Origin of the sequence: Cellulomonas cellasea, from assembly GCF_030372105.1 — a bacterium.
Taxonomy (GTDB): Bacteria; Actinomycetota; Actinomycetes; order Actinomycetales; family Cellulomonadaceae; genus Cellulomonas_A; species Cellulomonas_A cellasea_A.
In genome coordinates, this window is record NZ_JAUDBQ010000008.1 from 1 (window position 1) to 56570 (window position 56570).

Annotated in this window: 49 protein-coding genes, 1 tRNA gene, 2 pseudogenes and 2 riboswitches (1 of these 54 running past the window's edge); of the genes and pseudogenes, 15 read left to right on the forward strand and 37 right to left on the reverse strand. The window is 73.8% G+C overall.

Features of this window, described 5'->3' with window-relative positions; genetic code table 11:
• A pseudogene (locus QUV83_RS08995) lies at window positions 1-643 on the reverse strand (cell wall-binding repeat-containing protein); the annotation flags it as partial.
• Window positions 644-786: 143 nt separating this feature from the next.
• Between QUV83_RS08995 and QUV83_RS09000 the strand changes: the two are divergent.
• From QUV83_RS09000 to QUV83_RS09025, 6 genes are all read left to right on the forward strand, one after another.
• On the forward strand, window positions 787-1827 hold the full coding sequence (locus QUV83_RS09000) for a glutathione S-transferase family protein (protein ID WP_289564008.1): 1041 nt from the start codon (window positions 787-789) through the stop codon (window positions 1825-1827).
• A gap of 23 nt (window positions 1828-1850) precedes the next feature.
• The gene (locus tag QUV83_RS09005; RefSeq protein ID WP_289564009.1) at window positions 1851-2762 is read left to right on the forward strand and encodes a CHAD domain-containing protein; all 912 of its coding nucleotides are present in this window, start codon (window positions 1851-1853) and stop codon (window positions 2760-2762) included.
• Between the two features lie 55 nt (window positions 2763-2817).
• Window positions 2818-2936: riboswitch (TPP riboswitch) on the forward strand.
• Between the two features lie 134 nt (window positions 2937-3070).
• Complete coding sequence (locus QUV83_RS09010; RefSeq protein WP_289564010.1) at window positions 3071-3727, forward strand: YkoF family thiamine/hydroxymethylpyrimidine-binding protein; 657 nt, start codon at window positions 3071-3073, stop codon at window positions 3725-3727.
• Window positions 3724-4395 (forward strand): ECF transporter S component, encoded by a 672-nt coding sequence (locus QUV83_RS09015; RefSeq protein WP_289564012.1) that lies wholly within the window; start codon window positions 3724-3726, stop codon window positions 4393-4395. Before QUV83_RS09010 ends, QUV83_RS09015 begins: the two co-directional genes overlap by 4 nt.
• Entirely contained in the window at window positions 4392-6005 is a 1614-nt protein-coding gene (locus QUV83_RS09020; RefSeq protein ID WP_289564013.1) for an ABC transporter ATP-binding protein, read from the forward strand. The genes QUV83_RS09015 and QUV83_RS09020 overlap by 4 nt, the downstream gene beginning before the upstream one ends.
• The gene (locus QUV83_RS09025; RefSeq protein ID WP_289564015.1) at window positions 6002-6808 is read left to right on the forward strand and encodes an energy-coupling factor transporter transmembrane component T family protein; all 807 of its coding nucleotides are present in this window, start codon (window positions 6002-6004) and stop codon (window positions 6806-6808) included. Before QUV83_RS09020 ends, QUV83_RS09025 begins: the two co-directional genes overlap by 4 nt.
• Here QUV83_RS09025 and QUV83_RS09030 read toward each other — a convergent pair.
• On the reverse strand, window positions 6795-7736 hold the full coding sequence (locus tag QUV83_RS09030) for a VOC family protein (protein WP_289564017.1): 942 nt from the start codon (window positions 7734-7736) through the stop codon (window positions 6795-6797). The two genes, QUV83_RS09025 and QUV83_RS09030, sit on opposite strands and share 14 nt — an antisense overlap.
• Window positions 7737-7845: 109 nt before the next feature.
• Here QUV83_RS09030 and QUV83_RS09035 point away from each other — a divergent pair, with 109 nt between their 5' ends.
• On the forward strand, window positions 7846-8196 hold the full coding sequence (locus tag QUV83_RS09035; RefSeq protein ID WP_289564018.1) for a DUF488 domain-containing protein: 351 nt from the start codon (window positions 7846-7848) through the stop codon (window positions 8194-8196).
• On the opposite strand, the gene QUV83_RS09040 is transcribed toward QUV83_RS09035, so the two are convergent.
• The 3 genes from QUV83_RS09040 to QUV83_RS09050 form a co-directional block, all read right to left on the reverse strand.
• Window positions 8193-9515, reverse strand: coding sequence for an alpha-amylase family glycosyl hydrolase (locus QUV83_RS09040; protein WP_289564020.1), 1323 nt, complete (start codon window positions 9513-9515; stop codon window positions 8193-8195). The genes QUV83_RS09035 and QUV83_RS09040 overlap by 4 nt on opposite strands.
• Before the next feature lie 89 nt (window positions 9516-9604).
• The gene (locus tag QUV83_RS09045; RefSeq protein ID WP_289564022.1) at window positions 9605-10234 is read right to left on the reverse strand and encodes an NADPH-dependent F420 reductase; all 630 of its coding nucleotides are present in this window, start codon (window positions 10232-10234) and stop codon (window positions 9605-9607) included.
• 87 nt (window positions 10235-10321) lie between these two features.
• Window positions 10322-10957, reverse strand: coding sequence for a CYTH domain-containing protein (locus tag QUV83_RS09050; protein WP_289564023.1), 636 nt, complete (start codon window positions 10955-10957; stop codon window positions 10322-10324).
• A 141-nt stretch (window positions 10958-11098) separates the two neighbouring features.
• Between QUV83_RS09050 and QUV83_RS09055 the strand changes: the two genes are divergently transcribed.
• The gene (locus QUV83_RS09055) at window positions 11099-11899 is read left to right on the forward strand and encodes an MBL fold metallo-hydrolase (protein ID WP_289564025.1); all 801 of its coding nucleotides are present in this window, start codon (window positions 11099-11101) and stop codon (window positions 11897-11899) included.
• Window positions 11900-11901: 2 nt separating this feature from the next.
• Here the strand turns inward: QUV83_RS09055 and QUV83_RS09060 are convergent, their stop codons facing one another.
• Window positions 11902-12936 (reverse strand): sigma-70 family RNA polymerase sigma factor, encoded by a 1035-nt coding sequence (locus QUV83_RS09060; protein ID WP_289564026.1) that lies wholly within the window; start codon window positions 12934-12936, stop codon window positions 11902-11904.
• A gap of 142 nt (window positions 12937-13078) precedes the next feature.
• Between QUV83_RS09060 and QUV83_RS09065 the strand changes: the two genes are divergently transcribed.
• Window positions 13079-13480, forward strand: coding sequence for a VOC family protein (locus QUV83_RS09065; protein WP_289564027.1), 402 nt, complete (start codon window positions 13079-13081; stop codon window positions 13478-13480).
• Between the two features lie 91 nt (window positions 13481-13571).
• Here QUV83_RS09065 and QUV83_RS09070 read toward each other — a convergent pair whose 3' ends face one another.
• From QUV83_RS09070 to QUV83_RS09120, 11 genes are all read right to left on the reverse strand, one after another.
• Window positions 13572-14684 carry an ABC transporter permease gene (locus QUV83_RS09070; RefSeq protein WP_289564029.1) on the reverse strand — a complete coding sequence of 371 codons (1113 nt, stop codon included), beginning with the start codon at window positions 14682-14684 and terminating at the stop codon, window positions 13572-13574.
• Window positions 14681-15622, reverse strand: coding sequence for an ABC transporter ATP-binding protein (locus tag QUV83_RS09075; RefSeq protein ID WP_289564030.1), 942 nt, complete (start codon window positions 15620-15622; stop codon window positions 14681-14683). Before QUV83_RS09075 ends, QUV83_RS09070 begins: the two co-directional genes overlap by 4 nt.
• 118 nt (window positions 15623-15740) lie before the next feature.
• Complete coding sequence (locus tag QUV83_RS09080) at window positions 15741-16439, reverse strand: response regulator (protein WP_289564032.1); 699 nt, start codon at window positions 16437-16439, stop codon at window positions 15741-15743.
• The gene (locus QUV83_RS09085) at window positions 16432-17772 is read right to left on the reverse strand and encodes a sensor histidine kinase (protein ID WP_289564034.1); all 1341 of its coding nucleotides are present in this window, start codon (window positions 17770-17772) and stop codon (window positions 16432-16434) included. The genes QUV83_RS09080 and QUV83_RS09085 overlap by 8 nt, the downstream gene beginning before the upstream one ends.
• A 4-nt stretch (window positions 17773-17776) precedes the next feature.
• A complete protein-coding gene (locus QUV83_RS09090; protein ID WP_289564036.1) occupies window positions 17777-19087 on the reverse strand; it encodes an enterochelin esterase domain-containing protein in 1311 nt (436 codons plus the stop codon).
• Window positions 19084-19971 (reverse strand): siderophore-interacting protein, encoded by an 888-nt coding sequence (locus tag QUV83_RS09095; protein WP_289564037.1) that lies wholly within the window; start codon window positions 19969-19971, stop codon window positions 19084-19086. Before QUV83_RS09095 ends, QUV83_RS09090 begins: the two co-directional genes overlap by 4 nt.
• Complete coding sequence (locus tag QUV83_RS09100; RefSeq protein WP_289564038.1) at window positions 19968-20822, reverse strand: ABC transporter ATP-binding protein; 855 nt, start codon at window positions 20820-20822, stop codon at window positions 19968-19970. Before QUV83_RS09100 ends, QUV83_RS09095 begins: the two co-directional genes overlap by 4 nt.
• Before the next feature lie 32 nt (window positions 20823-20854).
• Window positions 20855-21931 carry a FecCD family ABC transporter permease gene (locus QUV83_RS09105; protein ID WP_289564039.1) on the reverse strand — a complete coding sequence of 359 codons (1077 nt, stop codon included), beginning with the start codon at window positions 21929-21931 and terminating at the stop codon, window positions 20855-20857.
• The gene (locus QUV83_RS09110) at window positions 21928-22977 is read right to left on the reverse strand and encodes a FecCD family ABC transporter permease (RefSeq protein ID WP_289564041.1); all 1050 of its coding nucleotides are present in this window, start codon (window positions 22975-22977) and stop codon (window positions 21928-21930) included. Before QUV83_RS09110 ends, QUV83_RS09105 begins: the two co-directional genes overlap by 4 nt.
• Window positions 22978-22988: 11 nt before the next feature.
• On the reverse strand, window positions 22989-23996 hold the full coding sequence (gene fepB / locus QUV83_RS09115; protein WP_289564043.1) for a Fe2+-enterobactin ABC transporter substrate-binding protein: 1008 nt from the start codon (window positions 23994-23996) through the stop codon (window positions 22989-22991).
• Window positions 23997-24180: 184 nt separating this feature from the next.
• Window positions 24181-24705: a MarR family winged helix-turn-helix transcriptional regulator gene (locus tag QUV83_RS09120; RefSeq protein ID WP_289564044.1), complete on the reverse strand. Its 525-nt coding sequence runs from the start codon at window positions 24703-24705 to the stop codon at window positions 24181-24183.
• A gap of 39 nt (window positions 24706-24744) precedes the next feature.
• Here QUV83_RS09120 and QUV83_RS09125 point away from each other — a divergent pair, with 39 nt between their 5' ends.
• On the forward strand, window positions 24745-25650 hold the full coding sequence (locus QUV83_RS09125; RefSeq protein WP_289564046.1) for a DMT family transporter: 906 nt from the start codon (window positions 24745-24747) through the stop codon (window positions 25648-25650).
• A gap of 17 nt (window positions 25651-25667) precedes the next feature.
• Here the strand turns inward: QUV83_RS09125 and QUV83_RS09130 are convergent, their stop codons facing one another.
• The 5 genes from QUV83_RS09130 to QUV83_RS09150 form a co-directional block, all read right to left on the reverse strand.
• Window positions 25668-26468 carry an SDR family oxidoreductase gene (locus QUV83_RS09130; RefSeq protein WP_289564048.1) on the reverse strand — a complete coding sequence of 267 codons (801 nt, stop codon included), beginning with the start codon at window positions 26466-26468 and terminating at the stop codon, window positions 25668-25670.
• 159 nt (window positions 26469-26627) lie between these two features.
• Window positions 26628-26700: transfer RNA gene (locus QUV83_RS09135), tRNA-Ala, on the reverse strand.
• Between the two features lie 86 nt (window positions 26701-26786).
• A complete protein-coding gene (locus QUV83_RS09140; RefSeq protein ID WP_289564050.1) occupies window positions 26787-27461 on the reverse strand; it encodes a histidine phosphatase family protein in 675 nt (224 codons plus the stop codon).
• Window positions 27458-27874, reverse strand: a complete 417-nt coding sequence (gene rsfS / locus QUV83_RS09145; RefSeq protein WP_289564053.1) for a ribosome silencing factor — start codon at window positions 27872-27874, stop codon at window positions 27458-27460. The genes QUV83_RS09140 and rsfS overlap by 4 nt, the downstream gene beginning before the upstream one ends.
• A 33-nt stretch (window positions 27875-27907) precedes the next feature.
• The gene (locus tag QUV83_RS09150) at window positions 27908-28306 is read right to left on the reverse strand and encodes a hypothetical protein (RefSeq protein WP_289564055.1); all 399 of its coding nucleotides are present in this window, start codon (window positions 28304-28306) and stop codon (window positions 27908-27910) included.
• A 37-nt stretch (window positions 28307-28343) separates the two neighbouring features.
• On the opposite strand from QUV83_RS09150, the gene QUV83_RS09155 reads away from it, so the two are divergent.
• Window positions 28344-28709 carry a hypothetical protein gene (locus tag QUV83_RS09155; RefSeq protein WP_289564057.1) on the forward strand — a complete coding sequence of 122 codons (366 nt, stop codon included), beginning with the start codon at window positions 28344-28346 and terminating at the stop codon, window positions 28707-28709.
• 396 nt (window positions 28710-29105) lie between these two features.
• Here the strand turns inward: QUV83_RS09155 and nadD are convergent, their stop codons facing one another.
• The 15 genes and pseudogenes from nadD to QUV83_RS09230 all read right to left on the reverse strand — a co-directional run bounded on the left by nadD (window position 29106) and on the right by QUV83_RS09230 (window position 50639).
• Window positions 29106-29708 (reverse strand): nicotinate-nucleotide adenylyltransferase, encoded by a 603-nt coding sequence (gene nadD, locus QUV83_RS09160; RefSeq protein WP_289564059.1) that lies wholly within the window; start codon window positions 29706-29708, stop codon window positions 29106-29108.
• A gap of 251 nt (window positions 29709-29959) precedes the next feature.
• Entirely contained in the window at window positions 29960-31285 is a 1326-nt protein-coding gene (locus QUV83_RS09165) for a glutamate-5-semialdehyde dehydrogenase (protein WP_436231897.1), read from the reverse strand.
• Window positions 31286-31366: 81 nt separating this feature from the next.
• On the reverse strand, window positions 31367-32458 hold the full coding sequence (locus tag QUV83_RS09170) for an LLM class flavin-dependent oxidoreductase (protein WP_289564061.1): 1092 nt from the start codon (window positions 32456-32458) through the stop codon (window positions 31367-31369).
• On the reverse strand, window positions 32455-33465 hold the full coding sequence (locus tag QUV83_RS09175; RefSeq protein ID WP_289564063.1) for a GNAT family N-acetyltransferase: 1011 nt from the start codon (window positions 33463-33465) through the stop codon (window positions 32455-32457). Before QUV83_RS09175 ends, QUV83_RS09170 begins: the two co-directional genes overlap by 4 nt.
• 56 nt (window positions 33466-33521) lie before the next feature.
• Window positions 33522-34889: a M20 family metallopeptidase gene (locus QUV83_RS09180; protein ID WP_289564065.1), complete on the reverse strand. Its 1368-nt coding sequence runs from the start codon at window positions 34887-34889 to the stop codon at window positions 33522-33524.
• 242 nt (window positions 34890-35131) lie between these two features.
• A pseudogene (locus QUV83_RS09185) lies at window positions 35132-36875 on the reverse strand (dipeptide ABC transporter ATP-binding protein).
• Window positions 36875-37783, reverse strand: coding sequence for an ABC transporter permease (locus tag QUV83_RS09190; protein WP_289564067.1), 909 nt, complete (start codon window positions 37781-37783; stop codon window positions 36875-36877). The pseudogene QUV83_RS09185 and the gene QUV83_RS09190 overlap by 1 nt, the downstream one beginning before the upstream one ends.
• A gap of 34 nt (window positions 37784-37817) precedes the next feature.
• Window positions 37818-38771 (reverse strand): ABC transporter permease, encoded by a 954-nt coding sequence (locus QUV83_RS09195; RefSeq protein ID WP_289564069.1) that lies wholly within the window; start codon window positions 38769-38771, stop codon window positions 37818-37820.
• A complete protein-coding gene (locus tag QUV83_RS09200; RefSeq protein WP_289564071.1) occupies window positions 38768-40390 on the reverse strand; it encodes an ABC transporter substrate-binding protein in 1623 nt (540 codons plus the stop codon). Before QUV83_RS09200 ends, QUV83_RS09195 begins: the two co-directional genes overlap by 4 nt.
• A gap of 321 nt (window positions 40391-40711) precedes the next feature.
• A riboswitch (SAM riboswitch) is annotated at window positions 40712-40821 on the reverse strand.
• A gap of 144 nt (window positions 40822-40965) precedes the next feature.
• On the reverse strand, window positions 40966-43260 hold the full coding sequence (locus tag QUV83_RS09205; RefSeq protein ID WP_289564073.1) for a cellulose binding domain-containing protein: 2295 nt from the start codon (window positions 43258-43260) through the stop codon (window positions 40966-40968).
• A 186-nt stretch (window positions 43261-43446) separates the two neighbouring features.
• Window positions 43447-44595 carry a glutamate 5-kinase gene (gene proB / locus QUV83_RS09210; RefSeq protein ID WP_289564075.1) on the reverse strand — a complete coding sequence of 383 codons (1149 nt, stop codon included), beginning with the start codon at window positions 44593-44595 and terminating at the stop codon, window positions 43447-43449.
• Between the two features lie 57 nt (window positions 44596-44652).
• Window positions 44653-46167 carry a GTPase ObgE gene (gene obgE, locus QUV83_RS09215; protein ID WP_289564077.1) on the reverse strand — a complete coding sequence of 505 codons (1515 nt, stop codon included), beginning with the start codon at window positions 46165-46167 and terminating at the stop codon, window positions 44653-44655.
• 164 nt (window positions 46168-46331) lie between these two features.
• Entirely contained in the window at window positions 46332-46589 is a 258-nt protein-coding gene (gene rpmA, locus QUV83_RS09220; RefSeq protein WP_066587549.1) for a 50S ribosomal protein L27, read from the reverse strand.
• 60 nt (window positions 46590-46649) lie between these two features.
• Window positions 46650-46958 (reverse strand): 50S ribosomal protein L21, encoded by a 309-nt coding sequence (gene rplU / locus QUV83_RS09225; protein ID WP_289564248.1) that lies wholly within the window; start codon window positions 46956-46958, stop codon window positions 46650-46652.
• Window positions 46959-47132: 174 nt separating this feature from the next.
• Window positions 47133-50639 (reverse strand): Rne/Rng family ribonuclease, encoded by a 3507-nt coding sequence (locus QUV83_RS09230; protein WP_289564079.1) that lies wholly within the window; start codon window positions 50637-50639, stop codon window positions 47133-47135.
• Between the two features lie 450 nt (window positions 50640-51089).
• On the opposite strand from QUV83_RS09230, the gene QUV83_RS09235 reads away from it, so the two are divergent.
• The 4 genes in view from QUV83_RS09235 to cydC are tightly spaced (at most 13 nt apart) and all read left to right on the forward strand, a layout consistent with a single transcriptional unit that may run on beyond the window.
• Entirely contained in the window at window positions 51090-52562 is a 1473-nt protein-coding gene (locus QUV83_RS09235) for a cytochrome ubiquinol oxidase subunit I (RefSeq protein WP_289564080.1), read from the forward strand.
• A 10-nt stretch (window positions 52563-52572) separates the two neighbouring features.
• A complete protein-coding gene (cydB, locus tag QUV83_RS09240) occupies window positions 52573-53664 on the forward strand; it encodes a cytochrome d ubiquinol oxidase subunit II (protein ID WP_289564082.1) in 1092 nt (363 codons plus the stop codon).
• A gap of 13 nt (window positions 53665-53677) precedes the next feature.
• Complete coding sequence (cydD, locus tag QUV83_RS09245) at window positions 53678-55453, forward strand: thiol reductant ABC exporter subunit CydD (RefSeq protein ID WP_289564084.1); 1776 nt, start codon at window positions 53678-53680, stop codon at window positions 55451-55453.
• Window positions 55450-56570: the 5' portion of a thiol reductant ABC exporter subunit CydC gene (cydC, locus tag QUV83_RS09250; protein WP_289564086.1), read on the forward strand. 793 nt of this gene lie beyond the right edge of the window; only the first 1121 of its 1914 coding nucleotides appear in the window; it begins with the start codon at window positions 55450-55452; its stop codon lies beyond the right edge, outside the window. Before cydD ends, cydC begins: the two co-directional genes overlap by 4 nt.

Sequence of the window (56570 nt, forward strand, 5' to 3'; positions counted from 1 at the left end):
CGTCCGGATCCCCGCCCGATGCCGCGCCTGAGGCCGCGCCCGCCACCGTCAGCACTGCTGTCGCGGGCCGCCCCAGGGCCGCCACAGCCGCCAGCTCCTGTCCGGCCTCGACGACGCGCTCCTCGCCGAAGCGCAGCCCGGTGGCCTCCGCGAGCGCCGAGCCGACGGCCTCCCCCACCGGCACGGCCACGGCGTCGGGCCCGTCGGGGGCGGTGGCACCGCCGACGAGGAGCACCGCCTGGGCGCCCAGGCGCTCGAGCTCGGCGGCGACCTCGGCGTCGGCCGCACCGCCGGTGAGCAGCACGGGAACCCCCCAGGCCACGGCGGCGGAGGCCCCCGCGAGCTGGCCGGGCACGTCGGCGGCGGAGGCGAGCACCACCACGGGCGCCTGGGCGTACAGCGTGCGGCTGGCCGCGAGCGCCACCGCGTCGGCGGCCTCGTCGGCGGCGAGCGTCAGCGCCTGCGCGGGGTCCTGGACCGCGGCGGCCAGCACCGCGGGACTGGCTGTGGCAGTCGGCGTGCCGTCGGTGGGCGCCGGCCGCTGGCCCGCGACACAGCCCGTCACGATGAGCCCGACGACGACCGCTGCTCCGAGCCCGAGCCGGCCGAGGGGAAGCGGGCGACGGGCAGGACGGACGGACACAGGACTCCTCGTGATCGGCAGCCAGCAGAACCTCACACCCTAGGCGCGCCGCAGGTCATGTGCGGAGCCGGCGGCCGACCCCGCGGACGGGCACGGAGGGGCACGGAGGGGCGGGCCTGCGCCGGACGCGGCAGGATTCCCCTATGACAGACGAGGTCAGCACCGCTGGCGCCTACGTGACGGCGGGCGCCGAGTTCACCAGGGACGACCGGTACATCGCGACGCGGATCACAGCGGACGGGCGCGACGGCTACCCCGTCGAGGCGGGCCGCTACCGCCTGGTGGTGTCCCGCGCGTGCCCGTGGGCGAGCCGCGCGGTGATCGTGCGGCGGTTGCTGGGCTTGGAGGACGCGCTGCCGATGGCCGTCGCCGGGCCGACCCACGACAGGCGCTCGTGGACCTTCGACCTGGACCCGGGCGGCGTGGACCCGGTGCTGGGCATCCCGCGTCTGCAGGACGCCTACTTCGCCCGGTTCCCCGGGTACTCGCGGGGCATCACGGTCCCGGCGATCGTGGACGTGGCCACCGGCGAGGTGGTCACGAACGACTACGCGCAGATGACACTGGACCTGGAGACGGAGTGGGCGGCGCTGCACCGCCCCGGCGCCCCGGACCTCTACCCGGAGCACCTGCGCCCGGAGATCGACGCGGTGGCCCGCGACGTCTTCCGCGACGTGAACAACGGCGTCTACCGGTGCGGTTTCGCCGGGTCGCAGGACGCGTACGACTCGGCCTACCGCCGCCTGTTCACGCGGCTGGACTGGTTGTCCGAGCGGCTCGCGGGCCAGCGGTACCTCGTCGGGGACACGATCACCGAGGCGGATGTGCGGCTGTTCACCACGTTGGCGCGGTTCGACGCCGTCTACCACGGGCACTTCAAGTGCAACCGCGACAAGCTCACCGAGATGCCGGTGCTGTGGGCGTACGCCCGCGACCTGTTCCAGACCCCTGGCTTCGGGGACACCGTCGACTTCGACCACATCAAGCGGCACTACTACGTGGTCCACGAGGACATCAACCCGACGCGGATCGTGCCGCAGGGCCCCGACCTGCGCGGCTGGCTGACCCCGCATGGGCGCGAGGCGCTGGGCGGGCGCCCGTTCGGCGACGGCTCCCCGCCGGGACCCGTGCCCGAGCAGGACCGGGTGCCCGTCGAGCACACCGCCGCCGCGATGGCCGGCTGAGGGCCACACCCGAGGGAGGCGCCATGGCAGGGCTCGCACCAGAGGAGGCGTATCCCGACGCCGGGGGGCTGGTGCTGCGACGCCTCGCCGACCAAGCGGCCCAGCTCGCCGCCCAGGAGCCCGGGGTGCGCGCCGCGGACCCGGACGCGGTGCACGACATGCGGGTGGCCACCCGCAGGCTGCGCAGCGCGCTCGGCACATTCCGCCCCGTGCTGCTGCGCGCGCGCACGGACCCGCTGCGCGACAGCCTGCGCCAACTCGGGCGCCGGCTCGGGCAGGCCCGTGACGCCGACGTCAGCCGTGCGGGGCTGGGCGACCTGCTCGCGGAGGTGCCGGCGGGCCTGGTCATCGGGCCCGTGCGCACCCGCCTGGACGCCGATCGCGGCTCCGCGTACGACGCCGCGCTGACCCGCGTGGTCGAGGACCTCGACGGGCCGGACTGGGCGGCGCTGCGCGCGCTCCTGGCCGACCTGGTCGCGGACCCGCCGCTGGCGCCCGCGGCCAGCCGCGACGTCGACGAGGTGCTGCTGCCGCGCGTGGACCGGGCGTTCCGCCGGCTGAGCCGCGCGTGGAGGTCCGCCCGCGCCGAGCAGTCGGGGGCGCAGCGGGACACGGCACTGCACGAGACGCGCAAGGAGGCCCGCCAGGCCCGGTACGCCGCCGAGACGCTGGCGCCCGTCATCGGCCAGGACGCGGTGCGCAGCGCCCGGGCCGCCGAGCAGGTCCAGGGCCTGCTCGGCTCCCACCAGGACCTGGTGGTGCTGCGCGGCGTGCTGCGGCGGGCCGCTGTCGAGGCGCAGCTGGCCGGGGAGAACGCGTTCACCTACGGGCTGCTGCACGAGCAGGCCCGGGTGCGCGCGCTCGAGCTCGAGCAGCAGCTCCCCCGGCTGGCGCGGCGTGCCACCCGGCCTGGGCGGCGCGCCTGGATGCGGTGACCGCCATCCGGACAGGGCCTCGCCACCCGGCTCGCACCCGGTTAGCGTCCGTGGCGACAAGCCCCCGGGGAGCGCAGGAGCGCTGAGAGTGCGGCCGGACGAGAGTCCCACCCGCAGACCCGTGGAACCTGATCCGGCTCACACCGGCGTAGGGAGCAGGGCATGTGTCGTCGGGCTCCCCCGTCGCCGCGTGGCTGACGGGCTGGGCGGCGACTGCTGCCCTGATCCGTCGTCCGCACCGCCGACCCGGGGGCCGGGCGGCGCGTATGTGCTGCCCGGGGGTCCGCCTGACGGACGAGAGGCCCTCGATGAGCATCACCGAGCACCACCCCGCACCCACCGCCCACGCGGCGCCCACCCCCGCCGAGTTGGGGATCGGCGCGCGGCTCTCCCTGCATCCGATGACCGACGGCTTCGTCCCCGTGATCCTCGGCGCGTTGCGGGCCGCGGCGCGTCCCGAGGTCGAGGTCGTCACCGATGACGTGTCGACGTTCGTCCGGGGCGCCGAGCATCACGTCGTGGCCTACCTCCTCGACGCGATCTCCGCCGCCGCGGCGTCCGGCGCACACGTCGTGGCGCATGTGCACCTGTCGCGCGGGTGCCCGGGCGAGGTCGCCTGCACTGTCGACGACGCGATCCTGCGGCGGCCCGTCACGTTGGGCCCGCTGCCGCGGAGCCACCACGCCGCGAGCGCCCACTGGGCGCTGTACCCGCTCGACGACGGCGACGCGGACCGCCGCGGCGATCACATGGCTGGCATCTTCGCCGCCATCGAGCACGCCCGCTCCCTGGGCGTCGTGACCGGCTCCGAGCACTTCGTGACACGCCTCGACGGCGACCTGGCCGACGTGCTGGGCGCTGTGGCGCAGGGCTGGCTGCTCGTCGGGCAGCGGGTGCGGCATGTGGTGTCCCACGCGACGATCTCACTGGGCTCCCCCTCCGCCAGTGCGGCGGGCGCCCGATGACCGCCGTGCGGCGCCGTGCCGCGCTCACCCTGCACGAGCTGGTGCTGCTGGCCGCCCTCGCCGTCGTCGCCGGGTTCCTCTACTGGGCGCTGGTGCAGGGCTGGCTCGCGCTGCAGGTGGCGATGGGCCCGTTCGGGGACCTGGCGCAGAACGTGCTGGCCGGCGGGTGGATGGTGGTGGCGCCGCTCGCCGTGTTCATCGTGCGCAAGCCCGGGGTGGGCGTCGTCGCCGAGCTCGTGGCAGCCCTCGTGGAGGTCGTCTTCCTCGCCTCCCCCGTGGGCCCGATGCTCCTGGTGGTGGGCCTCGTGCAGGGCGCGGGCGCCGAGCTCGCCTTCACCCTCACCCGGTACCGGCGCTACGGGTGGGGCGTGTTCGTGCTCTCCGGCCTCACTGCGGCCGCCGCGAACCTGGCCATCGGCATGGTGCGGTTCGGGTGGGCGTCCCAGGACTGGTTCGCGCTGCGCGTGGCGCTGCAGATGGCCAGCGGCGTGGTGCTGTGCGGGCTGCTCGCCCGGGTCACCGGCGAGGCGCTGCTGCGCACCGGGGTGTTGGACGACCATGCGGTGGGGCGCGCGCGGCTGGCATCGGAGGCGCGGCTGGCATCGGAGGCGGGGGCGACGACGACGGACGACAGCACCGTCGCCGACGTCCGCGCAGGCGCCGAGTGATCCGGGTCCGAGGCCTGACCGTGCGGTACCCGCGGGCTGCGCGTCCGGTGCTCGACGGGCTGGACCTCGATGTCGCCGCCGGCGAGCAGGTGCTGCTCGTCGGGCCCTCCGGCGCGGGCAAGAGCACTGTGCTGCGCGTCCTGGCGGGCGTGGTCCCGCAGTCGATCGGGGCCCAGGCCCGAGGCGAGGTGCGGGTCGCGGGGATGCCCGTGCTCGGCGGAGGCGACGTGGTCGGCGTCCCGACGCTGGCCCGGGAGGTGGGCGTGCTGACGCAGGACCCCGCCGACCAGCTCGTGCTGCCGACGGTGCTCGACGAGGTCGCGTTCGGGCTGGAGAACCGGGCCGTGCCGCGCCACCTGATCGGGCCGCGGGTCGAGCGGGCGCTCGCGCTGGTCGGCGCCGCGGGCCTCGCGGGGCGGCGCACCAGCGAGCTGTCCGGCGGCGAGGGCCAACGGGTGGCGCTCGCTGCGGTGCTGGTCGCGGACCCCTCCGTGCTGCTGCTCGACGAGCCGACCGCGCTGCTCGACCCCGTCGGCGCCCGACAGGTCGCCGACGCGGTGCGCGCCGCGCGCCACGGCCGGGCCTGCGTGATGGTCGAGCATCGGCTCGACGAGATCGGCGGCCTCCCGGGTCGCATCGTCGTGCTGGACGAGCAGGGCCGGGTGCGCGTCGACGGCCCGACCGACGCCGTGCTGGCCGAGCGGTCCGCCGAGCTCGTGGCGCTGGGGTGTTGGCTGCCCGCGTCCGCCGAGCTGCGCGCGGCTGGCTTCGACTCGGCCTCTCAAGCGGCCGCCGCTGCGCGACCGGCGGGAGGGCCCGTGGCGCCACCGGCGGGAGAGGTGGTGCTGCGGGCCCGGTCGGTGCGGGTCGACCGGGGCGGGCGCCGCGTGGTGGGCCCGGTCGACCTGGCGGTCCGCCGGGGGCGGGTGACGGCGGTGCTCGGGGTCAACGGCTCGGGGAAGTCCTCGCTGCTGCTGGCGTTGGCGGGCCTGCTGCCGAGTGCGGGCGAGGTGTCGGGCGGCAGTGTGGGCATGGCCTTCCAGCATCCCGAGCACCAGTTCCTCACCCGCAGCGTCCGGGCCGAGCTCGCCTATGGGCCGCAGGCCGCTGGACTGCCGGACGCCTCGGCCATCGCCGATCGTGCCCTGCTCGACTTGGGCCTGCGGGGGCTTGCCGAGCAGGACCCGTTCCGCCTCTCGGGAGGCCAGCAGCGCCGGGTGTCGCTCGCCGCGATCGCTGTGTGCGACCACGACGTGCTGCTCGCCGACGAGCCGACATTCGGCCAGGACCGCCTCACGGGCGCGCTCGTCGCCCGCACCCTGCGCCGGCTCGCCGACGAGGGACGCGGCGTCGTGGTCGTGACGCATGACCTGCGCCTGGCCGCCGCCCTGGCCGACGAGGTGGTGGTGCTGCGCGACGGCCGCGTGCTGGGCTCCGGACCGCCCGGCCGGGTGCTGGCAGACACGGCACTACTCCGTCGGGCAGGGCTCGCCCTGCCACCCTTGCTCGCGGCATGGCGCTCCACCGGCGCCGATCTGCAGGCGTTCTTGGCGACGCTCGACGAGGGCGTCCGGCGACTGCCCGGCCCCGCGCTCGAGGCGGCGAGGTGAGCGGGCCGGGCCTCGGCCGGGCGTTGCAGCACGACTCCCTGCTGCACCGCCGCAACCCCACGGTGAAGCTCGCGGTGCTGCTCGTGGGCACGGGCGCGCTGGTGGCGGTGCTGGACCCCTGGACCCCGTTGGCCCTGCTGCTGCTGGCCGGACCGGCGGTGACGTGGGCTGGCGCGCTGCCGTGGCGCAGGGTGTTGCGCGCGCAGGCCGCCTTCACGCCGTTCGCGCTCAGCATCCTCCTGGTCAACGCCGTCACCCGCCCAGGAGTGACGGTGCTCGCCGCGGGCCCATTCGAGGTCACCGACACGGGTGTGGCGGTGGGCGCCTCGCTCGCCTGGCGGACGCTGCTGGTGGGGACGCTGTCCACCGCCTTCGTCCTGACCACCGACGGCGCCCGGCTCATGACGAGCCTGCACCAGCACGCCCGGCTCGGGCCGCAGGCGACCTTCGCGGTCCTCGCCGGCTACCGGATGCTCGAGCAGCTCCCGGCGCGCTGGACGACCATCCGCCAGGCCCAGGCCGCCCGCGTGCCGCCCGGGCGGCGCGGCCGGGGCCGACTGCGGGGCACGGCGCGCGCGGCGTTCACCTTGCTGGTGGTGACGCTGCGGCAGAGCCAGCGGATGGCGGTGTCGATGGAGCTCCGGGCGCTGGGCTCGGGTCCGCGCACCGTGCACCGGCCGGTTCCGCTGGACAGGTCGGATGCGGTGTTCGCGGCGGTGGTGCTCGGCGCCGGCGCGGCGGTGGTGGCGGCCTCCGCCGGCGCCGGGTGGCTGGAGTCGTTCGGGGCGTTCAGCCCGCCGTGACCTTGATGAGGTTGCGCCACGGGTCCTCGAAGGACAGCGTGAGGCCGTCGTGCCGCGCCTGGACCCGGGCGTGCGCGAGCCGGTCGCCGAGGGCCGCGACGTCGTCGGCCGTGGGGACGACGATGCCGATCTCGCCGAGGCCCAGCGCGGAGGCCCGGGGCCCGGCGCCGGCGCTGTTCCAGGTGTTGACGGCGATGTGGTGGTGGTAGCCGCCGGCGGCGACGAACAGCGCGCCGTGGAACTCCGCCATCACGTCGAAGCCGAGGGCGTCCACGTAGAAGTCGCGGGCCGAGGGCACGTCGCCGACCTGCAGGTGCACGTGCCCGATCGTGGCGCCGCTGGCCGGCGCGGCGGGCAGCCCGAACGCGTCGACGCTGGAGGGCTCGCGCAGGTGCTGGCGCAGGAACTCGTTCGGGTCGAGCCGCAGCGAGTCCATCTGGACGTGCCCCTGGGGGTCGAAGCCCCAGTCGCCGCGGTCGCGGTCCCAGTACAGCTCGACGCCGTTGCCCTCGGGGTCGGTGGCGTAGAACGCCAGCGAGACGAGGTGGTCGGCGCTGCCGACGTAGCTCTGCGGCGCCTTCTGGGCGACAGAGGCGACGGTCGCCGCGAGCGCGGCGCGGTCCTCGAAGAGGAAGGCGCTGTGGAACAGGCCGGCTTGGCCGCGCTGCTGCGGTGGCAGGTCGGGGGTGTGGCGGAGCACGACGAGCGGGGTGGTCCCGCGTCCCAGGGTGACGACGTCGGGGCGCCCGGAGCCCGCCAGCCGGTCGATGGGCGTCTCGATGACGTCGAAGAGCAGCACGTCGCGGTAGAAGCGCACCTGCTGGTCGAGGTCGCCGACGAGGAGGGTCACCGCGTCCATCCCGGCGCCTGCGGCGATCGCGTCGGGGCGGCTCGGCAGGGTCGCGGGGGTGGTGGGGACGGTGCTCATGGGTGCTCCTCGGTTGGTGGCCTACTCCCAATGTAGTTGATCGTTCAACTTCACGCGAGCCCGGGTCATTCCCACTGCGCCACAGGGCCCGGCGGGGCATGCTCGATCGATGGACGTGACGACCAAGCGGATCTACTCCCCCGTCAGCCCCGACGACGGCTACCGCGTGCTGGTCGACCGGCTGTGGCCACGCGGCGTCAGCAAAGCCGCCGCCAACCTGGACCTGTGGCTGCGCGACGTGGCGCCCAGCACCGAGCTGCGCACCTGGTGGGACCACGACCCCGGGAAGCAGGCGGAGTTCGCCGCGCGCTACGACGCCGAGCTCGACCACAACCCGGCGGTCGACGAGCTCCGCCAGGTGGCACGCGAGCACCCCCGGGTCACGCTCCTCTACGCGGCCCGCGACCCGCACATGAACCACGCGCAGGTGCTGCTCGACTACCTCACCGGCGAGGCCTAGCCCGCGCTGCCCCGGAACACCGCCCAGGCGTGCGGCGGCGCCGAGCCCGGCGCGCCCTCCGCGACGTCCAGGTCGCCCGAGCGCAGCACCCGCTCCCCCACCGGGCCCTGCGGGGTGAACGGCTCGTCCGCCAGGTTGAGCACCAGCACCAGCCGCTCCGACCCGTCCGGCGCCGACGACTCCAGCACCAGGCGCTCGTTGGCCACCTCGAGCGTGCGGCCCGCGGCCCGCACCAGCCACGGGTGCCGCCGCCGGAACCCGATCAGGCGCTGATGCTCCCGGTACAGCGCCCAGCCCTCCGGGGCGAGGCCATGCGGCCCCGGCGGGAACTCCGGGCGGATGGCGTCGTCGCCGCCGAAGCGCTCCTCCTTGACCCCCCGGAAGCCCTGCTCGTCGCCCGCGTACACCGACGGGGTGCCCGCGACGAACATCAGCACCGCGAGGGCATGCGTCACATGCCGCACGTCGCCCACCTGGTCGGCGATGCGCGTCACGTCGTGGTTCCCCACGAACGTCTGCGGCAGGAAGACCTCCAGGAACGCCCGGTGGCGGTCGAGCGCCCACGCCAGCTCGAAGAAGTTGCGGTCGGCCAGCGAGCTCCAGATCGCCTTCCACAACTCGTACTGGGTCACCGAGTCGATGCCCGACTGGGTCACGTACTCGGCGTAGTCGCCGTGGATCATCTCCCCCAGCACCCACGCCTGCGGGTGCTGGGCGCGCACCTCGGGCAGCACCGACTGCCAGAACTCCGGCGGCACCGCGTACGCGGCGTCCAGGCGCCAGCCGTCGGCGCCGCGGGCCAGCCAGTGCGACATCACGTCGGCCACATGCCGGGCGACCTCGGGCTGGTCATGGTCGAGCACCACCAACTGGTCGTGGCCCTCGAAGACCGCCGGGACCGCCGCGTCGCCGTCGCCGACCCACTTCACCCAGCGGCCCGCCTCCGTCCCCGGTCCGGCCGCGAGCGCCGCCCGCACCCGGGGGTGCCCGCGCCCGACGTGGTTGAACACGCCGTCGAGCACCAGCCGCACGCCGCGCTCCCGGGCGGCGGCCACCAGGGCGTCCCAGTCCGCGTCGTCGCCCAGCCGCGGGTCGATCGCCAGGTGGTCGAGGGTGTCGTAGCCGTGCGTTTGCGACGCGAAGACCGGGCCCAGCAGCAGCCCGTTGCAGCCCAGCTCGACCACGTAGTCGAGCCACTCCGTGAGCCGTCCCAGCCGGTGGCGGACGCCGGGATCCGGGTCGGGGCCGTCCACCGGCGCCCCCGTGAACCCGAGCGGGTAGGCGTGCCACCAGATGGCGTGGTCGACCCAGTCGGGCATCAATGCTCCTCAGAACGGCCGTGCGGCGGTGCGGTGGAACGTCCGGGCGTGGGGCGCGGGCTGGCCCGATCCTCTCGCGTCCGCGCCGGTCAGCGCACCACGGCGAACCCGCCGGTCCACGGGACCCGCTGAGCCGTGGCCAGGGTGATCTGCAGGAACCCGACCTGTTCGAGCTGCTGGGCGCGGCTCAGCCCACCCGCGTCGAGCCCCACCAGCCCCGCGGCGTCGAGCAGGTCGGCGAGCTGGCGCTTGGCCGCCGGGTCGTCGCCGGCGATCAGCACGGTGGTGGGCAGCCCGCCCACCCTCCCGGACTCCAGAGTCGCCGCGAAGGTCGTGTTGAAGGCCTTGAGCACATGCGCGTCAGGGGCCCACTCGGCCACCTGCTCGGCCGCCGACGTGCCCTGCGGCACCATCAGCCCGTCGAGGGTGGCCAGGTCGATCGGGTTGCAGATGTCGACGAGCGTCTTGCCGCCCACCTGGGGCGTGTACTGCTCGACGAGCTGCGCCAGGCCCGTGTACGGCACTGCCAGCACGACGATGTCGCCGGTGAGCGGGTCGCCGAGCCGGCCGGGCGCCACCTGCTCGCCGAGGGTCGCCGCGATCTGCACCCCCTGGTCGAGGTTCCGCGACAGGACCTGCACCCGGGCGCCGCCGTTGACGCCCACTGACGCGATCGCCGCCGCCATCGTGCCGGCCCCGATGATGCTCAAGCTGGTCATGACTACCTCCGCCGGACTGCCGTGCGCGCACGGATGTGGTCCTCCCACTGTCCGTCGCGCGCGGGCGGCGCGCCCAGCGAGAGCGGGCTAGCGGCGTTCGAAGCGGTTGACGCCGAGCCCTTGCAGGAAGTGCGGCCCCTGCTCCGCGAGCTCGGCGGCATACGCGGCCGCCCAGCCGGAGAACGGCGCCGTGGCCAGCGCGTCGTTCGAGAACCGCCGGTCGCCCGTCACCTCGCTCACGCAGAAGGCCGGGATGGTCAGGTCCGTCACCGGCCCGCCCCGCTCGCACTCGGCGATCACCAGCGGCCGGTTCGCGCCGCCGAACACGTCGATGACCCAGCCGTCGCCGCCGAGCCACACGGAGTAGCGGTTCTTCACGATGCGCGCCCCGCCCCGCCGGATCATCTCGACGCCGACGCTGACGTCGATCTCCCGCTCGGCCTCGTACCGCGTGCCCTCGATCATCGGCCCCTTGGCCGTCAGGGCGCAGAAGTCGAACTGGCCGGCGAACTCGTCGAGCACGTCGAGGACGTCCTCGGAGCCGTCCATCTCGATCCGGGCGGTCGACGACTGCACGCGCAGCCGTAGCGCGAAGCCCTGGTCGGCGAGGTAGTAGCTCTGCACGATGAGCACCGGGTCGGGCTCGGCGAGCGCCTCGCTCGGCACCTCCCGCACGAAGAACCGACGCTCGAACTCGAAGTCACCGTTCCCGCTGTCGCTCATGGCGCCGGCTCCTCTCGTGCGAGACCAACCCTGTGGCCGGGCCCTGAGCACGAGCGTAACGTCGATCACGGCGCCCGACCGGGACCGGGACGACACCCCACCCGGGATCGCGAACGCGCCCGGACGGCGGCGGGGGCACCGATGACAGACCTGGCGTTCGACGTGCTCGACTCCTCGGAGACCGCCCTGACGAAGACCAGCACCCTCGTCTACGGGGACGAGGCGCTGATGATCGTCGACACCGGGCTCACGGCGTCACAGGCGCACCGCATCGTCGCGGCCGCCCTCGAGACGGGCCGCCCGGTGACGCATGTGCTGATCAGTGGCGCGGGCCCCGACTTCCACCTCGGGGCGGGCATCGTCTCCGACGCGTTCCCGGACGCCCACGTGTTCGCCACGGCGCGGGTCGTCGACCGCATCGTGGCCGCCTATGACCGCCAGGTCGCGCACTGGGCGCGGCTCGGGCGCAACCTGCCGACGCGCCGGGCGGTCATCGAAGCCTGGGCCGGCGACGCCTTCGAGTTCGAGGGGCGGCTCTTCGAATTGCGCGCGGGGGGCGGGACGCTCGGCTGGCGGGGCGACTACCTGTGGCAGCCGCAGTCCCACACCGTGCTGGGCGGCGCCCTGTTGTACGGCGGCGATCACGTGTGGACGGCCGGCACGCCATCGGCGGCGGAGCGCGCGGAGTGGGCGGGGCGGTTACGCGAGTTGCAGTCCGTCGCGGCGCGGCTCGTCGTGCCCGGCCACCGCCGGCCCGGATGGCGGGGCGATCCCGTGACGTGGACCCTCGAGTACCTGGACGTCTTCGAGCAGGTCATCGCCGCGACGGACGTGCCCGCGGCGGCGGCGCGCACGCTGCGCGAGCGGTTCCCCGACGCCGGGCTCGTCGTGGCCGTGGACATCGGCGTCACAGCGGCGATGGGCCGGACCCCGCACACGTGAGCTCACGGGCGCACGGCGCCCGGCAGACCGAACGCTGAGAACAGCGGCTCCCCGAACCAGGCCGTCACCCGGCCGACGCCGCGGTCGTCGACCTCGAGCACCTGGACCTGGAACGGCCGATGTGTGCCGTCCGAGTCCTCCATGTAGAGCCCGAACGCGGGCGACCCGTTGGCGGACGTCGGCAGCATCCGCATGCTCCCCGGACCGTTCGCGGGGCACCACGTCGAGATGAGCGTGGCCACGTCCTGGGGACCGCTGTACCAACCGGGGAACGGCGGCATCTCCCACACCACGTCGGCGGCCATGAGCTGCACGATCGCGGCCACGTCGTAGGCCTCGAAGGCCGCCACGTACGCGTCGAGCAGGTGGCGCAGCCGCTCGTCGTCGAGCGAGCCGGGCTGCTCCCGGTCGAGGCGCGCGACGTTCGCGCGGGCCCGCTGCAAGGTGGAGTTGACCCCCGCGACGGTCATGTCGAGGGCGTCCGCGACCTCCGCCGCGCTCCACGCCAGGACGTCCCGCAGCAGCAGCACGGCACGCTGCCGGGCGGTGAGGTGCTGCAGCGCCGCGACGAAGGCGAGCCGCACGGACTCGTGGCCCACCGCGGCGGCCGCCGGGTCGGTGGACTCATGGCCCCACACCACCGCGTCGGGCAGGGGCTCGAGCCACGGCACCGCGCCGTCGGCGCGCGGCTCATGCGCCGGGTCCGCGGCGGGCGCCCCGAGCCCGGTGGGCAGCGGCCGCCGGGTCCGCCCCGCCAAATGCGTCAGGCAGGTGTTGGTGGCGATGCGGAACATCCAGGTGCGCAGCGACGCCCGGTTCTCGAACCCGTGCATGGCCCGCCAGGCGCGCAGGTACGTCTCCTGCACGAGGTCCTCGGCGTCGTGCACCGAGCCCGTCATGCGGTAGCAGTGCGCCATGATCTCGCGGCGCAGCGGCTCGGTCAGCGCGGCGAAATCTCGTTCGAGGACGTCGCCGGGGGTGGGCGTGGGCGAGGCTCCGTCCGGCTTCGAGCCGTCGGCGCCTGTGACGAAGGTCATACCCTCACGGTAGCCGGGGGCGCCCACAGCAGCCCGGCCGCCTGATGCGGGCCGTCCGATGAGTCCGAGCAGTGGGCGAGGTCGGTACCCACATCACCGCCTCCCCGTGGCGGCTGACCCGACCGCATCCGAGGAGAGTCCGATGGACCGCATGATCTTCGTGAACCTGCCCGTGGCGGACCTGGCCGCCTCCCGGGACTTCTACACCGGGCTCGGCTTCACCATCAACGAGATGTTCAGCGACGACCAGGTCACGTCGATCGTCATCTCCGACACGATCGTCGTGATGCTGCTCGCGCGCGAGCGCTTCTCGGACTTCGCCCGGGTCCCGATCGCCGACGCCCGCGCCACGGTGCAGGTGCTCAACGCGCTGTCGGCCAGCTCCCGCGAGGAGGTCGACGCGCTCTTCGGCGACGCGCTGGCGCACGGCGGCGCGGAGTACCGCGAGACCCAGGAGGAGGGCCCGATGTACGGGCGGGCCGTCACCGACCCCGACGGGCACGTGTGGGAGTTCATCCACATGGACATGTCCGCGGTCGGCTGAGCACCAGCCGACTCCCGCGACGACGGCGGCGGCCCCGGAGAGGAGGTTCATCCTCTCCGGGGCCGCCGCGGTCAGTCAGACAGCGTCCTCGTCAGACAGCGTCCTCGCTCGCCTTGAGCGCCTCGCGCACCGACGTGCGCCCGCCCATCCGCAGCAGCGAGCCCGAGTAGATGCGCGCCGCGATCGCCGTCACCAGCAGCGTGCAGCCGATCAGGACCGTCAGCGACAGGATCGGCTCCCACCACTGCGCCTCGCCGAGGAACAACCGCACCGGCATGCCGACGGTGGCGCTGAACGGCACGTACGACATGACAGTCATCGCGAAGGCGTTGTCGTTGAAGAACAGCACCAGGAAGTACGGGATCATCACGATCATCATCACCGGGGTGAGCACCGATCCGACGTCCTCCTGGCGGGAGACCAGCGACGCGCTCGCCGCGAAGATCGCCGCCACCAGCACGAAGCCGACGACGAAGAACACGATGAACCACACCAGGGCTGATCCCAGCACCCCGAGCAGCTCGTCTTGGGAGGTCACGACCAGCCCGATCACGGCCACCACGGCGATGGAGGCCGTCTGGCCGAAGGCGACCACCGAGTTGCCCAGGATCTTGCCGGCGAGCAGCGCCCGCGCGGGGACCGCCGAGAGCAGGATCTCCACGATGCGGGTCTGCTTCTCCTGGACGGTGTTCTGGGCGATCATGCTGCCCGATCCCATGGCCGACATCATGAACACGAACCCGAAGGCCATCGACACGAGCATGCGCAGGCCCTCGCTCGTCGCGTCGCCGTCGATCAGCTCGACGGCAGGCGCCACGGACAGCGCGCCGACCACGTCGGAGGGGGCGCTGGTGCGGGCGACGACCGTCAGGCCGAGCGCGCCCTCGCCGGGCAGCACCGCGGCCTCGACCTCGTCGGACTCCACCATCTGGCGCGCCGCGTCGGCGTCGTCCGCGAGGACCGCCTCGAGCCCCTCGGCGGACTCCACCGCCGCCGAGGTGGACGCCACGACGGCGACCTTGGTGGCGTCGTCGCCGGATCCGCCGAACAGGCTGGGCAGGATGATCCCGGCCAAGACCAGGCCCAGCGTGATCGCTGTCGAGATGAGGAACGACTTGGTGCGGACCTGCGTGGTGATCTCACGCTCGGCGACGAGGAGCGTGGAGCCCCACATCGACGGCACGGCCGGGCGCTGCGCGCTCATCGGGCCATCTCCTTCTCGGTGGTCTGGGCGGTCTCAGTGGCGGTGTCCTCGTCTGGCTCGGAGACGATCTCCCGGAAGATCTCGCCGAGGGTGGGCCGCTGCGGGCCGAACGCCGTGACGGCGCCGCGCTCGAGAGCGGACCGCAGCACGGCCTGGGCGGCGTCTTGCTCGGCCTCGAACAGCGCCGATCCGCCGTCGAACTCCACGACGGTGACGCCGCGCTCGGCGCGCAGCCACCCGACGTCCTGGGTCGTGGTGATCTCGTAGCGCGTCGAGCCGAACTCCTCGTGCAGCGCGGCCCGGGAGCCCGCCGCGCGGATCTGCCCGCCGGCGATGATCACCAGGTCGTCGCACAGGCGCTCGACCACGTCGAGCTGGTGGGACGAGAAGAGGACGGGCACGCCGGTGGCGGCCTTCTCGGCGAGCACGCCGAGCACCACGTCGACGGCCATGGGGTCCAGGCCGGAGAACGGCTCGTCGAGGATCAGCACCTGCGGGTCGTGCACCAGCGCGGCGGCGACCTGCGCGCGCTGCTGGTTGCCGAGGGACAGGCTCTCCAGCGGGTCGTCGGCGCGCTCGCCCAGCCCGAGCCGCTCCAGCAGGTCACGGGCCCGGTCCGTCGCCGTGCGGCGGTCGAAGCCGTGCAGCCGGGCCAGGTAGGCCACCTGCTCGACGACCTTCATCTTCGGGTACAGGCCACGCTCCTCGGGCATGTACCCGAAGGACCGGCGCTGCACCGCGTCGATCGGGCGGCCGTCGACGGTCACCGTGCCGGCCTCGGGGGCGAGCACCCCCAGGATGATCCGCATCGTCGTGGTCTTGCCCGCGCCGTTGGCGCCGACGAAGCCGGTCAGGCGCCCGCTGGCCACGGCGAAGGACACGTCGTCGAGCACCCGGCGATCGCCGAAGGACCGGGTGATGCCGTCGAGCTGCAGCATGTCGCCCTCTCTCGTTCTCAGAACCGGGCCGTTGCCCGCTGAGGTCGAGATTACGGACGTCGCCGCAGGTCACACCTCCGGCGCGAGGCGGAAATCTGGCTCCGCCTCGCGGCTGAGGTCAGGTGTGGTCGACCAGTCCGTGCTGGTGGGCGAACACCACGGCCTGCACGCGGTCGCGCAGCGCCAGCTTCATCAGCACGTTGGACACGTGGGTCTTCACCGTCGCCCGGCCCACCACGAGCTCGGCCGCGATCTCGTCGTTGGACAGGCCGCGGGCGAGCAGCCGCAGCACCCCCAGCTCGCGCTCCGTCAGCGCGGCGACCTCCACCGGGAGCCCTCCCCCGGACGGCGGAGGCGCGGCCCCGGCGGGGGCGCCCAGCAGCGCGCCCTCGACGGCCTGCCGGATCACCGCGCGCGTCACCTCGGGCGCCAGCAGCGCGTCCCCGGCGGCCAGGGCCCGCACCGCGTCGACGAGCTGCGCGGGCCGGGAGTTCTTCAACAGGAACCCGCTGGCCCCCGCGCGCAGGGCCTCGACCAGGTAGTCCTGCCGGTTGAACGTGGTGAGCATGAGCACCCCGGCGCGGATCCGCGGGTCCGCCACGGCCAGCCGGGTCGCCTCCAGGCCGTCCATGTCGGGCATCTGCACGTCCATGCAGATGACGTCGGGGTCGAGCCCGCGCGCGGCCTCGAGGGCCTCGGCGCCGGTGGACGCCTCCCCCACCACTGTGATGTCGGGCTGCGCGTCGAGGATCGTCGCGAAGCCGCCGCGCACCAGCGCCTGGTCGTCGACGAGCAGCACCCGGATCGGCTCAGACATCGGCGGTCTCCCGTCGCGCGTCGGCGGCCTCTCTGCGCAGTGGCACCTGCGCGCGGACCACGAACCCGCCGAGCCGCCGCTGTGTGGTCAGCAGCGTCCCGCCGTCGGCGGCCACCCGCTCGCGCATCCCCACCAGGCCGAGCCGGCCCGCGGAGCCGTCGGAGGAGCCACCGCGCCGCGGGCCCACGCCGTTGTCGGCGACCTCCAGCTCCACGGCGCCGTCGAGGTAGCGCAGCCGCACGTCGGCGTGGGCGTCCCGCCCGGCGTGCTTGCGCACGTTGGTGAGCGCCTCCTGCGCGATCCGGTACAGGTTCAGCGAGGTGACGGGCGGCAGCGGCACCGGGTCCCCCACCACCAGGTAGGTCGCACGGACCCCGCCCGCGGCGGCGGCCTCGACCAGCTCGGGGATCTTGCCGACGCCCAACGAGCCCACCGCCTCCTCGGGCCCGGCGTCCGAGTCGTCCTCGCGGAGCGTGCCCAGCAGCCCGTGCAGCTCGGAGATCGCATCGCGGGCGGCGTCCTCGACGTGCTCCATCGCGGTGGCGGCCCGCACGGCGTCGACGTCCAGCAACGTGCGGGCCGCGGCGGCCTGCACCCCCATCAGCGACACGTGGTGGCCCACCGAGTCGTGCAGCTCACGGGCTAGCCGCAGCCGCTCGATCGTCACCGCCTGGCTCTCCACCCGCATCCGCTCGCGCTGCAGCTCGCGCGTGCGCCACCGCATGCGGGCCCGGTCGCGCGCCGAGGCCCACGCGTGGTCGCCGAACCAGTAGGCGCCCGCGAAGTACAGGATGTTGGTAAGGAGCTGGATGAGCATGTACGCGACCATCGGGGAGAGCACGCCCACCCCCTCGAACTCCTCGAGCACGTCGGGGTCGGTGGACGCTTGGAACAGCGCCACCAGCAGCCACACGAACATCGCGATGATGACGGCGACGCGTACCCAGGTGGCGCGCCGGCGGGACGGCTCCCAGGCTCCGACGGAGTACAGCGCCATGAACAGCGCGATGTTGACCACGAGCAGCTCGGGCACCGACAGCGTGGACGTCAGCACGAAGGCGGCCGCCACCGCCACGGCCACGGCCGCCGGCCACCGCCTGCGCCAGGCGAGCGGCAGCGTCGCCGCCGCGAGGCACAGCAGCGACACCGGGCCGGACGCGGGATCGTCGTAGACCCCTGCCGTGCGGTACAGCACCCAGCTCAGCACCGCCCCGGCGAACAGCGCGGCCGCCATGGCCAGGTCCGCGCGGCGCTCGGCGGGGGCCGGGCGGCCGCGCCGCCAGTCGGGGTTGTCGGGGTGGATCGCCTGGTCGGCGGCGTCGGTGGTGCTCACGCCGTCACGGTAGCGGGCCCTCAGCGCGCGACGGGCGCAGCGCCCGTGCCAGCCCGTCGATCATGGCCGGGTGCCACCACGCCCAGTCGTGGCCCCCGGTCACCACGGTGAGCTGTGCGTCGTGCCCGTGGCGCGCCAGCTCGCCGCGCAGCTCGCGGCAGGCGCCCAGCATCTCCGGCTCGAGGGCGCCGACTTGCAGTTCCACCCGTGCCGGCTCCGCGGCGAGCAGCGGCCCGGCCAGGTCGAAGCGCCACAGCGACGGCGACTGCGCGACCGCGGCGCCGACCTGGCCACCGCCCAACGCCACGAGCCACAGCGCCGCCAGCCCGCCGAAGCTCGCCCCGGCGGCGACCACCTGCGCGGGGTCGCCACTGATGCCGACGCGCTGGCGCACCGCGGGCAGCAGATCCCGCAGCACGAAGTCCGTGGCGCCGCCGGGCACGCCGAGCTCCTCCCACCGGGTGGGCACGTCGCCCGAGTCCACGAGCACCGCCCGGGTCGGCGGCAGCGCGCCCGCGCGGATCGCGGCGTCCAGGCTCCCGGCGAGCGGCAGGGCCTGCGCCCACACCTGCCCGTCGAACACGACGGCCAGCGGCAGCACGTCCTCGGACGAGGATCCGGGCGGCTCGTACAGCCACACCCGCCAGGCGCGCCGGGCAGGAGTGGCGGCAAAGTCGATGACGCTCAGCGCCCGCTCCCCGGGACACGCGCGCCACGGGTGGGCGGGCGCGGCAGGGCCCTCGACCACCGAGACGGCGGTGTCGTGCATGGTCGCCGATCGCAAGGGGTTGCGCGGGTCGGGCGAGCCGGCCATCGCGGCGAGGCGGATGGCGCGGCGGTCGGCGGCTGCCCACCAGGGCGGCAGCCCGTCGCCGCGGTGGGCGGTGACCACGTAGGACGCGCGCCAATCCCGGGGCATCCGATAGGACAGCGTCCACAGGTCGGAGCCCTCGAGCCGGGTCAGCTCGCTGGCGCCCAGGTCGCGCACGTCGAGCACGCCGTTGGCGCTCAGCAGCACCGCCGACGCGCAGGCGTCCTCCACCACCCACGTGTAGACGCACTCGCCGCTCGCCGGGTCGCTGTCGTCGATCGTCGGCGACGGCCCGGCGAGCAGCCGCGCGGCGAGGTCACGGCGCCTGCCCGAGGTGGCCTCGGCGCCCCCCGCCCGGGCCTCGCGCCACGCGCGCTCGGGCTCGCCCACGACGCGCGGCACGCGCTCGATCCCGGGAGCGGCCATGGGCTTGCGCTCGTCGAAGCGCTGCCCGTGGACGTGGTGGGAGCGCGGCTCGGGAGGCGCGACGGTGCGTCGGGTCACGGCGCCGCCACGATCCCGGCGGCGGCGGTGGCAGGCACGGGCGCCTCGTCACCGGGCTCGACCTCGAGCTCGCCGTCCACCCGGTCGTGGTCGGACTCCTTGCCGTACCCGACCTCGGTGATCCCGTGATGCCAGTACCCGATGATGAGCTGCTGGCGCCTGTCGAAGCCGGTCTCGCGCAGATGCCGCCGCAGCTCGCGGACCACTGCGGACTCCGCGGCCACCCACACCCGGGCCGTGCCGCCCGCCGCCACCACGTCCTCGGGCGGCAGGGCCATGGCCAGCACCGCGTCCTGCAGCATGCGCGTGGAGCCTGCCGGGGCGCCGTCGCGGTGCAGCCAGCGCACCTCGACGCCCGGGGGCCTGCTCAGGCCCTGCTCCTCGCCGGCGTCCGCGACCTCGATGATCGCGAGCCCGCGCGTGGTGGCGGGCAGGTGCTCGAGGATCCACCCGACGGCCGGCAGCCCGGTCTCGTCGGCCACCAGCACGATCCAGTCGCACACCCCCGGCACCAGGCCGCCGCCGGCCAGCAGGCCGAGCCGGTCGCCCGGCTCCACCCGCTCGGCCCACGCCGACGCGAGCCCCTCGTCGCCGTGCCGCACGAAGTCCACGTCGAGCTCGCCGGCCTGCGCGTCGGCGCGGCGCATCGTGTAGGTGCGGACCCGGTCCCGCTGGCCGGGCGCCCACACGTACCTGCGGTTCTCCCGGACGGGCAGGTCGAGGCGGCCGCCGGCGCCCGGGAAGTAGAGCTTGATGTTGGGCGGCCCGGTCACCGAGAGGAACGCCTCGACCTCGGGGCCCGCGAACGTCACCCGGCGCATCCGCGGGGTCACGTCCACCACCCGCACGACCTCGGCGCTCACGGGCAGGCTGTCGGCGGTCATCGGGTCTCCCGGGTGGTGGTCAGAACAGGCGCGTCGTTCAGGGCAGGGCGGGCAGGGCGGGCGGGCCGGTCGGCGTCGAGCGGCACGACCATCGGCCGGCCCGTCACGGGATCCGGCACGCACACGCACTCGATGTCGTAGACCGCGCCGATCAGCTCCGCCGTCACGATGTCCTCCGGGGCGCCGGTGGCGACCACGCGCCCGTCCTTCATGGCGATCACGTGGTCGGCGTAGCGGAACGCCATGTTGAGGTCGTGCAGCACCGCGACGAGCGTGTAGTCGCCGGTGTCGTGCAGGCGGCGGCACAGGCTCAGCACCTCGATCTGGTGCGCGATGTCCAGGAACGTCGTCGGCTCGTCGAGCAGCAGCACCGGCGTCTGCTGCGCGAGCACCAGCGCGAGCCACACCCGCTGCCGCTGCCCGCCCGAGAGCTGGTCCACGGCGTGCTCGGCGAGGTCCGCCACACCGGTGGCCGTCATCGCCTCCAGCACGGCGCGCTCGTCGGCGGCGGACCACTGCCGCAGCATCGACTGGTGCGGGAACCGCCCCCGGGACACCAGGTCCGCGACGGTGATGCCGTCGGGCGCGGTGGAGCTCTGCGGCAGCAGCCCCAGGCGCCGGGCGACCTCGCGCGAGGAGTACTCGGTGATCGCCTTGCCGTCCAGCACCACCCGCCCGGCCCGCGGGGCGAGCAGCCGCGAGAGCGCGCGCAGCAGCGTCGACTTGCCGCACGCGTTGGGGCCGATGATCGCCGTGAACGACCCGGTGGGGATCTCGACGTCGAGGCCGGTCGAGACGATCCGGCCGTCGTAGCCGACGGTCAGGCCCTGGGCGGCGAGCGTGGAAGTCATGGAAGGTCCTTCGTCGTGGTTCACGCGCGGCCTCACACCTGGCGCGATCGGGTCAGCAGCCACAGCAGGTACGCCCCGCCGAGCAGGCCGGTCATGCGCCCGATCGGGATGGCGGCGTTCACCGGCAGGTGCTGGGTCAGCAGGTCGGCGGCGACGACGAGCGCGGCGCCCATGAACGCCGAGGAGGCCAGCGGCGCCCGCACCGAGCGCGTCACGCGCACCACGAGCTGCGGCGCGGCGAGGGCGACGAACGCGATGGGCCCGGCCGAGGCTGTGGCCAGCGCCGTCATCCCGACAGCCGCGACCATCAGCACCAGGCGGGTGCGCTCGACGCGGACCCCGAGCTGCCGGGCGGCGTCGTCGCCCATCTCCATCAGGTCGAGGTGCCGGCCGAGGGCGAGCACCACGGGCAGCAGCACCGCGAAGCCCACGGCCACCGGCCACACGTGCTCCCAGGCGCGCGCGTTGAGCGAGCCCGCCAGCCAGATCTCGGCGGACATGGCCTGCTCGATGCCGGCCCGCGCGAGCAGCAGCGTGTTCACCGCGGCGAGCATGGACCCGACGCCGATGCCGACCAGCACCAGGCGGAAGCCGCCGGTCACCCCGCCCTTGGAGGCGAGCGCGTAGACGGCCAGCGCGGTCAGCAGCCCGCCGGCCACAGCGCTCACCGACGTGGCCGTGGCGCCCGCGTTGAACAGCACGATCTGCGCGACGGCGCCCGTCGCGGCGCCCGTGGTGAAGCCGATGACGTCGGGCGAGCCGAGCGCGTTGCGGGAGATCGACTGGAAGACCGCGCCGGCGGTGCCCAGGCAGGCGCCGACGAACACCGCCGTCAGCAGTCGCGGCAGTCGGATGTCGGTGACGACCTTGCGGGTCACCGCGTCGTCGGTGCTGCCCGTCAGTCCCGCGAGGACCTCCGACGGGGTGAGCGGGATGGTGCCGGTGGCCATCACCAGCACCCCGAGCACCAGGATCAGCGCCGTCAGCGCGAGGCAGACGGCTGTGGTGCGGGGATGCCAGCGCCAGGACAGGCCCCCGCGTCGGAAGGCGCGTGAGCGCGGCGCGGGCGCGTGGCCCGCGGCGTCGGGCAGGGCGGTGGCGGCGGTCATAGCTGGGCGAACCTCCGGCGGCGGACGAGGGCGATGAAGAAGGGCCCGCCGATGACCGCCGACATCACGCCCGCGCCGATCTCGCCGGGATGCGCGATGACCCGCCCGAGCACGTCGGCGCCCAGCAGCACGATCATGGCGAACAGCGCGGACCATGGCAGCACGCGCCGCTGGTCGGGGCCCACGACGAGCCGCGCCATATGCGGCGCCGCGAGCCCGACGAAGGCGATGGGCCCGGCGGCGGCCGTCGCGGAGCCTGCGAGCAGCAGCACAGCCACCGACGCGAGGGTCCAGGTGCGGCGGCCGTTCAGCCCGAGCGCAGTGCTCATGTCGGAGCCGAGCGCGACGGCGTTGAGCGACGGCGCCACGGCGATGGCCAGCACCACGCCGACCACGATGCTCGCCGCGACCACCGGCACCGCGTCCATGCCCCGGCCCTGCAACGACCCGGTCGCCCAGGCGCGGAACGCGTCGAGGGCGCGGTCGGGCGAGTTGATGATGACGATCGAGGTCAGCGCCGCGAGCATCACGCTCAGGCCCGCGCCGGCCAGCACGAGCCGCACCGGGTTGGTGCCCGCGTCATGCGCGCGGCCGAGCATGAGCACCGCCACCGCCGCGAGTCCCGCGCCGAGGTACCCGAACCAGACGTACCCGCCGATGCCGTTGAGCCCGAAGGCCGAGACGCCCAGCACGATCGCGGCCGCGGCGCCGGCGTTGACGCCCAGCACCCCTGGCTCGGCGAGCGCGTTGCGCGTCATCGCCTGCATCAACGCGCCGGAGATGCCGAGCGCGGCGCCGACCAGCACCGCGATGATCGTGCGCGGCACCCGCAGCTCCCGCACGATCAGGTGCAGGTCGTTGCCCGGGTCGTAGGCGGTGAACGCCGAGATCGTCTCCGACAGCGGGATCTGCCGTGACCCGAGCGCCAGGCTGGCCAGCAGCAGCACGGCCAGGCACACCCAGGAGACGGCCAGCCCGGCCCGCCGCCTCGTGCGAGGCGACGGGCCGGGAGTGCGGCCCATGGTGCGGGCCGGGGCGATCGACATGAGGGGCCGAGTCAGCTCAGCTGCTCGACGAGCGTGTCGACGAGCGAGGTGGCGCTGTAGAGGTCCAGCCGGAACGACAGGCCCATCGGGTAGACCTGCTTGCTCTGCACGGCCGGCAGGTTCGCCAGCGTCGGGTCGGCGAGGAACCGCTCGACGTCGGGGGCCTCACCGGAGAGCAGGAACACGCTGTCGCCGCCGATGGCCGCGGTCAGGTTCTCGAAAGACACCCAGGCGACGTCCTGGCGCACCTGCTCGGACGTGTCGAGCCCGTCGGGGGCCGCGACCACCTCGATGCCCAGGCCGTCGAAGAGCTGCGCCCACGGGCTGGTCGTCTTGGCGACTGCGGAGTCCGACTCGGCGCCGTTGTAGCTGACGATGCTCGCGACGCCGGGGTCGACGGTGATCTTCTTCGCGGCGTCGGCCACGTAGGCGTCGAAGTCGGCTGCCGCTGCCGCCGCCTCGTCCTCTAGGCCGGTCGCCGCGCCCAGCTCGGTCGCGAGGTCCTGCCAGGTCTGGCTGGAGTAGTCCACGACGATCGTCGGGAAGAGCTCGCTGAGCTGCGCGTACTGGTCGAGCACGCTGTCGGCGCCGCTGGTGGAGACGATGACCAGGTCGGGCTCGGCCGCGATGACCGCCTCGAGGTCGAACTCGAGGTTCGGGTACAGGATCTCGACGCCGCGCTCGACGGCCAGGTCGCCCCACTGGCGGAAGAAGCCGTTCGCGTCGGCGGAGGCGGTGTCAGGCTTGCTCGCGGCCGAGGCCACGACGGGGGCGTCGATGGCGAGCAGGGTGCCCGTGGCGCTCATGGCCGTGGAGACGATCCGCTCGGGCTTCGCCTCGATGACCGTCTCACCCGCCTCATGCGTGATGGTGCGCGGCCACGACGCGTCCTCGGTGGCCTCGGCCCCGGCTGTGGCTCCTGCCTCGGCGGCGGGCTCGGGCGAGCTGCAGGCGCTCAGGGCGAGGGCGGCGAGGGCGAGCGTCACGGCTGCCTTCGAGCGCAGACGGAGGGACTTCACGGTGGGGGCTCCTCTGGGGGACGGTGCGAGACGCGACTGCGCTCCGTGGTGGAAGTTAGCAGAGCCTTGCCTAAGTGAGGTAACCCTTCCAGAGGATGGCCTCACTTCGGATCCCCAGGTCAGAACGTTAAGCAGGCCATCGCCCCGGCCCCTCAGGACGTTGGGCCCACCCGTCGCGGCAGCGTCACCCGGCCTCGTAGACGCGCAGCCAGCGCGTGAGGATCGGCTCCAGGGCGGCCCGATCCGCGGCCGAGAGCTGCTCCACGAGCCGCCGCTCGTTCCGCATGTGCTCGGCGAACGCGGCGTCGATGACCTCGAGCCCGGCCGGCGTGAGCGCGACGATGCGCCGACGCCCGTCCCCGTCAGCCGCCCTGCGCTCCACGAGCCCCGCGGCCACGAGCCTGTCGACGCGCTTGGTCATCGCACCGGTGGTGACCATCGTGTGCCGCGCGAGGTCGACGGGGGCCCGCTCATACGGCGCCCCGGCCCTGCGGAGCGCGGCGAGCACGTCGAACTCCCCTTCGCCGAGGCCGTGGCGCTCGTAGACGGCGACGAGCTCGGCGGTGAGGTGGGCCGCGAGGCGGTGCAACCGCCCGATGACCCCCTGGGGCGCGACATCGAGGTCCGGGCGCTCGCGTCGCCACTCCGCCTGGATACGGGCGACCCGGTCGCCCGCCTCGCCTGCCTCGCCGCGGTCCACATCACTCATCCGGCGATGATAGCTTCCCCGGAAGATATAGTCGCTTCCATGGAAGCGAAATGGCGCTGGATCCTCATCACGGCGATTGCCCCGGTGGCCTGGGGGTCGAACTACTTCGTGACCCGCCAGTACCTGCCCGTCGACTCGCCGCTGTGGGGCTCCGCGCTGCGCGCCCTGCCCGCCGGCGCCATCCTGCTGCTCCTCGCGCGACGGCTCCCCCGCGGCTCATGGTGGTGGCGGTCGCTCGTCCTGGGCACGCTCAACGTCGGGGCGTTCTTCATCCTGATCTACATCGCCTCCCAGCTGCTGCCCTCCAACGTGGCGTCGACGATCATGGCCTCCTCGGCGCTCGTGCTGATGCTGCTCGCCTGGCCGCTGCTCTCCGAGCGGCCCGCCGCCGCCGGCGCCGTCGGCGCGGTGACCGGTGTCGCGGGCGTCGCGGTGCTGCTGCTCGGAGGCGGCGCGCAGGCTCCCGGGTGGGGCGTGGCCGCGTCGATCGCGGCGATGGCCATGTCGTCCCTCGGCTTCGTCCTGACGAAGCGGTGGGCGCCGACGGAGTCGACCGTCGCCGTGACGTCCTGGCAGCTCATCGGAGGTGGCGCGCTGATCGTGCCCGCCGCGCTACTGGTCGAGGGCCCGCCACCATCGCTCGACTCCCCCGCGCTGCTGGGATTCGGCTACGTCACGCTGGTGGCGACGGCGCTCGCCTACGTCGCCTGGTTCGCCGGCCTGCGCCGACTGCCCGCAGGCGCCGTCGGCGCGATCGGGCTGCTCAACCCCGTCACGGGCGTCCTGCTGGGCACGGTGGCCGCCGGCGAGGCGTTCGGCCCGCGGCAGGCGGCCGGCGCCGCGCTCGTCCTCCTCGGCGTGCTGGTCAGCCAGCAGCGCGGCGCCGCCACGGGGCGCGTGCGCACCCCGTGGCGGCAGAAGTCAGCGCCATGCGCGCTTCCTTGACCTTGACCGCCGCGCGCTCAGATGACCTGCTCGGTGGGCAGGATGTGCACCTCGGCGAGGTTGACGTGCCGCGGGACGCTCGCGATGAAGGCGACAGTCTCCGCGATGTCAGCCGGCTGCAGGACGTCGATCTCCTTGATGAGGTCGGCCATGAGCTGGCTCGCCGCCGGGTCGGTCACATGGTCGGGCAGCTCGGTGTCCACCATGCCGGGCTCGATCGCGGAGACCCGGACCTTGCTGCGACCCAGCTCCATCCGCAGCAACCGGGTCAGCTGGGCCTGGTACGCCTTAGTCGCCGAGTACACCTGGAAGCGCTCGAGGTGGCGCACCGCTGCCGTCGAGGACGTCACGATGAGGTCAGCCGGCCCTCGTTCCGCGCTGCTGACCAGCGAGCGCACGAACGCCTGCACCGTGTTCATGGTGCCCTTGACGTTCAGGTCGATCTGGGCGTCCCAGTCCTCCACGGCGAGGTCCACGATGCTGCTGATGAGCTGCACGCCGGCGTTGGCGAAGACGAGGTCGACCTCGCCCAGCTCGCGCTGGACGCGGTCCGCGGTCGCCAGGAGGGCTTCTCGGTCCACGACGTCGGTGGGCAGCGCCAACGCCACGCCGCCGCGGGCGCGGATGCGATCCTCGAGCGCGTCGAGCCGCTCTCCACGACGCGCGAGGAGGGCGACCTTCGCGCCCAGGCCCGCGAGCCGCTCGGCGGTGGCCTCGCCGATGCCGCTCGAGGCGCCGGTCACCACGGCCACACGGCCGCTCAGCGGGGCCCCGGCGAGGATATGGGCGGGGTTGATGTGTTCTGTCGTCTGTGTCATGCGATCCACCCTGCCGCGGTCTGGCGACGCGAGGGAGGCCGCGTCAGGGCCACCCTCGCGTGGCGCCGTCCTCGAGAAGACGCACTGCCCTCGAGAAGACCGGGAGGCCGCCTACGACGAAGAGCGCCCGACCTATGGTCGGACGCTCTTCGTCTTCGGTGGAGCTGAGGGGATTCGAACCCCTGACCCCCTGCATGCCATGCAGGTGCGCTACCAGCTGCGCCACAGCCCCGTGAGATCAACCGGAAACGTGTTCCGGGCGGATCCCCCGTGCCCTTGCGGGCGTGGATAACTGTAGGTCAGACATGGCCCGAATGGCTAATCGGGATCTCTGACCTGCTGATCGGGCCCCGCGTTCCAGTCGGCGGAGGCGTCAGTGGGGCCCAGGTTGTAGCCGGTGAGCCGCCACAGGCCGCCATGGGTCGCGCGCCCCGCGTGCAGCTCCGCCCAGTGGGCATTGCTGGGGCCGGTGATGCCACGCCAGTCGGCCGGGAGACCCAGCAGCGCCCCGACGGCCAGGCTGATCGCCGCGCCGTGGGTGACGACCACGAGGGTGTCCCCCGCGTCGAGCCCGGCGGCGTGCTCGGCCACTGCCTCCTGCATGCGCTGCGCCACGTCCGCACGGCTCTCGCCGCCGGGCCGGTGCGGCTCGCCGCCCAGCGCCCACGCGGCGTGGTCGGCGGGCCAGCGCTCCGCGATCTCCTGGGAGGTCATGCCCTCCCAGTCGCCGAACGACCGCTCCCGCACGCGCGGGTCGAGCACCAGGTCGAGCCCGACCTGCTCGGCGAGCGCCTCGGCCGTCGCCCGCGCGCGCGACAGGTCGGAGCTCACGATGAGCGTGGGCCGGTACCGCGCGGTGAGGGCCGCCGCGGCGGTGTGCGCCTGCCAGCGGCCCACATCGTCGAGCGGGATGTCGATCTGGCCCTGCAACCGCCCGGAGGCGTTGTGCGCGGTGCGCCCGTGCCGCCAGAGCAGCACGCGCCCCGCCGTCACTGAGCGGTCCCGTCCTCGCCGGCGTCGTCCGCCGTGGTGCCGTCCCCGCTGCGGATGTCAGCGGGCAGCTCGATGGCCGGGCAGTCCTTCCACAGCTTCTCGAGCGCGTAGTAGACGCGGTCCTCGGCGTGCTGCACGTGCACCACGATGTCGCCGAAGTCCAGCAGGACCCAACGGCCCTCGGACTTGCCCTCGCGCCGCACGGCCTTCGAGCCGGCCTTGTGCAGGGCCTCCTCGACGGCGTCGACGATGGCGCCGACCTGCCGCTCGTTGGTGCCCGACGCGATGACGAACGCGTCCGTGAGGACGAGCTGCTCGCTCACGTCGAGGGCGATGATCTCTTCAGCCTTGAGATCGGCTGCGGCGCGGGCTGCCAGGATGGCGAGCTCGACGGCGCGTTCTGTTGCCGGCACGGGACTCCTTGGTGATAAGCGCTGCGGCGCTCGTCAGAGCACGCGCAGACCGGGTGAGAGGTCGACGGCCGCGGCTCCGGCAACCACCTCGGTGGAGGCCGGGCCGGCGGCAGAGTCGTCGCCACCGGCAGCCTTGCTGCCGAGCAGCATGATGAGGAAGCCGAGGACGAACGCGACGAGAGCCAGCACGATGAGCTGCAACCAGGTGTACGGGTGCGAGGGCCGCTCGTCGTACTCGTCGTCCTCGTCGTCGTCACTAGCGTACGGCGTGCCACTGGCGCCGGGCTCCGGCTGCCCGTCGGCTCCGGCCCGCGTGCCGCGCGTGAGCGAGCCCCACGGCGGGACGGACGCCTCCTCGGCAGGAGCGCTCGGCGCCCAGGAGGGCGCCCCTGTGGCATGCGGGGCGGGGTGCGGCGCGGCGTGCGGCTCCACCGGCGGGACGGGCCGCGCGTCAGGCGGCGCGCTCGGCGTGGTGCTCGCCCAGGACGGGCCCGCAGTGCTCGCAGGGCTGGCGGTGGGGCGCCACGGCGCCGCCGGGGCCTCGGGCGCCGGCGCGGCCTCGGCGGGGGCCGGTGCGCTCCCCCAGGCCGAGGACCGGGTGCTCGAGCGCGACGGCGCCGCCTGCGGCGCGGGCGTCGACGTGCGCACAGGCGCGCCGGGGGCCGCGGACGCGGCGGCCGCGCCCCAGCCAGCGGCTGCTGCCGACGTCGGGCCGCCGGTGGGCGCGGGCGCCCCGGCGCCCCACGGCCGCGACGGCTCGGGCTGGCGCGGCGCGGGCGGCGGGGTGGATGCGGGCCGCTGGGGCGACGGGGCCGCCGCGGCGCGATCGGCGTAGGTCGGCCGGGCGGGGGCGCTCGGGCCAGTGGGCCGCGCGTCGGGCCGCCCTTGCGAGGGCGCGGACGGCTGGCCGGGGTGGGAGCCCCACGCCGGGGACGCGCCCGCACTCGGGCCGGCGGACGGAGCCGGGGGGCCCTGACGCGGACCGGAGGGCTCCAACGAGGTGTCGCGGATCGAACGACGTGAGCGCATCGGGTTCGACGGCTCCGGGGCGAGCCCCGGCACCTGGTACGGGCCCTGGGACCCGGCCTGGCCGTCAGGCCCCACAGACTGCACCGGCTGGCTGCGCAGAGCGCGCCGGGACGTGGGCGCGCTGTCGGGCGCCGCGGGGCCGCCCACGGCTCCAGGGTCGTCCGAACGGGCCATCTCTCGACGGCGGCGGCGCTCTCCGGGTTCACTCATCGTTACCTCGATACAGACCGTGCTTCGCGATGTACTGGACCACCCCGTCAGGGACGAGGTACCAGACGGGCTGCCCGGCGCGCGCACGCGCACGGACGTCCGTCGAGGAGATCGCCAGCGCGGGGATCTCGTGCTGGCTCACCCGGTCGGCGGGCAAACCGGCGATGGACAACGTGTGACCGGGACGGGTCACGGCCACGAACTGCGCCATGCCGAAGAGCTCGTCCGGGTCCTTCCACGAGAGGATCTGCTCGACGGCGTCCGCTCCGGTGATGAAGAACAGATCGGCGCCAGGCCGGTGCAGGTTGAGGTCTCGCAGGGTGTCGACCGTGTACGTCAGCCCGGGACGGTCGATGTCGACCCGGCTCACCGTGAAGCGCGGGTTGGACGCGGTCGCGATGACCGCCATCAGGTACCGGTGCTCGGCGGCGGTGACGTGCTGGCCCTGCTTGAACGTCGGGTTGCCCGTCGGGACGAAGACCACCTCGTCCAGGTCGAACTCGGCGGCAACCTCGCTGGCGGCGACCAGGTGACCGTGGTGGATGGGGTCGAACGTGCCGCCCATCACACCGAGCCGGGGCCGTCGCGGCGTCATCGGCTGCAACCTCGCTCTCGTCCTCGTGGTGCTCGGAGCCGCGCTCAGTGGCGGGTGCCGACGCTCCGGAACGCGTACGTGGCGCCGAGCAGCGCGAGGAGGCCGGCCAGCGTGATCGCCCCGTAGACGATGGGCGGGAACGCGAGATGATTCACAGCGGCTTCCTCAGCAGCGAGCAGGGCAGCGTGCACGTCATCCTCCAGAAAGGTCCTGAGACAAAGCGGGTCCAGTGTCGCACGTCGGTCGGGCGCTCAGGCCCGGACGTGCCCGTCACCATGCACGACCCACTTCGTGGTGGTCAGCTCGGCGAGGCCCATGGGCCCCCGGGCGTGCAGCTTCTGCGTCGAGATCCCGATCTCCGCGCCGAGCCCGAACTGGCCGCCGTCGGTGAACCGGGTCGAGGCGTTGACGATGACCGCGGCGGAGTCGAGCTCCGCGACGAACCGCTCCGACGCCGCGAGGTCGCGGGTGACGATCGCCTCGGTGTGCCCCGACGACCAGGCGCGGATGTGCTCGATCGCGGCGTCCAGGTCGTCCACGACGCGCACGGCCAGGTCCAGCGACAGGTACTCCGTCGCCCAGTCCTCGTCGGTGGCGGGGACCACCTCCACGCCCTCGGGGGCGAGCGCGGCCGTCGCCGCGTCGCCGTGCAGCACGACACCCTCCCCCGCGAGCGCCGCCAGGGCGGCGGGCAGGAACGCGGGCGCGGCGTCGGCGTGCACCAGCAGCGTCTCGGCGGCGTTGCACACCCCCACGCGCTGGGTCTTGGAGTTGAGCAGGATGGGCAGCGCCATCGCGGGGTCGGCGCTGGCATCGACGTACACGTGGCAGTTGCCGACGCCCGTCTCCACGACGGGCACCGTGGACTCGCGCACGACGGTCTGGATCAGGTCCGCGCCACCGCGCGGGACGAGCACGTCCACCAGGCCGCGCGCGTGCATGAGCGCGACGGCGCCCTCGCGCCCGTAGGCGTCGATGGACTGGACCAGGTCGGCGGGCAGGCCCTGGGCGGCCAGCGCCTCGCCGAGCACCCCGACGATGACCTCGTTGCTGCGGGCGGCAGCCGAGCCCCCGCGCAGCACCACGGCGTTGCCGCTCTTGAGCGCCAGCCCGGCGGCGTCCACCGTGACGTTGGGGCGGGCCTCGTAGATCATGCCGACCACGCCCATCGGCACCCGGACCTGGCGCAGGCGCAGCCCGTTGGGCAGCGTGGAGCCGCGCACGACCTCCCCCACCGGGTCGGGCAGGGCGGCCAGCTCGCGCAGCGCCTCGGCGATGGCGACGATGCGGGCGTCGGTCAGCGCGAGCCGGTCGAGCAGCCCCGACGACGTGCCGTTCTCGCGGCCCCGCTCGAGGTCCTCGGCGTTTGCCTCGAGGATCTCGTCGGTGTGCGCGACGAGGGCGTCGGCGAGCGCGTCCAGGGCTGCGTCCTTGGTCGCCCGAGTCGCCGTGGCGAGCACACGGGCAGCGGACTTCGCGCGGCGCGCGGCGGCCAGCACGTGCTCGGCCACGTCGGACATCGGGCCGTTGACGTGGGACGACGGGGCCTGGACCGTGTTCTCGAGCGAGGCTGTCATGGCGCCAGCGTAGTCCGGGCCCTCGCGCTCATCGAGCCCCGTCTCGGACGTCGGGCCCGCCTCCCCGCACAGGCCAGGCCGTCAGGCGAGCCCGCGCGCCCGGCCCGCGTCGTCCGGCCCCCACAGCGTCGTCGACACCTCGCGGCGCACCAGCGGCACGACCTCCTCGGCGAAGCGGCGCAGCACGTCCTGCTGCTGCTCGTAGGGCAGCACGGGGTTGAGCGAGACGGACTGGACGTCATGGCCGTAGGCCTTGTGGTAGGCGAGGATCTTCTCGGCCACCTGCTCTGGGGAGCCCACCAGCGCCGGCCCGTGCGCCACCGCGTCCTCGAGGGTGGGGAACGACGACGCCTTGCCGGGACGGCCGTCGCCGGCGTGCGCGGCGGCGGTGCGGGCGGCCTGCGCCTCGTACACCGCCCGGTACTCGGCCGTCGCCTGCGCGGTGGTGTCGGCGAGGAACAGCCCGCCCGAGCCGGAGCCGACATACGCCTTCGCCGGGTCGTGGCCGTAGGCCGCGTACTGCTCGCGGTAGTGGTCGATGAGCGCCTTGTAGGCCTCCCGGGGCTGGAACGCGTTCGCCGTGAAGATCGGGTCGCCCCATCGGGCGGCGAGCTCGACGGCGAAGGTCGACGTCGCGGAGCCGTGCCACACGCGGAACGGGCCGTCGAAGGGACGCGGCTGCGTCGTCGCGTCGGCCAGCGGGGCGTGGAAGCGGCCCGACCAGTCGACGTGCTCCTCGCGCAGCAGGCGCCGCAGCAGCTCGTAGTTCTCCTGGAGGTAGTCGTACTGGTGGGCGATGTCGAGCCCGAACAGCGGGAAGTGCCGGTCCTCGTTGCCCTTGCCGATGACGATCTCGAGCCGCCCGCCGGAGAGCTGGTCGACGGTGGCGTAGTCCTCGGCGACCCGCACCGGGTCCAGCAGCGAGAGCACGGTGACCCCGGTGCTCAGCAGGATGCGCTCGGTGGCCTGCGCGAGCGCGCCGAGCAGCACCGTGGGCGAGGAGGACAGGAAGTCCCCGGCGTGCCGCTCCCCCACGGCGTACGAGTCGAAGCCGAGCTGCTCGGCGAGGACCGCGTTCTGCACCACGCGCTCGAGCCGCTCCGTGGGGCTGATCAGCTCGCCGGTGACGGGGTGCGGGGTGTGCGGGACGATGTCGAGGACCTGGAACCTCATGGGCGTGCTCCTTCGGGAGTCTCGACATCGAGGCCGAACGCGAGGAGCGGGCTCCCCTCGATGATGTGGGTCTCCCGCTCGGGAAGGCGGGAGAAGCCGAGCCGCTGGTAGAGCCGGTGGGCGCCCGTCATCTCGGCGCCGGAGTTCATCACCACGCGCCGCAGTCCGCGCTGGCGTGCGAGCTCGACGACATGCCGGGTGAGCAGCTCGCCGATGCCTCGCCCACGGGCGGCCGGGTCGACGGCGAGGAGCCGGAAGTCGAGCTCGCCGTCCTCCGCGACCAGGGAGATGCGGGCCCCTGGCCGCGGGGTGGCGACGGCGCCCAGCAGTGCGCCGGTCGCCAGGTCCTGGGCGACCCACACCTCGTGCTCGCGCGCGCGGGCCTCGACGTCCGCGAGCTCGGCGCGGTACCGGTCACTGATCGCGTAGTCGTGGCTGTACGCCGCAACGGTCAGCTCGGCGACCCGCTCGTGCTCATGCGCGGCGATCAGCCGGACGAGCACGCCGTGGCGTGAGAAGTCGTACCGGTAGAAGACGAGCCGCCCGACGCCCGGCACCTCTGCGGTCTCGCGCTCGACGTCGCGGGCGAACCCCAGCCGCTCGTAGAGGCGCTGGGCGTCCACGTTGGCCGGCCCGGTGTCCAGGACGAGCGCGTCCATGCCCCAGGCGCGCGCCCGGTCGAGGGACTCGAGGACCATCGCGCCCCCGATGCCACGGCCCCGCCCGGCGGGGGCGACCGTGAGCAGCCGCAGCTCGGCCTCGCCGTCCCGCGCCTCGCGGGCGTGGTCTGTGCCGTTCCGCAGCAGGCTGGCCGTGCCGAGCAGCTCGTCGCCCTCGACGGCCACCAGCAGGTCGCCGCTGGCGGCTCGCCCGGCGGCGTCGCGCAGCAGCCGCACTCGCTCCGGATTCGTGGTCGGCCCGTACACCCCGGTGGCGAAGCCGTGCTCGGTCAGGCGCCCTACCGCGGGGTGCTCGTCGACGCGCGCGCTGCGAATCTCGATGCTCATCCGTTCCCTGTCCCTCGTCCTGCCCGTTCGGCCGTCGCCCTGCCCTGGCTGCTTGCTCACTCGAAGTAGCCGGGCACGTCCACCGGCCCGCCGGCGTGCTCGAAGTCCTGGCGCACGGCGTCCCGCAGGCGCGGGTCGGCAAGATAGTCGAGCGCCGTGAGCGCCAGCCCGATGGCCCCGTCGATCGCGGCCCGGTCGCCGGCCGGACCGCCTGCGGCGTGGGCGAACTCGCGGGTGTGCAGGGCGACGTCGGGCTCGCTGACGGCGATCATCGGGTGGATGCCGGGCAGCCGCTGGCTCACGTTCCCGAAGTCCGTCGACGCCGCGAGGATCTCCGGCACGATGCCGCCCGCGAGCGCGGTGCGCCCCTGCGCCGCCTGGTGCTGGGCCCAGCGCTCGGCCAGTGGGGTGTTGGTGCGCAGCGGCAGGCTGAACGGCACGGGGTCCCAGGTCACCTCGGCCGTGGTGCCGGTGGCTAGCGCGACGCCGTGGGCGATGTCCTCCAGGCGCTGGGACAGGTCGCGGAGCGTGGCGGCGTGCGCCGATCGCACGTAGTACTCGAGGGTGGCGCGCTCGGGCACGACGCTCGGCCGCTCCCCGCCCTCGAGCACGATGCCGTGGACGCGGTCCGAGGGCGGGATGTGCTGGCGGAGAAAACCGACCGCCTGGTAGTTGAGTGCGACGGCGTCGAGCGCGTTCCGCCCCATGAACGGGCTCGCCGACGCATGGGCCGCGACCCCGTGATAGGTCACGCGCAGCCGGCGGCGCCCCAAGAACGGGTGATCGACGACGTCATAGCCGAACGGGTGGACCATCACCGCAGCGTCCACCCCGTCGAAGAACCCGGCGCGCGCGAGGATCTCCTTGCCGGAGTTCCCCTCCTCGGCAGGGGTGCCCAGGAGCAGCACCCGGCCCGGCAGCTCGAGCCCGTCGGCCACGGCCCGGCGCAGCGCGAGGAACGCCCCCACGCCCGCCGCGGCGATCACGTTGTGGCCGCAGGCGTGGCCGATCCCCGGCAGCGCGTCGTACTCCGCGAGGATCGCCACGGTGGGCCCCGCGCCCGGGTCGGGATCCCCGGAGTCCGGGCCGGCGGCCGTCAGCCCCGCGCGCAGCGCCGTGGCCAGCCCGTGCGAGCCGACAGTCGCGGTGACGCCGTGCCTGGCCAGCAGATCGGCGATCTCCGCAGCGGCCCGGCGCTCCTGGAACGCCTCCTCGGGATGCGCGTGGATGACGCGCGAGAACACGACGACGTCGTCCTGCTGGGCCTCGGCGGCGGACCGGACCCGTGCCACATCGCGCTCGGCTGCGCCCTGGTGCGGTGAGGCCGACGGGACGAAGGTCGCCCGGCGGCGCTCCGTCTGCGCCCGCAGCGCGTCGAGATAGGCGGTGCTCGGCGGCGCCGGCCGTGTGCGGTCCTCGCTCATCGCCCGCGGCCTTCGGTCAGCAGCCGGTCGAGACCCCGGTCGCGCGGTGGGGCGGTGAGCGGGTGCTCGGTCATCGTGGGTCTCCCTGGGTGGTGCGGGGTCGGTCCGAGTGGCGCCTCGGAGGGGTGGACGTCGGTCAACGACGCCGTCGCCAGGACCAGGATGGTGCCCGCAGCGCACACGAGGCCAACCACGCGGGCATTCCCGATGCGCGACACCACCCTGGACGGCGCCTGCCAGCCTCACCCGGACACCCCCAGCGCACGCGCCCGCCGCCCGGGCACCGCCTCGACGAGCTCGCGGGTGTACGCCTCCCGCGGGTCGAGCAGCACCTGCTCCGGCGTCCCCCGCTCGACGAGCCGCCCGCGATGCATGACGCCCACCTCGTCGGCGATCTGCCGCACGACGGCCAGATCGTGGGAGATGAAGAGGTAGCTCAGGCCGTGCTCGGCCTGCAGCTCCGCCAACAGGTCCAGGATCTGCGCCTGGACGGACACGTCGAGCGCGGAGACAGGCTCGTCGAGCACCACCAAGTCCGGGTGCAGGGCGAGCGCCCGCGCGATGGCCACACGCTGCCGCTGCCCGCCCGACAGCTCCGCGGGCAGCCGGCCCGCGACGCCCGTCGGCAGCGCGACCCGGTCGAGGAGCTCGCGGACCCGGGCCGCACGGGTCGCGGCGTCGCCGACGCGGAACGCGCGCAACGGCTCGGCGATCACCCGCTCGACGGTGAAGCGCGGGGTCCAGCGACGCGTACGGGCTCTGGTAGACGACCTGCACGCGTCGCCGCAGCCGGCGCAGCCGCTCCCCCGACACCCGCGTCACGTCCACCCCGTCGAGATGGACCGTGCCGGACGTGGGCTGCTCCAAGCGCAGCACCAGCCGCGCGGTGGTGCTCTTGCCCGATCCCGACTCGCCCACCAGCGCGAACGTGCGCCCGGACGGGATCTCGAAGCTCACCTCGTCGACGGCCCGCAGGGTGCGGGCGCCGCCTGCCGTGCGGGGCAGGGCGAACTCCTTGACCAGCCCGCGCGCGCTGAGCAGCGGGGCAGCGAGGCCATCGGGGGTCGCGGCGCCCAGGCCATCCGTCGCCTCGAAGGCCTGGTCGTCTGGGGTCGAGGGGCCCTGGCCGCCCACGGGCGCCGTCCGGGCGCCCGGCGCCCGCCCACCGCCGCGGGGGCCGGCCGCCAGGCTCGGCGCGGCGGCGATCAGCGCCCGCGTGTAGGGGTGGCGCGGCGCGCCCAGCACCTGCGCCGTCGGGCCCTGCTCGACGACCTGCCCGTGCTGGAGCACGACGATGCGGTCCGCCCGGTCCGCGGCGACGCCCAGGTCATGCGTGATGAGCAGCACCGCGGTGCCGAGCGTCGAGGTGAGCGCGGCGATGTGGTCGAGGATGCCGCGCTGCACGGTGACGTCGAGCGCCGAGGTCGGCTCGTCGGCGATCACGAGGCGTGGCCGGGCCGCGAGCGCGATGGCGATGAGCACGCGCTGGCGCATCCCGCCGGAGAGCTCGGTGGGGTACTGGCGGGCGCGCACCTCCGGGCGGTCGAGCCCGGCCTCGCCGAGCAGCTCGACCGCGCGGGCGCGGGCCTGCCGCCGCCCGGCGAGCCCGTGCAGCACGAGCACCTCGGCCACCTGCGCGCCAACCCGCATGACGGGGTTGAGGGAGACCGTGGGGTCCTGGGGGACGAGCCCGATGTCCCGGCCGCGCACCTCACGCCACTGCTGCTCGGAGAGCCCGGTGAGGTCCTCGCCGCCGAAGCGCAGCCTGCCCCCGTCCACGCGCCCGCCACGGGCGAGCAGGTGGATGACGGCGTGCGCGAGGGTGCTCTTGCCCGAGCCCGACTCCCCCACCAGCGCCACGACCTCGCCGGGGCGCACCTCCAAGGTCACGCCGCGCACCGCGTCGGCCCGCCCCTCCCCGGACCGGTACGACACGCGCAGGTCCTCGACGCTCAGCAGCGGGCCCTGCTCGGCAACCGTGCCCATCAGTCCTCCACCCGTCGTTCCAGCGCACGCGCGACGCGGTTCGCCGACAGCACCACTGCCACGATCACCAGGCCCGGGAACGTGGCGAGCCACCAGGCGGCAGCCAGGTAGTTGCGCCCCTCGGAGACCAGCGACCCCCACTCGGGCGCGGGAGGCGCCGCGCCGTAGCCCAGGAAGCTCAGCGCGGAGATCGCCAGGATCGCGGCGCCGAACTCGAGCGCCACGAGCGCGAGCACGGGCCCCGAGGCGTTGGGCAGCACATGCTGGCCCAGCACCGCATGCCAGCGGGCGCCCGACGAGCGCGCGGCCTCGACGTACACCGAGGCGCTCACCCGCAGCACCTCGGAGCGCATCACCCGGGCGAAGGCCGCCACGCTGGTGATGCCCACCGCGACGGCCACCTTGAGGGAGCCGAAGCCCAGCACGGTGACCAGGGCCAGCGACAGCAGCAACCCCGGGATGGCGAGCAGCACGTCGACGACGCGCCCCACCACGTCGTCCACCCACCCCCGCAGGAACCCGGCCAGCAGGCCCAGGAACGTGCCGACGGCCAGGCCCACGACCACGGCGACGACTGTCGCCTGGATCGACAGCGCGGCCCCGTGCACCACCCGGGCGAACAGGTCCCGCCCGATCTGGTCGGTGCCGAACGGGTGCGCGGCGGAGGGGCCCTGCAGGCGCTCGGCCGGGACGCCGGTGATCGGATCGGCGGAGGTGAACAGGCCCGGCGCGACGACCCACGCCGCCACGCCCAGCAGCACCAGGACCGAGAGCGCCAGCCCCGGGCTGCGGCACAGCGCACGCCACACTGGGCGGGCCGCCGACGCCGGCCAGCGCCGGCCGGGGGCCGGGATCACGGCGCCGGCTGCGTGGGATGCGCCGGGCTGCAGGTGCTCGACTACTGCCATCAGATCGCTCCTCGTCTCGGGCGCCGGGTCCGGGTCATGCGGCGACCGGCGCGCGTCGGAGGCTGATGCGGGGGTCCACCAGCGGGTACAGCAGGTCGACCGCGAGCGCGACGACCACGAACACGAGCGCCGAGAACACCACCACCGCCATCACCACGGGGATGTCCTGGGAGTTCACCGCGGAGATCGTGAGCCGGCCCAGCCCCACCCGCGAGAAGACCGTCTCGGTGACCACGGCGCCGGAAAGGAGCTGGCCGACGCTCACGCCGAGCACCGTCAACGCGGGGATCGACGCATTGCGCAGCGCGTGGCGGAAGTGCACGCGCGCCCGCCCGGCGCCCTTGGCCCGCGCCGTCTCGATGTACGGCTCGGCCAACGTCTGGCGCAGCGACCGAGCCAGGAGCTGGGCGATCGACGCGCTGGTCGGCAGCGCCAGGGCCACCGCGGGCAGCACGAGGCTCGCGAGGCCGTCGTTGCCGATCGCCGGGAACAGCCGCCACTGGAAGCTGAAGACCTGCACCAGCATCAGCCCCACCCAGAACACCGGCAGGGACACCCCCAGCGGTGGCAGCGCCGCGAGGGCGTGCCGCAGCCACCGCGTGCGCGGGTAGGTGCTCGCCACCGCCAGCCCGACGCCGAGCAGCACGGACAGCGCGAGCCCCGCGACGGTGAGCTGCAGGGTCTGCGGCAGCACGTCCAGGATCAGCGATGTCGCCGGGGCGTCGGACTGGTACGAGCGGCCGAAGTCGAGCCGGGCCGCGCCGCCCAGCGCGTGCAGGTACTGGGCGAGCGGCGGCCGGTCGAGCCCATGCTCCGCGCGCAGCTCCGCCAGCAGCGCTGGGTCGACCACCGACTGCTCCCCGCCGCCGGAGGCCATCAGCTCCACCGGGTCGCTGGGCAGCAGGTACAAGATGGCGAAGGTCACCGTGAACGCGGCCCACAGGACGACTGCCCCCTGCGCCAGCCGGCGGAGCACGTAACGGGTCATGGCTGGGACACCCACGCGTCGTAGAAGTCCAGGCGGGTGGACGCCTCGAACTTCAGGTCGTGCACGGTGTCGGCCGCGGCGATGGTCGTGGACAGCTCCACCACGGGGATCGAGTGCGCCTTCTCCAGCAGCAGCCGCGACGCCTCGGTGACGAGCCGCTGCCGCTCCGCCGGGTCGACGGCTGCGGCCTGCTGGTCGAGGAGGTCGTCGACCGGCTCCGCCGCCCGCTTGTTCGTGTTGCGCGCGTTCACCGAGAAGAGGTTGCGCAGGATGTCCGGGTCGGAGCGGGTCAGGTTCCCGTACGAGAAGTCGTACTCCCCGTCCGCGCTGGCGGCGGTGGCCTCGGCGATCGTCACCTGGTTGAGCCGCAGATCGAACCCGATCTGCCGCAGCTGCTGCTGGACCAGCTCGAGCGGGTCCTTCACCTGCCAGAACGTCACCTCGGTCGACAGCGGCTGGCCGTCCTTCACCCGGATCCCGTCCGGCCCCTCCACCCAGCCGGCCCCCTCCAGGAGCTCCTTGGCGCCCTCGGGGTCGTACGCGAGCAGCTCGTCCAGCCCTTCGTACAGCGGCGTCGTGTGGGCGAGCGCGGCGCTCGCGGGCTCGTCGAGCGGGGTGAGCACCGTGCCGGTGACCTCCTCGCGGTCGATGCCCTTGAGCACCGCCACGCGGACCCGCTCGTCGGCGAGCAGCGGGCGGGACTCGTTCGGGTACAGGTTGAACACGACGCCCGGGTTGGCGCGGTACGCGAGCCAGAACCCGTTGCCGTCGAACTGCGGCAAGTCCGCGGTGCCGATGGCCGCGGTCGCGTCGATCTGCCCGGACGCCAGGCTCCCGGCCCGAACCCCGGCCTCGGGGATCACCGTGAACGTGACGGTGTCCAGATACGCCTCGCCCGTGTGCGAGCTCGCCCCCGCCGCGCCCCACGTGTACCCGTCGCGCCGCGCGAGCACGGCCCGCTGGTCCACGGTGTACTCCTGGACGACGAACGGCCCCGACCCGTCGAACTTCCCGGCGCAGCGGTCCTCGACGCTCAGCGCCGCCGAGGCCGGCGAGAGCAGGCCCAGCGAGAACGTCGACGTGGCCTGGAGGAACTGGGCGCTCGGCGCGCTGAAGTCCACCACCACCGTCGACGGGTCCGGGGCGGTCACCGACTCGAGGTCCACCAGGTACGTCGAGCCCAGCGACGCCTTCGCGCCGAGCGCGACGATGGCCTCGAAGTTCGTCTTGACCGACGCCGCGTCGATGGGCGTGCCGTCGGCGTAGGTGGCGCCGTCGACCAGGTGGAACGTGAACTGGCTGGCGTCGTCGTTCACCTCCCACGACTCGGCCAGCCACGGCACGATCTCGCCCGACTCCGGGTTCTGCGCCGTGAGGGACGCCACCGTCTGGCGCGCGATGGCGATGGCGTCGTTGTTGCCGACCTGCTGCGGGTCGACGCACTTGGAGTCGACGGTGATGGCGAAGGCCAGGTCTCCGCCGCGCACCGGCTCCGCCGACGTGGAGGACGTGGAGTCGCCCTCGGCGGGCTCGGTGGCGCCGCCGGCGCAGGCGGACAGGGCCAGGGCGGCGGTGACGGCCAGGGCCGTGCCAGGGGCATGACGGTGCAGGGTGCGCATGTGGGTCGACTCCTCGATCGGTCGGGTCGGTGCGGTGGAGGCGTCCTCGACCCCGCCCGTCGCGGGCCTCCCGTCACGTCGACGGGTGGGCGCGGGAGCGGGCGGCCCTGGCGCAGGAGACGGCGATCGGCCGTCATGGCGCAGCGGGACAGGCAGAGACGAAGGACGAGGCGCTGGAGGCGCGGATGGACGGGCGAGGCCGTGCCGGGCAGTTCCGGGCGGAACTAGCGACAGGCGCGCGGGACCAGCAGCATGCGTCGACAGCCCACACAGGGGGCGTCGGGACACTGCCAGTGGGCCACGGTCAGTCCTTCGTCAGATGCGGTGTGCTTACCGGCCGTGCGTCGACCGGTCAGGCGTACCCGGAGCACCCCGTCACATCGAGGGGTTGCTGGTCGACGAGCCGGGCCTTGGCGTCGACACTCTGTGCCTGCGAGAAGTACAGCGGCGCGGAGCCCGGGTTGGCAACCATTGCGCCGTTTGATCTCATATGTCGGCCGATAGCCGGGCGCGCACGGGGGCGGCAGCCACCCGGCTGCCGCCCCCGTGCCGCCCCACCCGGCGCGCGAACGCCGCTACGGCGTGTAGATCTTCGGCTGCGCCGGCGCCGTGAACGGGTCGCCCAGCGCGAACCCCGGATGCGGCGGCTGGTTGTACGCCGTGTTCTGCCACGCGATCGCCGTGCGGTACTGCGCGTCGTGCAGCAGCGTGTGGACCTTCAGGGCTGTGACAGTCGGCGTCGCGTAGATCCGCAGGGCTGTCGAGTCGGTGGTCGGCCAGACGACCTCCTCACGCCAGTCGCCCCACAGGTCCCCCGACAGGGACGGCGTGGCCTTCGTGGAGTTGTTCGCGACGACCCCCGACGCGGTGAGCAGACGGGTGTCGCTCGACGGCGTGTACTTGTTCACGTACGTCCGGTCCAGCAGCTCGCGCACCGGGTCGCCGTCCCACCAGGCCAGGAAGTTCGCCGACGACGGCTTGCGGCCGATGTCGGAGCCCTTCGCGCTGCGCATCACCGAGTCCGCCGACGACCACGACTCCGCCCCCGCACTGCCCGACCAGATGTCGCCCGAGACGCCGCGGCCGTTGTCGCCGCCCGCCGGGGTGGACCACAGGATCTGACCGGTGCGGGCGTCCGCGAACCACGAGCTCGGCTTGCTGGCGTCCTCGCTGACCTTGAACACCTCGAGCCCGGAGCGGGAGGGGTCCAGGTCGCCGACGTGCAACGCGTCGCCGTGGCCCAGCCCGGTGTTCCACATGACCGTGCCGTTGTCGTTGATGGCCGCGGCGCCGTAGATGACCTCCTGCTTGCCGTCGCCGTCGGCGTCCGCGATCGACAGCTGGTGGTTGCCCTGGCCCGCCACTGCGCTGTTGCCCGCGGACGAGCTGTTCGAGTCGAAGGTCCAGCGCCGCGTGAGCGACCCGTTGCGGTAGTCCCAGGCCGCCACGACGGCCCGCGTGTAGTAGCCGCGCGCCATGATGATCGACGGCCGCTGCCCGTCCAGGTAGGCGGTGCCCGCGAGGAACCTGTCGACGCGGTTGCCGTAGGAGTCGCCCCAGCTCGACACTGTGCCTCGCGCGGGCACGTAGTCGGCGGTGGCGCCGATGGACCCGTCCTGGCCCTTGAAGACCGTGAGGTACTCGGGCCCGCTGAGCACGTAGCCGGAGGAGTTGCGGTAGTCGGCGCTGGACGAGCCGATGAGCTGGCCCGTGCCGGACCGGGTGCCGTCGGCGGTCTTCACCGCGACCTCGGCCCGGCCGTCGCCGTCGTAGTCGTAGACCTGGAACTGCGTGTAGTGCGCGCCGGCCCGGATGTTGCGCCCCAGGTCGACACGCCACAGCCGCGTGCCGTTCAGCTCGTAGGCGTCCAGGTAGACATTGCCCGTGTAGCCGGACTGCGAGTTGTCCTTGGCGTTGGACGGGTCCCACTTGAGCACGATCTCGAGCTGCCCGTCGCCGTCCAGGTCGCCCACGCTCGCGTCGTTCGCGCTGTACGTGTACGCCTCCCCCGAGGGCGTCGTCCCGCCGGCGGGCTTCTGGATCGGCACGTCCAGGTAGCCGTTGGCGAACGTGAGGCTGGCCCCCGAGGCGGCCTGCTCGGCCCCGTTGACGACGGCGCGCACCGTGTAGGACGCGTTCGCCGCCGCGCCGGCGTCATAGAAGTTCGTGGAGTCGGCCACGGGCGTCGAGGTGATCCGCGTGCCGCCGCGGTAGACGTGGAAGGTGGTGCTGCGCGGCTCCGTGCCGAGCAGGCGCCACTGCACGAGGTTGCCGCTGCCGGAGCGCACGCTGATCAGCCCGCGGTCGAGGCGCTCGGCCTGCCAGGAGCCCGCCACCGGCGCCGTCGGCTCCGGGGTGGGCGTCGGCGACGCGCTGGGCGAGGCCGACGGTGTGGCGCTCGGGGTGGCGGTGGGGCTCGCTGTCGGCGAGGACGTGGGCGAGCTGGTGGGCGTCGCGGCCGCACCGGTGCACGCGGTCCCGTTGAGCGTGAACGCCGTGGGCGCCGGGTTGGACGAGCCGTTCCACGCGCCGTTGAACCCGAAGGACACGGAGCCGCCACTGGGCACCGCCGCGTTGTAGCCGGCGTCCTTCACGCTCACCGCGTTGCCGGACTGCGTCGCGACGCCGTTCCACGCCTGCGTGACGCTCTGCCCGGCGGAGAAGGACCAGCCCAGCGTCCAGCCGTTGAGCGCGTCCCCGAGGTTGGCGATGGTCACGGAGCCGCCGAAGCCCGTCGACCACTGGTTCGTCACCTCGTAAGTGACCCGGCAGGCGGTGGCCGCGACGGCGCCCTGGGCTGCGACCACCCCCACGCCCGCGGCCAGCGCCGCGATGGCGATCAACCCGGTGGCTCTGCGTCGAACTGACATCAGTCTCCCCTTCGAGCGATGCGTGGGGAGATGGTTCTGGCCTGCGCCCGCGTCGAGCAAGCGCTCTCCCGGTGCAGAGGCTAGAAGCAGGACAACCCGCCTGTCACGGGAGGAACCGGGCCCTGAAGCGATTCACGGCCGCCAACCGCTCAGCGTGCCGGCTCCCCTGCCCGGCATCGCGCGAGGTCAGCGTCGGCGCCGCACCAGCACCAGGTCGTCGCGGTGCACCAGCTCGCGCCCGTACTCCGGCCCGAGGTCCGCGCGCAGCTCCGACGTGGTGTGCCCCAGCAGGCCCGGCACCTCCTCGGAGGCGTACGCCACCAGCCCGCGCGCGACCACCACGCCGTCCGGGCCGCACAACTCCACAGGGTCGCCAGCCTCGAAGTCGCCCTCCACCCGGGTCACCCCGGCGGGCAGCAGCGACGTCCGCCGATCCACGACCGCGCGCACGGCGCCCTCGTCGAGCACCAGCCGGCCCCGCGTCCGCGCGGCGTGCGCGAGCCACAGCAGCCGGGTGGACGCCCGTCGGCCAGTGGCCGCGAACCAGGTGCCCACGTCCTCCCCGGCCAGTGCCGCGGCGGCGTTCTCCGCCGAGGTCAGCACCACAGGGATGCCCGAGGCCGTCGCGATGGCCACCGACTCCAACTTGGTGACCATGCCGCCGGTGCCGATCGCGCTGCCCCGGGCCGTCACGTCGATGCCGTCCAGATCGCGCGGCCCCCGCACCTCGGGGATGCGCACCGAGCCGGGCCGCGACGGCGGGCCGGTGTGCAGCCCGTTGACGTCAGTGAGCAGCACCAACGCGTCCGCGTGCACCAGATGGGACACCAGCGCGGCGAGGCGGTCGTTGTCACCGAAGCGGATCTCATCGGTGGCGACCGCGTCGTTCTCGTTGATCACGGGGACCACGCCCAGCTCGAGCAGCCGGGTCAGGGCGCGCTGCGCGTTGCGGTAGTGGGTGCGCCGCACCGTGTCGTCGGCGGTGAGCAGCACCTGGCCCACCCGCAGGCCGTGCTCCCAGAACGAGCGCGTGTAGTGGGCGACCAGCAGGCCCTGCCCGGCCGACGCGGCAGCCTGCTGAGTCGCCAGGTCGCGCGGCCGGGTCGAGAGTCCCAGCGGCTCGATGCCCGCGGCGATGGCGCCGGAGGAGACGAGCACGACCTGCCCGCCAGCCGCCCTGCGGGCGGCGAGCACCTTGACCAGAGAGTCCAGGCGCGCGGGGTCGAGCCGGCCGCTCTCGTCCGTGAGGGACGAGGAGCCGACCTTGACGACCACCCGAGGGGCGTCGAGGAGCTGGCGACGGTCGAACAGTGCTGCTGCGCTCACAGGGGGCATTCTCCCCCGACGCGGCCCGGTGTCACGCGCATGCCCGCGCACCGGACCGCTGGCACGTCAGTCCTCGTCCGTCCAGAGCCCCGCCTCGCGCTCCGTCCACAGCTCGGCGCGTGCCTCGGCCTTGGCGTCCATGCGGTCCTTGTACTGCTCGCGCTTCTCGCCACGCGTCGGACGCGAACGCTCCTCGATGCGCATGTCGGTGCCACGCGGACCCGACAGCAGCTCGGACCCGGTCATCAGCGTCGGCTCCCAGTCGAAGACCACGGCGCTCGGCCCGGAGCCGATGACGACCTCCGCGCCCGCGACGGCGCCGGCGGCGAAGAGCTTCTCCTCGACGCCGAGCCGGGCGAGCCGGTCGGCCAGGTACCCGACGGCCTCGTCGTTGCGGAAGTCCGTCTGCCGCACCCAGCGCTCCGGCTTGGAGCCCAGGATCTGGAAGTAGTCGCGGCCACCCTCGGTCTTGTGCGTCACGGTGAAGCCCGTGTCGTCGATGGCCTTGGGGCGAAGCACCACACGGGTCTGCTCGGGCGCGGGCGCCTCGCGACGGGCCCGGTCGACCAACTCCCCGAGCGCGAACGTGAGCTGCCGCAGCCCCTCGTGGCTCGCGGTCGAGACCTCGAAGACCTGCAGCCCGCGGGCCTCCAGCTCGGGGCGCACCATCTCGGCGAGCTCACGGGCCTCGGGCACGTCGATCTTGTTGAGCACCACCAGGCGCGGGCGCTCGTTGAGCGGCACCCGGCCGCCCTCGATGCCCAGGTCCCCGGAGTACGTCGCGAGCTCGGCCTCCAGGGCCTCGAGGTCGCTCAGCGGGTCGCGGTCGGGCTCGAGCGTGGCGCAGTCCAGCACGTGCACCAGCACGGCGCAGCGCTCGATGTGCCGCAGGAACTCCAGCCCGAGGCCCTTGCCCTCGCTGGCGCCGGGGATCAGCCCGGGCACGTCGGCGACGGTGTAGCGGGCCGATCCGGCCTGCACGACGCCCAGGTTCGGGATCAGCGTGGTGAACGGGTAGTCGGCGATCTTCGGGCGGGCCGCGGAGATCGCCGCGACGAGGCTCGACTTGCCCGCGCTGGGGAAGCCGACGAGCGCCACATCGGCGATCGTCTTGAGCTCGAGGACGACGTCCCGCGCCTCGCCGGGCTCGCCCAGCAGCGCGAAGCCCGGGGCCTTGCGGCGCGGGGACGCGATGGCCGCGTTGCCCAGGCCGCCGTGGCCGCCGGCGGCGACGATGAACTCGGCGCCCGCGCCCACCAGGTCGGCGAGCACCTCGCCGGTGGTCGACTTGACAACTGTGCCGTCGGGCACGGGCAGCACCAGGTTCTCGCCCGAGGCGCCCTGGCGGTGGTCGCCCATGCCCTGCTTGCCGGACGACGCGTGCCGGTGCGGGGCGTGGTGGTAGTCGAGCAACGTGGTCACCTGCGGGTCGACGACGAGCGTCACACTCCCGCCATGACCGCCATTGCCGCCGTCAGGGCCGGCGAGCGGCTTGAACTTCTCTCGGCGGATCGAGACGCACCCGTGGCCGCCGTCACCGCCGCTGGCATGCAGGACGACGCGGTCGACGAAGGTCGCCATCGGTCACCACTCTCCTCGAGCCGGCATCGCCGGCCATCTCCACTGCCGCGAAATGCTGGCAGGTCATGCTGTGAGTCACGTGCGCTGTGCGCTCGCTTTGTGCTGGCAACGACGAAGGGACGCACCGCACCGGTGCGCCCCTTCGACGAACGAGATAGACGGGGTCAGACCGCCGCCGCCACGATGTCGATGACCTTGCGGCCACGACGCTGGCCGAACTCCACCGCGCCCGGCGCGAGGGCGAACAGCGTGTCGTCCTTGCCGCGGCCGACGTTGATGCCGGGGTGGAAGTGCGTGCCGCGCTGGCGGACGATGATCTCGCCAGCCTTGACGACCTGACCACCGAAGCGCTTGACGCCGAGGCGCTGCGCGTTCGAGTCGCGACCGTTGCGCGACGAGCTCGCGCCCTTCTTGTGTGCCATGACGTACCTGCCTTCGTGCTCAGATGGATAACGCTCCGCGGACGACGCCGCGGCGCAAGATCAGTTGATGCCGGTGACCTTCAGGCGGGTCAGCTTCTGGCGGTGGCCCTTGCGGACGCGGTACCCGGTCTTGTTCTTGTACTTCAGGATGTCGATCTTCGGGCCCTTCTCATCCCGGACGACCTCCGCCGTGACGGTGATCTTCGCGAGATCCTGAGCGTCGTGGGTGACCTTCTCACCGTCGACGAGCAGCAGGGCGGGAAGCTCGACAGTCGAACCAGCCTGCGCGGAGAGGCGGTCGACGACGACGACGTCGCCCACGGCGACCTTCTCCTGGCGGCCGCCAGCCTTCACGATCGCGTACACCACGTTGCTGCTCATCTCTGCTCGTCGAACTTCAGTCAGGGGCGCGCTCTACGTGATGGACACGGGTGTTGGCCCTCACATCACGGACGCGCACGTCGGTGCGCCCAAACGCACCGACGTTCAAGAGTACGGAACGCCTCTGGCTCGGTCAAATGAGCCCGAGGCGTCCCGGACCCGTCAGGCCGTCGGGGACTCCTCGTCCTCGTCAGCCTCGAAAACCTCAGGGGCCACAGGCGTCAGCGCGAGAGCCTCCACGGCCTCGTCCTGCGCCCGCTCCTCGGCCGCGACCACCTCGGTCGCCTCGGCCGACGGCACGGCGAAGGCCGCCAACACGTCGAGCACCGGCGGGGCGCCCACCGGCGCCGCGTCCGGGACCTCCGCCGTCGCTGCGCGAGACTCGCGCGACTCCCGCGCCGGGGCCTCGATGGCACGCGGAGCCGGCGCCAATGCCTCGAGCTCGGCGGCCGTGGCACGCGGGGGCGCCTCGTCACCGTGCTCATGCGCATGCGCCGCAGCGGCTGCGATAGTCGCGAGCGTCGCCTTGACCGCCTCACGCGCCTCCGGCAGCACCGGGACCGCGGGAAGCGTCGAGGAGCCCGCCGGGGCGGCCTCCTTGGCCCCGCGCTTGCGGCGCGCGCGCTTGGGCTCCGGCTCGACAGGCTCCGAGGAGGCCTGCTGGCCGGCGCCCGCGTCCGGGCGGCCGTTCTTCTCGATCGGGTCGGTGTGCACGATGAACCCGCGCCCGTGGCAGTGCTCGCACGTCTCGCTGAACGCCTCGACCAGGCCCTGGCCCACGCGCTTGCGGGTCATCTGCACCAGGCCGAGCGAGGTGACCTCGGCCACCTGGTGCTTGGTCCGGTCACGGCCCAGGCACTCCACGAGGCGGCGCAGCACCAGGTCGCGGTTCGACTCGAGCACCATGTCGATGAAGTCGATGACGATGATGCCGCCGATGTCCCGCAGCCGGAGCTGGCGGACGATTTCCTCGGCCGCCTCCAGGTTGTTGCGCGTCACCGTCTCCTCGAGCGTGCCGCCCGATCCGGTGAACTTGCCCGTGTTGACGTCGACCACGGTCATAGCCTCGGTGCGCTCGATGATGAGCGAGCCACCCGAGGGCAGCCACACCTTGCGGTCCATGCCCTTGGCGAGCTGCTCGTCGACCCGGTGCGCGGAGAACACGTCGCCGTTCCCCGTCCAGCGGGTGACCTTCTCGGCGAGGTCGGGGGCGAGCTCGCCGATGTAGCCGGAGATCGTGGCCCACGCCTCGTCGCCCTGCACCACGAGCGAGCTGAAGTCGTCGTTGAAGATGTCGCGCACCACGCGGATGGCCATGTCCGGCTCACCCTGCAGCAGCGCCGGCGCGGACGCCGACTTCGCCTTCTTCTCGATGGCCTCCCACTGGCCCTGCAGGCGCGCGATGTCGGCGCGCAGCTCGTCCTCGCTGGCGCCCTCGGCGGCGGTGCGCACGATGACGCCCGCGGAGTCCGGGACGATCTCGCGCAGGATCTTCTTCAGGCGCGCGCGCTCGTTGTCGGGCAGCTTGCGGCTGATGCCGGTCATCCCGCCGCCGGGCACGTACACGAGGTACCGGCCAGCGAGCGTGATCTGCGACGTCAGGCGGGCGCCCTTGTGGCCGATCGGGTCCTTGGTGACCTGGACGAGCACCGAGTCGCCGGACTTGAGCGCCTGCTCGATGCGGCGCGGCTGGCCCTCGAGGCCCGCGGCGTCCCAGTTGACCTCGCCGGCGTACAGCACCGCGTTGCGGCCCTTGCCGACGTCGACGAACGCGGCCTCCATGCTCGGCAGCACGTTCTGCACGCGGCCGAGGTACACGTTGCCGGCCATCGACACCTGCGCCTGGCGGGAGACGTAGTGCTCGACGAGCACGCCGTCCTCGAGCACGGCGATCTGCGTGCGGCCACCGGCCTCGCGCACGACCATCGAGCGCTCAACGGCCTCGCGGCGGGCCAGGAACTCCGACTCGGTGATGATCTGACGGCGACGGCCCGCGTCACGGCCCTCCCGGCGGCGCTGGCGCTTGGCCTCGAGCCGCGTGGAGCCCCGCAGCGCTGTCACCTCGTCGCTGGACGTGCTGCGCGTGCTGCGCGAGCGGGTGGGTGCGGTCGTCTCCTGGTCGGAGGACTCGCCCCGGCTGCTGCGGCGACGACGGCGACGGCGACGGCTCGAACCGCCCTGCTCGTCGTGCTCGCCCTCGTGCTCGGACTCGTGGTCGCCCTCGTGCTCGGCGTCCTCGTCATGCGCGTCCTGCGTGTCATCCGCGGCGGAGCCGTCGGAGGGCTCGGAGCCCTCGCCGGCGTCGCCCTGCTCGTCCGAGCTGCGACCACGGCGGCCACGGCCGCCACGGCGACGGCGACGGCGCTGCGCGGACTGCTCGTCCTCACGCGCCTGGGCGTCCCGCTGCTCCTCGTCGGACTCCGACCCGGCGTCCTGCGCCTGCTCGTCGTCCGCCGAGACCTGCTCCTCGTCCTCGTCGCGCGCGACGTCACTCGACGCGACGTCGGCCTGCGCGCCACGACGGCCACGACGCCGCGACGGCCGCTCGGCCGCGGGCGCCTCGGCGCGGGCCTCCTCCGCGGACTCGTCAGCGGCGTGGTCCTCGACGTGCAGCACCGCGGCGGCCTCGGAGACGAGCTCCGGCGGGCCGGCCGGGGCCTGCGCGCGCCGACGGCGCGGACGGGCGTCCGGGTCCGGCGCCTGGAACAACAGGGCAGTGGTGGCCAGACGGGCCGCCCCGCGCGACGTGACGGGGGCCGGCTCGGCGGGCTGGTCCTGGCTCTCGGGCTGCGTGACGGCCTCAGCGGGGGCGGGAGTCGAGGCGGCTGCGCTGGAGCGTGTCGCACGCGTCCGGCCACGGCGCGTCGATCCGGCCTCGCTCGCGGCCAGCTCGGCCAGCACGTCGAGCCCGGCGACGCCGGACGGCTTCTCCGAGGCCTCGACCGACTCGTCGGCCTCTGCCTCATCCTCGGCGTCGACCTCGTCGACGACCTCGACCACCGGCTCCGGAGCCTTGCGGGTCCGCCGGGTCGTGCGCTTGGGCGCCGGAGCGGCGACCTCGGCCGGAGCCGCGTCGGCGCTGCCCGCAGCCTCCTCGGGCGCGGCAGGGGCCTCAGCGGCCTCCGGGGCCGTCGCGGGGCGGGTGGAACGGCGGCTGCGCTTGCGGGCCGGCGGCGTGGCGTCGACAGCCGGGGCGTCGACGGACGCGGCGGCGGGCGAGTCAGCGGCGGCAGGCGCGGCACTGGCCGGCTCGACGCTCGCCGGCTCGCTTGTCGGATCGGCGCTGGCGGGAGCGGCACTGGCGGTGGGACGCACCGCCCGCCGCGAGCGGGTGGCCCGCGGCGCCGCAGCCTCGGGCTGGGCGGCCTCGACGGCCGGAGCCGCCTCGGGCGCGGCAGCCTCGACGGGCGATCCCGCGGCCTCCGTGACGGAGGCCTTCGTCACGCGACGAGACCGAGTGCGGGGCGCTGCCGCCGGAGCCTCGGCCGCGATCTCGACGGGGCTGGCGGCCTCGACGGCGGCGTCAGCGGGCTTCGCGTCCGTCGGCGGCGCGGTCTTGCGGGTCGCCCGGCGTCGTGCGGGCTTGGTCGGAGCAGCATCGGGGGCTGTGCCCCCGACGTCGACCTGTGACGTGCTGTCGTTGTTCTCGGGGGTCTTGTCGAGCGTCACTCGTGGTACTCCTGCATGCCCCTCGGAGCCGGCCACACTCCTCGGCGCCCCAGGGGCGGTCAGTCGTCGCACGCGCTGTGCGCTGCGACGGAAGTCGTCGGTGGCGGCTGCTGCACCGCGGTCGGCGCCATCGCCAGCCAGCATGTCGTTCGAGAGCCCCACGGTGGGGATCGGTCACATCCGGCGGCGCCTGGCGAGCTCGACACGCTATGGCACTGCGAGCACGGTCACGGAATCAGAACGGTGTGGGCGCCCTGGAATCCTCGGTCAGTATCGCACAGCACCCTTAGAAGAGGGAGACGACACGACAGTGCAGTATGGGTCTCGTCCTCATCGCGCCGTCGTTCGGCCAGGACCAAAGTCCTGGGCCGTCATCGCACGCCGACCTACCGTTCGACCTGGGTGCTCGGTCCGACCCCCCAGTAGCCACGCACGCGACGGAGTACTCCCGTGGAAGCCCTTGACCTGGCCAGATGGCAGTTCGGTGTCACCACCGTCTACCACTTCATCTTCGTCCCGCTGACCATCGGCCTCGCCCCGCTCGTGGCGCTCATGCAGACCTTCTGGGTGCGCACGGGCAACGAGCGCTGGCTTCGCCTGACCAAGTTCTTCGGCAAGCTGCTGCTGATCAACTTCGCGATCGGCGTCGCCACCGGCATCGTCCAGGAGTTCCAGTTCGGCATGAACTGGAGCGAGTACTCGCGCTTCGTGGGCGACGTGTTCGGCGCCCCGCTCGCGATGGAGGCGCTCGCCGCGTTCTTCGTCGAGTCGACGTTCCTGGGCCTGTGGATCTTCGGCTGGGACAAGCTGCCCAAGAAGATCCACCTCGCGTGCATCTGGGCCGTGGCGATCGCCACCAACCTCTCGGCCTACTTCATCCTCGCCGCGAACTCGTGGATGCAGCACCCCGTCGGCACGGTCTTCAACATCGAGACCGGCCGCGCCGAGATGGTCGACATCTGGGCGGTGCTCACCAACAGCACGCTGCTGGCGGCCTTCCCGCACACCATCACCGCCGCATGGCTGACCGCCGGCACGTTCGTCGCGGGCATCGCCGCCTGGTGGATGGTCAAGCTGGTGCGCCGCGGCGAGGCCGAGAAGGCCCGCGACGTCTACCGCCCGGCTGTGGTGCTGGGCATGGTCACCATGCTCATCTCGGGCGTGGGCCTGGCCCTGTCCGGCGACTTCCAGGCCAAGCTCATGTTCGAGCAGCAGCCCATGAAGATGGCCGCGGCCGAGGCGCTGTGCGAGAGCACCGACGGCGCGTCCTTCACGATCCTGGCGATCGGCAACATCAACACCGACTGCGACGGGGTCACCCACCTCATCGAGCTGCCGGGGGTCACCTCGTTCCTCGCGTCGGGCGACTTCAACGGCCACCTGGAGGGCGTCAACCAGATCCAGGAGCGCTACGAGGAGCTGTACGGCGAGGGCATCGACTACTCCCCCGACCTCGCGGTGACCTTCTGGAGCTTCCGCCTGATGATCGGCCTGGCCGCCGGATCCGCCGCGCTCGCGCTCGCGTCGCTGTGGCTGACCCGCAAGGGCCGCGTGACCGACAACATCTGGTTCTCGCGCCTGGCGATCATCGCGATCCCCATGCCGTTCCTGGCCAGCTCGTTCGGCTGGATCTTCACCGAGATGGGCCGCCAGCCGTGGGTCGTCGCGCCGAACCCCACGGGCGTGGACGGCGTGTGGCTGCTCACCCAGCGCGGTGTCTCCGAGGTGGTGAGCCCCACCACCGTCGTCATCTCGATGGTGGCCTTCACCGCGCTCTACGGCGTGCTCGCGGTGATCTGGTACAAGCTCATGCACCGCTACGCGGTCGAGGGCGTGGCTGACACCGAGCACGACCCGAGCCCCGACAACCCCGACAACCACAGCGACGACGCGGGCGACAAGCCGCTGTCGTTCGCCTACTGAGGCAGGCGTCATGGAGCTCACGACAGTCTGGTTCTTGCTGATCGCCCTGCTGTGGACGGGCTACCTCGTGCTCGAGGGGTTCGACTTCGGCGTCGGCATGCTGCTCAAGCCGCTGGGACGCGACGACAAGGAACGTCGCGTCATGATCAACACCATCGGCCCGGTGTGGGACGGCAACGAGGTGTGGCTGCTGACGGCGGGCGGCGCGACGTTCGCGGCGTTCCCCGAGTGGTACGCCACGATGTTCTCCGGCTTCTACCTGCCGCTGCTGCTCATCCTGCTCGCGCTCATCGTGCGCGTGGTGGCCTTCGAGTGGCGCGGCAAGATCAACGACCAGGCGTGGCGCGACCGCGCCGACTGGGCGCTGACGATCGGCTCCTGGGTCCCCGCGATCCTGTGGGGCGTCGCGTTCGCGAACCTGGTGCGCGGCGTCGAGCTGGACGCGAACCACCAGTACGTGGGCGGGTTCTTCGCGCTGCTCAACCCGTTCGCCCTGGTGGGCGGCGTCACGACGGCGCTGCTGTTCCTCACCCACGGCGCGGTGTTCCTGGCGCTGAAGTCCGACGGCGAGGTGCGCCGCCGCGCTGGCGACCTCGCGGCACGCCTCTCGGTGGTCACGCTGGTCGTGGCGGCCGCGTGGGCCATCTGGGCGCAGATCGCCTACTCGGTGGCCTGGACCTGGGCCGCTGTGGCCGTCGCGGCGATCGCCCTGGTGGCGCTCGTGGTGGCGACCCGCGCCCGGCGTGAGGGCTGGGCGTTCATCGCCTCGGCCGTGACGCTCGTCGCCGCCGTCGTGCTGATCTTCGGCTCGATGTACCCCGACGTGATGCCCGCCTTCGACCCGGCGAACTCGCTGAACATCGACAACGCGGCGTCGTCGTCGTACACGCTGACGGTGATGACGTGGGTCGCGGTGTGCCTGGTGCCCTTCGTCCTGCTCTACCAGGGCTGGACCTACTGGGTGTTCCGCAAGCGCATCTCGGCTGAGCAGATCCCCGACTCCATCGGCCTCACCTTCGCGCGTGTGAAGGCCGCGGCCTTCAGCGGCGGCACGGACAACGGCTCCTCGGCCTCCTCGCGGACGGACGGCCCGACGCCGTGAGGCGCGTCCGGCTGTGAAGCCCCTCGACCCGAGGCTGCTACGCCACGCGCGCGCTGCCCGGCAGTACGTCGCCCTCACCGTCGTGCTCGGCCTGGCCGTCGCGGCGCTGGTCATCGCCCAGGCGCTGCTGCTCGGCCACGGGCTGGGCTCGGCTGTGCAGGACGGCGCGGACCTCGGCGACCTGGGCCCGCTGATCGGCTGGCTCGTGGTCGTCGTGGCCGCGCGCGCGCTCGTGACGGGCGCGCAGGAGCGGTACGCCCACCGGGCCGCGACCCGCGCGATCGGCGAGCTGCGCGCGCAGGTCGTGGAGCGGGCGACGGCACTGGGCCCGCGCTGGCTGGCCGGCGGCGAGGGCCCCCGGGTCGTGACGCTGGTGACGCGCGGGCTGGAGAACCTCGAGCCGTACTTCGTCAGGTACCTCCCCCAGCTCGTGCTCGCAGCGACCGTCACGCCGGCCACCCTGCTGGTGGTGCTGGGCCTGGACTGGATCTCCGCGGCGATCATCGCGGGCACCATCCCGCTGGTGCCGATCTTCATGACGCTCGTCGGACGGCTGACGCAGGGACGCTCCGAGCGCGGCCTGCGCGTCATGCAGCGCCTCGGCTCCCAGGTGCTCGACCTGCTCGCCGGGCTGCCCACGCTGCGCGGGTTCGGGCGTGAGCGGGGCGCCACGCGCCGGGTGCGCGAGCTCGGCCAGGCGCACCGCCGGGCGACGATGGGCACGCTGCGCGTCGCGTTCCTGTCCGGGATGGTGCTCGAGCTGCTCACCACGCTCGCGGTGGCCCTGGTGGCCGTCGCCATCGGGATGCGGCTGGTCTACGGCCAGATCGACCTCGTCACCGGGCTGACGGTGCTGGTGCTCGCGCCCGAGGTGTACCTGCCGCTGCGCCAGGTCGGCGCCCACTTCCACGCCTCCACCGACGGGGTCGCCGCCGCGGAGCAGGTCTTCGAGGTGCTCGAGACCCCGCTCCCCGAGCAGGGCTCGCTGCCGTGCCCGGACCTGCGCACGGCCACCCTCAGGCTGCGGGACGTCAGCGTGCGGGCGCCCGGGCGCGACGTGCTGGCGCCCGCCCGGCTCGACCTCGAGCTGCGCCCCGGGCAGGTGCTCGCCCTGACGGGCGCCTCCGGCGGCGGCAAGACGACAGCCGTGTCCGTGCTGCTCGGGCTGCTCAGGCCCGACACAGGCACTGTGGACGTCCTGCCCGCGAACGGCGCCGCGGTCCCGCTCGCCGACATCGACCCCCAGGGCTACTGGTCGCAGGTGTCCTGGCTGCCGCAGCGCCCCGTGCTGGAGCCGGGGACGATCGACTCCGTGGTGGCTGGCTCGGGATCCGCGACGCGGGGGCAACCCGTGGACGCCGCCCAGCGGGATGAGGCCGCTGCCCTCACCGGCCTGGACGCGGTGGTGGCCGCGCTGCCCGCCGGGTGGCAGACGCCGCTGGGCCGTGGCGGCGCCGGTCTCTCCGTCGGCCAGCGCCAGCGCGTGGCGCTGACGCGCGCGCTGCTCTCCGACGCGCCGCTAGTGGTGCTCGACGAGCCGACCGCGCACCTGGACGCGGCGTCGGAGGAGGTCGTGCTCCGCACCGTCGAGGCGCTGCGCGGCGAGGGCCGCACAGTGCTGCTCGTCGCCCACCGCGCGACGCTGATCGCGCTGGCCGACCAGGTGGTGGAGGTCCACTCCGCCGACCTTCCCGACGCGCCCGCCGACGACGACGCCGCGACTGCGACTGCCTCCGTGGCGACGGCAGCGGCGACCCGATCCGACGTCGACGTGGAGGCTCCCCGATGACCGCCACGACGCCGAAGCCCGTGACCCTCGCGCACCCCGGGCCCACCGAGGCCGCCACCACCGTCCGGCTCCCCCGGCAGGGCAGGCTCGCCCGCCGCCTCTCCCGGAGCCACGACCCGTTGTGGCGTGCCGTGGCGCTGCTCGACGTGCGCCCGACCCGCGTGGCCCTGGCCGTGCTGCTCGGCGTGCTGAGCCTCGGCTCGGCCGTCGCCCTCGCCGCGGTGTCCGCGTGGCTGATCGCCCGCGCGTCGCAGATGCCCCCGGTGCTGACGCTGTCCATCGCCACCGTCGGCGTGCGGACCTTCGGCATCGGGCGCGGGGTGTTCCGCTACGTCGAACGCCTCACCTCGCATGACGTGGCCCTGCGCGGCATGGCCAACCTCCGCACCGCGCTGTACCAACAGCTCGCGGTGGGACGCCCCGAGGCGACGCTCCGCCTGCGGCGCGGCGACCTGCTGACCCGGGTCGGCGCGGATGTCGACGCGGTGGGCGATGCCGTGGTGCGCGGCCTGCTGCCCATCGCCGTGGCGGTGGTGCTGGGCCTGGGCACCACCGTGGCGATGGGCTTGTTCCTCCCGGCGGCCGGGCTGAGCCTCGCGGCATGCCTGCTGCTCGCCGGCGTGGTGGCGCCGTGGCTCGCCGCGCGCGCGGCCCGCACCACCGAGCAGCGCGCCGCCAGCGCCCGGGCGACCCTGTCGACGGTGGCGCTCGGCCTGCTGGACGACGCCGGCCCGCTCACGGTGCAGGGCCGCACCCCCCACGAGCTGGCGGCGCTGCGCGAGGCGGACCGCGAGCTCGCGTCCGCCGCCGACGCCGGCGCCCGCCCCGCGGCCCTCGGGGCGCTGCTCGGCTCGCTCGCCACGGGTGTGGCGACGTTGGCCGCGCTGGTGCTCGGCGTGCCCGCCGTCCACGCCGGGGTGCTGACACACGTGGAGCTGGCCGTCATCGTGCTGACCCCGCTGGCCTCCTTCGAGGCCGTCAGCGTGCTGCCCGCCGCGGCCATCCAGCTCCAGCGCTCGCGCGCGGCCGCCCGGCGCATCATGTCGCTGCTCGACGAGGCGGCGCCGGACGCCACCGTGGCCCCCCGCCCGGGTGTCCCGCCCATCGAGCAACCCGC

What these genes read in the sequence shown, in the direction of transcription:
- QUV83_RS09000 (WP_289564008.1), top strand. Translation starts at nt 787, where the DNA reads ATGACAGACGAGGTCAGCACCGCTGGCGCCTACGTGACGGCGGGCGCC.
- QUV83_RS09110 (WP_289564041.1), bottom strand. Translation starts at nt 22,977, where the DNA reads ATGTCGATCGCCCCGGCCCGCACCATGGGCCGCACTCCCGGCCCGTCG.
- QUV83_RS09200 (WP_289564071.1), bottom strand. Translation starts at nt 40,390, where the DNA reads ATGCGCACCCTGCACCGTCATGCCCCTGGCACGGCCCTGGCCGTCACC.
- QUV83_RS09010 (WP_289564010.1), top strand. Translation starts at nt 3,071, where the DNA reads ATGAGCATCACCGAGCACCACCCCGCACCCACCGCCCACGCGGCGCCC.
- QUV83_RS09175 (WP_289564063.1), bottom strand. Translation starts at nt 33,465, where the DNA reads ATGAGCATCGAGATTCGCAGCGCGCGCGTCGACGAGCACCCCGCGGTA.
- QUV83_RS09050 (WP_289564023.1), bottom strand. Translation starts at nt 10,957, where the DNA reads ATGAGCGACAGCGGGAACGGTGACTTCGAGTTCGAGCGTCGGTTCTTC.
- QUV83_RS09205 (WP_289564073.1), bottom strand. Translation starts at nt 43,260, where the DNA reads ATGTCAGTTCGACGCAGAGCCACCGGGTTGATCGCCATCGCGGCGCTG.
- QUV83_RS09035 (WP_289564018.1), top strand. Translation starts at nt 7,846, where the DNA reads ATGGACGTGACGACCAAGCGGATCTACTCCCCCGTCAGCCCCGACGAC.
- QUV83_RS09105 (WP_289564039.1), bottom strand. Translation starts at nt 21,931, where the DNA reads ATGACCGCCGCCACCGCCCTGCCCGACGCCGCGGGCCACGCGCCCGCG.
- obgE (WP_289564077.1), bottom strand. Translation starts at nt 46,167, where the DNA reads ATGGCGACCTTCGTCGACCGCGTCGTCCTGCATGCCAGCGGCGGTGAC.
- QUV83_RS09100 (WP_289564038.1), bottom strand. Translation starts at nt 20,822, where the DNA reads ATGACTTCCACGCTCGCCGCCCAGGGCCTGACCGTCGGCTACGACGGC.
- QUV83_RS09070 (WP_289564029.1), bottom strand. Translation starts at nt 14,684, where the DNA reads ATGAGCGCGCAGCGCCCGGCCGTGCCGTCGATGTGGGGCTCCACGCTC.
- QUV83_RS09170 (WP_289564061.1), bottom strand. Translation starts at nt 32,458, where the DNA reads ATGAGGTTCCAGGTCCTCGACATCGTCCCGCACACCCCGCACCCCGTC.
- cydB (WP_289564082.1), top strand. Translation starts at nt 52,573, where the DNA reads ATGGAGCTCACGACAGTCTGGTTCTTGCTGATCGCCCTGCTGTGGACG.
- QUV83_RS09045 (WP_289564022.1), bottom strand. Translation starts at nt 10,234, where the DNA reads ATGACCAGCTTGAGCATCATCGGGGCCGGCACGATGGCGGCGGCGATC.
- QUV83_RS09075 (WP_289564030.1), bottom strand. Translation starts at nt 15,622, where the DNA reads ATGCTGCAGCTCGACGGCATCACCCGGTCCTTCGGCGATCGCCGGGTG.
- QUV83_RS09040 (WP_289564020.1), bottom strand. Translation starts at nt 9,515, where the DNA reads ATGCCCGACTGGGTCGACCACGCCATCTGGTGGCACGCCTACCCGCTC.
- QUV83_RS09130 (WP_289564048.1), bottom strand. Translation starts at nt 26,468, where the DNA reads ATGACACAGACGACAGAACACATCAACCCCGCCCATATCCTCGCCGGG.
- proB (WP_289564075.1), bottom strand. Translation starts at nt 44,595, where the DNA reads ATGCCCCCTGTGAGCGCAGCAGCACTGTTCGACCGTCGCCAGCTCCTC.
- QUV83_RS09120 (WP_289564044.1), bottom strand. Translation starts at nt 24,705, where the DNA reads ATGAGTGATGTGGACCGCGGCGAGGCAGGCGAGGCGGGCGACCGGGTC.
- QUV83_RS09080 (WP_289564032.1), bottom strand. Translation starts at nt 16,439, where the DNA reads ATGTCTGAGCCGATCCGGGTGCTGCTCGTCGACGACCAGGCGCTGGTG.
- nadD (WP_289564059.1), bottom strand. Translation starts at nt 29,708, where the DNA reads ATGACGCCGCGACGGCCCCGGCTCGGTGTGATGGGCGGCACGTTCGAC.
- QUV83_RS09095 (WP_289564037.1), bottom strand. Translation starts at nt 19,971, where the DNA reads ATGACCGCCGACAGCCTGCCCGTGAGCGCCGAGGTCGTGCGGGTGGTG.
- QUV83_RS09015 (WP_289564012.1), top strand. Translation starts at nt 3,724, where the DNA reads ATGACCGCCGTGCGGCGCCGTGCCGCGCTCACCCTGCACGAGCTGGTG.
- QUV83_RS09190 (WP_289564067.1), bottom strand. Translation starts at nt 37,783, where the DNA reads ATGGCAGTAGTCGAGCACCTGCAGCCCGGCGCATCCCACGCAGCCGGC.
- QUV83_RS09065 (WP_289564027.1), top strand. Translation starts at nt 13,079, where the DNA reads ATGGACCGCATGATCTTCGTGAACCTGCCCGTGGCGGACCTGGCCGCC.
- QUV83_RS09195 (WP_289564069.1), bottom strand. Translation starts at nt 38,771, where the DNA reads ATGACCCGTTACGTGCTCCGCCGGCTGGCGCAGGGGGCAGTCGTCCTG.
- QUV83_RS09030 (WP_289564017.1), bottom strand. Translation starts at nt 7,736, where the DNA reads ATGAGCACCGTCCCCACCACCCCCGCGACCCTGCCGAGCCGCCCCGAC.
- QUV83_RS09180 (WP_289564065.1), bottom strand. Translation starts at nt 34,889, where the DNA reads ATGAGCGAGGACCGCACACGGCCGGCGCCGCCGAGCACCGCCTATCTC.
- QUV83_RS09060 (WP_289564026.1), bottom strand. Translation starts at nt 12,936, where the DNA reads ATGACCTTCGTCACAGGCGCCGACGGCTCGAAGCCGGACGGAGCCTCG.
- QUV83_RS09055 (WP_289564025.1), top strand. Translation starts at nt 11,099, where the DNA reads ATGACAGACCTGGCGTTCGACGTGCTCGACTCCTCGGAGACCGCCCTG.
- rpmA (WP_066587549.1), bottom strand. Translation starts at nt 46,589, where the DNA reads ATGGCACACAAGAAGGGCGCGAGCTCGTCGCGCAACGGTCGCGACTCG.
- QUV83_RS09165 (WP_436231897.1), bottom strand. Translation starts at nt 31,285, where the DNA reads ATGACAGCCTCGCTCGAGAACACGGTCCAGGCCCCGTCGTCCCACGTC.
- QUV83_RS09005 (WP_289564009.1), top strand. Translation starts at nt 1,851, where the DNA reads ATGGCAGGGCTCGCACCAGAGGAGGCGTATCCCGACGCCGGGGGGCTG.
- QUV83_RS09125 (WP_289564046.1), top strand. Translation starts at nt 24,745, where the DNA reads ATGGAAGCGAAATGGCGCTGGATCCTCATCACGGCGATTGCCCCGGTG.